Here is a 55,002-nt window from a genome sequence, read left to right as displayed (position 1 = left end):
CAGATGATCATCCCCCCTGCCGAACTGGATGAGTGGCGCAGCCGCGCCGGCATCGATGCCGACAAACCCGCTCTGGCAATATTCGCAGGCGATGTCGAGAGCCCCCGATCATGGCCGATGGAGCGCTTCATCTCGATTGCCAAAGACTATTCCAGCCGAGGTTGGGCGGTGTGGATCGTCGGCGGCCCTCGCGAACACGATGCCGCGAACCGAATTCGCGCCGAGGTTCCGCAAGCGGTCGATTTCACCACCACGCCGCTGATCGATGTGATGTATCAGCTGGGCGCGTCAACGCTGTTTCTTGGCGTCAATGGCGGCATGTCGCACGCCGCCGCGGCGTTGAACACCCCATGCGTGCTCATTTTCGGCTCGAACCTTTCCTACTTGCACGGTCCGGTCAATGAGCACGTTCGCTTTCTCGAGCCACCCATTTCGACCCCTAGCTGGATCGAGGAGACGTTGGGCGTCAGCGAGGAAAGAGTGCGCGAGGCCCTGGCCGGCGCTCTTGAAGAAGCACGCCACCCGCAAAGCGCGTAACGTCCCCTACTCTTCTTCCGACGCGCCAAAGCCCGCGCTCATGCTCGCACGGGCGGTGTTTGCCCATGGCGTCGCATGGTTGTCGATGCGCATCTGGAACAGAAAATAGGTCGGCGAGCAGAAGCCGATGCCCTTGACCTTGGCCGCGCCCGGCGTGTCGGACGGCAGCGACTGGCACATATAGTCCTCGCGGCAGAAATGATTGGCCGAGCACGCCGGACGGTTGCCGCGATTGACGGCGCCGCCAAGGCATTGGTCGAAATTGTTGGTCGCCACGCAGATGTCGAACTTCTTGCCGCCGACCAGGCCGCAGATTTCGCTCGGCACCGGCTTGCCGGCCCTGAAGGCGGAGAAGGCCAGATCCTTGGCGTCGCAGCCGCGATAGGCGAAGCCGCCCGGAACGCCGATCTTGGGCGGACGGCAGGTGTAGGCGGTGCGTGAGATGGCGGGGGCGAACGCCGCGAACTGGCCGGTGGTCTTGTAGCGGTCGTTGAAAGGCTGCGCTGCGTTGCTGGCAATCGTGCCGGTCAGGCAGGGATGGCCGGAAAAGATCTTCCCGCTGTCCTTGGGCAGCAGGCATTGCGCGAGTTTCGTCCTGACCCCTGAAGCGGTCGCGATCGGCGTGCAGACCGTGCCGGCTCCGCATTGCCAGCTGTTGCCGAAGCGGGCGGCGTCTTCCGGCGTCAGGCACGGCATTGCTGTCTCAGCCGGCGCATAGGCGATCTCGCTGGTGCCCTCCCAGACTGCCGGCGGCGCGAAGGACAATGGGCGAAACCGGTTGGGCTCCTTGCCTTCCGAAATCGCTCGCAGCCACGCCTCACGGCGCGGAATCTCGGCATGGAGATGCGGCGAGACGCCGACCTCGATGCGGTTGAGCGGCGAGGTCGTGGCATCGTCGAGACCAATGAAATGGAAGCCGGCGGTCGAGCCCGCCTGATGGCAGCCTTGGCAGGCGCCGTTGTCGAGCCGGTCGACCAGGGCCTCCGGCGTGCGCACCAATGAAAACTTCGAATAGTCGAGCCCGTCGAACACCTTGGGTTCGAACAGCGGCGTGAACGGATGATTGGCCTGCCTGGCGCTGCCGAAGGTCGACCAGGAGATCACCTTCCTCGCCAGGAATTCATCCGGGATTTCGTAGACGCCGAGATCGACCGCGGCGGCGTTGGCGCGGACATAGTCGGCAAGTTTCGCTTTCAACTGCGCGTCTTGCGCAAGGCGGACGGTGTCGGGCGTGTTCTCCAGCGGCTTTTCGCCGACGGCAGTCCCATCGATGTCAAAGATACGCATGAGATAGGCGGCCTGCCCGCCAAACTCGGTTTCCTGGCCGGAAGGAAAGCGCACAACCTGGGCGTTGAGCTCGAGCTGCTTGAAGAAGAGGCCCGCCTTTTCCAGCGGTCCGCCTGCCAGCCAGCCGGGATCGGCGGCTTCGTCGAGCTGCGGCATCCAGCGCCCGGCAACGCCGACGCAGCCGCCGTCGGCATCCGGCGCGACGTTGTAGACGGCGTTGAAATTGAACGGCAGCCGCGAGGCCAGGACCTTGCCGTTCTTCCTGAAGCTGTAGGCAAGGCGGTAGATGAGACGCACCTCGCCGCAACCCTTGCCGCCGCCCAACGCGGCGAAGTCGCGCCGGTCGAGCCGGTTGACGATGCCGACCAGCCGGAAGCGCGCCGCGTCAGTCTTTAGCCAGCGCATGTCCATGATGCGGCCGACATTGCCGTCGGTCATTTCGTAGAGCGGCCGGCCGCCTGCTTTCATCTCGGCGCGGAGGCCAGCGACATCGGCGGCCACGGTCTCGACGATGGCGTGGTAGGCCGGCGCAGCGTCATAGAGCGTCTTTAGGTCGTCCTTGCCGCTCACGCCAAAGATGCCGGCGAAGCTGTAGCCCTTGGCATCGAGCACGGCGAGCACGCGCGGATCATCGATTACAGTCACCGGACGACTGGCTTGCGCCGCCTGCACGCAGAACACGGCCATGGCAAAAGCAACGAAAAGGAGAACCAGCCGCTTCATTCGGCAGTGCTCTCCATCAATTCGCGCAGCACCGGCACCATGGCCAAAGGCAAATCCTCGGCGATCAGGCCGGGTCCGAACCGGCTGCCGGCTTCGGCATGAATCCAAACGCCGGCGCAGGCTGCTTCGAAGGCCGGCATGCCTTGAGCAAGCAATCCAGCGATGATCCCTGCCAGCACATCGCCGGAACCCGCGGTGGCAAGCCAGGGCGCGCCGTTGCCGTTGATGGCGGCGCGGCCATCCGGTGCCGCGATCACCGTATCGGCGCCTTTGTAGACGACGATGGCGTGGGCTCGCGCAGCAGCCGCGCGCGCCTTGGCAAGTTTTGAAAGAGCCTCGTCATCCGCAAAGTCAGGGAACAGCCGGCCGAACTCGCCTTCGTGTGGCGTCATCACCAGCGCCGGCGCGCCGGCCCCGCCGGCCGCCTGGAACAGTGTCTCAGGCTCGTCGCGAAACGAGGTGATGCCGTCGGCGTCTAGCACCAGCCCTTCAACGCCCGCGCCCTGCCCTTGCCTGGCGCCTAGCAGCGCAACGGCAAAATCGCGCGCCCTTTCGCCGACACCGAATCCTGGGCCGAGCACAAAGGATGAGGGACGGCGATCGGTGAGGAAGGCGGCAAGATCGGCAACCGCATCGGTCTTGCGCAGCATGATCGAGGTCAGATGCGCGGCATTCACCTGCATGGCATTCGCCGGCGAAAGCACGGTCACCGCCCCTGCTCCGCTTCTTGCCGCTGCAAGCGCCGACAGGTGCGCGGCGCCGGTCGCCGAAGGACCGCCGGAAAAAACACCGGTGTGACCGCGCTTGTATTTATGCGCATCGACCGCCGGAACCGGAAAGGCAGGCAGCCAATGTGCCGGTCCGTTCTCAAAGGTTCGCGGCGCGATATGGGCGATGACGCCGTCGCCGATGCCGATGTCGGCAAGCACGATCTCGCCGCATTGCTCGCGGCCAGGCAAAAGCAGATGCCCCGGCTTCTTTCGAGCGAAGGTCACGGTCGTGGCCGCGCGGAACGCGCTGCCAAGGATGGCCCCGCTTTCGCCGGAAACGCCGGAAGGCAGGTCAATGGCGACCACCGGCAAGCCAAGGGCCGTCACGATCCGGACGGCTCTCGCGGCATCACCCGACAGCGGTTTTGAGAGCCCCGCACCGTAGAGCGCATCGACCACGAGCGAGCCAGGCTCGGCGGCGAAGGCCGACAGCGGCTGACGCGCGAGCCTGCACTCGGTCGACGCGAGCGCGGCGTCGCTGTCTGCCCGCGGCTCACCCGACACCCATAGCGCGACGTCGACTCCGCTCTCCTGGAGCAACCGCGCCACGACAAAACCGTCGCCGCCATTGTTGCCGGGACCGCACAGCACATGCACTCGCGTCGCCGTGGGATAGCGCGCCAGCACCACGGCCGCGACCGCCTCGCCGGCGCGTTTCATCAATCCGTAGCCGTCGAGCGGGCCTTCCGCGATCGCCAGCCGGTCGGCCTCGGCCATCTCGACCGGCGAAAGAAGTTCATTGCGCATGGGATTGCCGATCTTCATCCGATCAAGCATTGTCCGATTTGCGGTTCGAAGCAAACAGCAACGGCCAAATGCCACCCCAAAGCAGTGGCGCCAGGAGGGGAGTCTGCCCGCAAATTGCGCTATCTGCCCAAATTTTGCGCAGACGGATGGAGGAGCGATGTATAGGCTTTGGGCGTCGATGACGCATCCAATGCAACGGATGACGCGAATTTGCATCCGGGCGCGGCATGGCATTTGAATCGCCCGATACCGTCTCCAACCTCCGGGAATTGGCACGCTTCGTGCTTGATGGAGGCGCAAGCGGGGTACACAACCCGTCTCTTTGGCAGTGGAGGCCATTTTCTACATGAAAAAGATCGAAGCGATCATCAAGCCATTCAAGCTGGACGAAGTGAAGGAAGCGCTTCAGGAGGCCGGACTGCAGGGCATCACCGTCACCGAAGCCAAGGGTTTTGGCCGGCAGAAGGGCCACACCGAGCTCTATCGGGGCGCTGAATATGTCGTCGACTTCCTGCCCAAGGTGAAGATCGAGGTGGTGCTGGGCGACGATGCCGTCGAAGGCGCCATCGAAGCCATCCGCAAGGCGGCGCAGACCGGCCGCATCGGCGACGGCAAGATCTTCGTCTCCAACATCGAGGAAGTCGTGCGCATCCGCACCGGCGAAACCGGCATGGATGCTGTCTGACGTCCTCGATCTTCTGAACCGTCATCATCAAAAAACGTCATCACACAGGGATACATGACATGACGACAGCCAAAGACATCATGAAGCAGATCAAGGACAACGACGTGAAGTTCGTTGACCTGCGTTTCACCGATCCGCGAGGCAAGCTGCAGCATGTGACGATGGATGTCGTCGAGGTCGAGGAAGACATGTTCGCCGACGGCGTGATGTTCGACGGCTCCTCGATCGCCGGCTGGAAGGCGATCAACGAGTCCGACATGGTGCTGATGCCGGATACCGACACCGTCCATATGGACCCGTTCTTCGCCCAGTCGACCATGGTCATCCTGTGCGACATCCTCGATCCGATTTCGGGCGAGGCCTACAACCGCGACCCGCGCGGCACAGCCAAGAAGGCCGAGGCCTATATGAAGTCGGAGGGCATCGGCGACACGATCTATGTCGGTCCGGAAGCCGAGTTCTTCGTGTTCGACGACGTCAAGTACAAGGCCGATCCCTATAACACCGGCTTCCGCCTGGACTCGACCGAACTGCCGTCCAACGACGACACCGACTACGAGACCGGCAACCTCGGCCACCGTCCGCGCACCAAAGGCGGCTATTTCCCTGTGCCGCCGGTCGATTCCTGCCAGGACATGCGTTCCGAAATGCTGACCGTGCTCGCCGAGATGGGCGTGCGCGTCGAAAAGCATCACCACGAGGTCGCCGCCGCCCAGCACGAGCTCGGCATCAAGTTCGACACGCTGGTACGCAACGCCGACAAGATGCTGATCTACAAGTATGTCGTGCACCAGGTCGCCAACGCCTATGGCAAGACGGCCACCTTCATGCCGAAGCCGGTGTTCGGCGACAACGGCTCGGGCATGCACGTCCACCAGTCGATCTGGAAGGGCGGCAAGCCGACCTTCGCCGGCAACGAATATGCCGGCCTGTCGGAAACCTGCCTCTACTATATCGGCGGCATCATCAAGCACGCCAAGGCGATCAACGCCTTCACCAACCCGCTCACCAACTCCTACAAGCGCCTGGTGCCGGGTTACGAGGCGCCGGTGCTGCTCGCCTATTCGGCGCGCAACCGCTCGGCCTCCTGCCGCATTCCGTTCGGCTCGTCGCCGAAGTCGAAGCGCGTCGAGGTCCGCTTCCCCGATCCGGGCGCGAACCCCTACCTCGGCTTCGCCGCCATGCTGATGGCCGGCCTCGACGGCATCAAGAACAAGATCCATCCCGGACAGCCGATGGACAAGGATCTCTACGACCTTCCGCCGAAGGAGTTGAAGAAGATTCCGACCGTCTGTGGCTCGCTGCGCGAAGCGCTGCAGAGCCTCGACAAGGATCGCGGCTTCCTGAAGGCCGGCGGCGTCTTCGACGACGACCAGATCGACTCCTACATCGAGCTGAAGATGGCGGAAGTCATGCGCTTCGAAATGACCCCGCATCCGGTCGAGTACGACATGTACTACTCGGTCTAACGCTCTGATCGAATAGAAAGTTCAGCCCTTGGAGGAGAACCCTCCAAGGGCTTTTTCATTGCTCGGATGCATCCCGGTCGCTCGCGGCCGTAACCGCACCTTCGATCTACCGTATGAATTGGTAATGTGGGTGCCCTGCCGACGAACGGTGACGGCTGGTCTGCCCCATCGGCGATCAAAAAAGGCCCCGGCGTTTTGCGCCGGGGCCTTGTCGTTTTCTTTCGCGGCGCGAGACCAGAGGTCCGCGCCGAGAGAGATCAGGCGGCTGCCGAAACGGCCGCGGTCGGGACCTGCGAGATCGTCTTCAGAACCTGCGAAGCGATCTGGTAGGGGTCGCCCTGCGAGTTCGGGCGGCGATCTTCCAGATAGCCCTTGTAGTCGTTCTTGACGAAGGAGTGCGGAACGCGGATCGAAGCGCCGCGATCGGCGACGCCGTAGGAGAACTTGTTCCACGGCGCGGTCTCGTGCTTGCCGGTCAGACGCTTGTCGTTGTCCGGGCCGTAGACGGCGATGTGGTCCATCAGGTTCTTGTCGAACTGCGCCATCAGCGCCTCGAAATAGGCCTTGCCGCCAACTTCGCGCATGTAAGCGGTCGAGAAGTTGCAGTGCATGCCCGAGCCGTTCCAGTCGGTGTCGCCGAGCGGCTTGCAGTGGAACTCGATGTCGATGCCGTACTTCTCGGTCAGGCGCTGCAGCAGGTAGCGGGCCATCCACATCTGGTCAGCGGCCTTCTTGGAGCCCTTGCCGAAGATCTGGAATTCCCACTGGCCCTTCGCCACTTCAGCGTTGATGCCTTCATGGTTGATGCCGGCGGCCAGGCACTGATCGAGATGCTCCTCGACGATCTGGCGCGCGACCGAGCCGACATTCTTGTAGCCGACGCCGGTGTAATAAGGGCCCTGCGGGGCCGGATAGCCGGTTTCGGGGAAGCCGAGCGGACGGCCGTCCTTGTAGAAGAAATATTCCTGCTCGAAGCCGAACCAGGCGCCTTCGTCGTCCAGGATGGTGGCGCGCTTGTTGGACACATGCGGCGTCACACCATCCGGCATCATCACTTCGCAAAGCACCAGCACGCCGTTGGTCCGGGCCGGATCCGGGTACACGGCAACAGGCTTCAGCACGCAATCGGAGCTGTGGCCTTCGGCCTGGTTCGTGGAGGAGCCGTCGAAGCCCCACAGCGGCAGCTGCTCGAGCGTCGGAAACTCGGCAAATTCCTTGATCTGGGTCTTGCCGCGCAGGCTGGGGGTCGGGACGTATCCGTCGAGCCAGATATACTCGAGCTTGTATTTGGTCATTCTAGAGCCTCTCGTTGCTTGATCACCGCCAAACGGTGGCGACGCATGGCCGGGTCGAGCCGGCCTGCCGAACCGTTAAAATGCAATTCGTGTGCCACTCGGGAACCAGTGGGTGCGGCAAAATGGTCAAGAGACCGCGCGGAATTTGCTGAGCCGTCTCACCGCTGCGCCGAGATCGATCAGAACTGCAATATGCATAAATACTAGGCAAATACTGATCTTTTTGTGAGCATATTGCCTAAATGAATCGCAGAACCTACATTGTCGGAAAGGTGAATCGAAAAGCTCCTGAAGAAGAAAGGAGACCGGCAATGGAGATCGTCTCCACCCGTCCCACGGCTAAAATTCTGATGTTCCCGCTTGCAGGCCGGACATCTGCCTCAAATTTAGGCGCAAAGGCGAAATTCGCGGCAGAGCTTGCCTCGTTGCGCAATACGCACGCCGATTTCGACGGCTGGTACCATGAGGCGGCGATCGAGGAAGAGAACCAGCAGCGCAAGAGCTGACGCGCACCTCCGGTCTCCAATACGAAAAAGCCCGGCGCGATCGCTCGCGCCGGGCTTTCTGTTGTTGGAAAGGCCGATGGTCAGTCCTTCGCGTGCAAGTCGGTGCCGAGCGTATCCCTCACGAAGATCATGCCGATGATCAGCGACATCGCGGCGATCACCACCGGGTACCAGAGGCCGTAGTAGATGTCGCCCTTGTAGGCGCTCAGCGCAAACACCGTTGCCGGCAGCAGACCGCCGAACCAGCCATTGCCGATATGGTAGGGCAGCGACATGCCGGTGTAGCGGATGCGGGTCGGGAACATCTCGACCAGGATCGCGGCGATCGGGCCGTAGACCATGGTCACGAACACCACCAGGATGAACAGGATACCGATGGTCATCGGCCAGTTGATGGCAGCCGGATCCGCGAACATGGCGAAGGGGCCGCCGCCTGGGATGGCGTAGACGGTGATCTCGGTCGCGCCGGCGGCCTCATCCTTGGTCAGCAGCTTGTCGGTAACCGCCTTGTCGGCCGGAACCGTCGTCTTCTCGCCGCCGCGGATGGCTGCGGCGTCGAGCTTCAACTCGGGATTGGCTGCGACGAAGGCGTCGAGCTTCTGGTCCGGCACCTTGGCCGCGGCGCGCTTCAGCGGGTAGCCGCTGTCCTGCAAGGACATGTTGACGGCCTTCTGGAAGACGGCCTCCTTGGCCTTGGCCTGATCGCCGGCGGCGACGGCATCATAGGAGTCTACCGTCTCGTTGCCGATCTTGACCGTTGCCGCCGTGCCAGGTGCTGCCGTCGTCACGACGTCGTAAGGCACCGAGTTCTTGGTCAGGAACGAGGTCGCGATATCGCAGGATGTCGTGAACTTGGCCGTGCCGACCGGGTTGAACTGGAACCTGCAGTCGCCAGGCGCCGCAGTCACCGTCGCACGCGTGTTCTGCTGGGCGGTGGCCAAAGCCGGATTGGCGGCCCAGGTCAGCGCCTTGAACAGCGGGAAGGTGCAGACGATGCCCATGGCCAGGCCGGCCATGATGATCGGCTTGCGGCCGATCTTGTCGGACAGCCAGCCGAACACGACGAAGAAGATCGAGCCGATGGCAAGCGCGATGGCGATCATGATGTTGACCGACTGCGCGTCGACCTTCAGCACGTTGGTGAGGAAGAACAGCGCGTAGAACTGGCCGTTGTACCAGATCACGGCCTGACCGGCGGTGAGGCCGAGCAGCGCCAAAAGCGCGATCTTGGCGTTCTTCCACTGGCCGAAGGCTTCCGACAGCGGCGCCTTGGAGCCCTTGCCCTCCTCCTTCATGCGCTGGAACGTCGGCGATTCCGAGAGCGACAGCCGAATCCAGACCGAAACGGCAAGCAGCAGGAAGGAGACGATGAAGGGAATGCGCCAACCCCAGGAAGCGTAGGTTTCCTTGCTGAGCGAACTTTGGACGATCAGGATGACGATCAGCGACAAGAACAGGCCGAGCGTCGCCGTCGTCTGGATCCAGGAGGTGTAATAGCCGCGGCGGTCATTCGGCGCATGCTCGGCGACATAGGTCGCGGCACCGCCATATTCGCCGCCCAGCGCCAGGCCCTGCAGCATGCGGAGCCCGATCAGGATCACCGGCGCCGCGATGCCCCAACTGGCATAGCCGGGCAGCAGGCCGACCAGGAAGGTCGACAGGCCCATGATCGTCATGGTGACGAGGAAGGTGTATTTGCGGCCGACGAGATCGCCGAGGCGGCCGAACACCAGCGCGCCGAACGGGCGCACGAGGAAGCCGGCGGCAAAAGCCAGCAGCGCGAAGATGTTGCGCGTCGCCTCGGGGATGGTCGGGCTGAAGAAGGTCGCACCGATGAAGGCGGCGAGCGAGCCGTAGAGATAGAAATCGTACCATTCGAAAACGGTGCCGAGCGAGGAGGCGAAGATGACCTTCTTTTCCTCCCGCGTCATGCCGCGGCTGGTTCTGCCGGCGGTCGAAGCCATTGCCATAGATATATCCTCCCGTGGATCCCGTCTGTCCTCGACGGCTGCGCGCCACCGTCCGCAATTTCTCCAAACGCGGACTCAAAACGCAGCCCAACGACGGGAAAAATGGCAGAAAGCGCCCACGAAAGGCAGCGCGACGATGGGATTATGACTTTCGTATTAGGTGCAATGCGAAAGCGGAGCGGCAGGCTTGCCTCACGCGATGCCGGCCGGAAGCCGCTACGCACTTTTCCTGGAATTGCTGTTTTTGCACGTCGCAATTCCGTACGGAAAACCGCTACGCACTTTTCCTGGAATTGCTCTTTTGTTTCGTCGCAATTCCGGACGGAAAACCGCTACGCACTTTTCCTGGAATTGCTTTAGGCCTTCAGCGCTTCGAGCAGGGCGACGGCCGCCATCATGTCGCGTTTGCGCGCCGAGCGGCGCGCGACCGCTTCGGCATCCTGGCCCCAATGCTCGATCTGCCAGTCTTCATCGACATGGGCGGCAAGCCATGCTTCCTCGCCGTCGATCTCACCGAAATCGACGGCAAGCGCCAGCAGCGCGGATCCGGTCAGCGACGTCATGACGTGGATGGCGGCCAGCCGCAGCGGCTCGTTGCGCTGACCGAGATGCGCGCCAAGGACGGCGATCGCCTCGCGCGGCTGCTCGACATGGATGACGCCCTCGGCGAGATTGAAGCGCGCGCCAAGGCTGCTCCTCGCCCAATCGAGGACGGGGTCCCAGAGCCTGTTCTGCCGGTCGACCAGCCCTTGCGGACCGTCGGCGCGGTAGCAGAGCAGATCGGACGAAGCAAAGCGCAGGATGTCCTCCAGCACCGCTTGCGGTTCGCTGGCGACGCCGTCGATGGCCGTGTTGGCAAGGCGCAAGACCGGCATGGTGACGGGATCAATGACCTCGCCTTGCGCGGAAAACTCGTCAGCCACAAGGGTTGCCCCTCGTTCAGTCGGCAGCGCCAGCAGCGCCTTTCCCGGCGTGCGGACCGGCCTGCCGTCGAGATGGACGGCAAAACCACCTTCGACCGGCATGACCGTAACCGCCTTGTAGAAGCGCTTCGGCAGCGGCGTCTTCATCTGGATCTGGGCGCGTCGCACCGGATCGGGATCGGAAAGCTGCTTTCCAGCTTCGAGGTCGTTGAGGATGTCGCGCATGTCGTACTCCCTACGCTGGAACCTGCTTGCGCGCCGGCCGGTTGACGATGATCAGCCCGGCGGCGATCAAGCCGAGCGCCAGGAAACTCCTGACCGTCAGCGGCTCGCCCAACAACACCGCGCCGCACAGCACGCCAAACACCGGCGACAGGAAAGCGAAGCTCGACAGGCCTGCCGCCGGGTATCGCGTCAGCAGCCAGAACCACAAAACATAGGTGAAGGCGACGATATAGAAAGACTGGAACAGCAAAGCCAATGTCGGCAAGGCTGCAATTTCGCGGATCGGCGGGCCGGCGAGCGGCATCACCAAGGCACCAACGACGGCGGCGCCCGCGAGTTGATAGAGCAGGAGCCTCTCGGCGCTGGTCGCGACCAGTTTCGACCGCTTGATGAAGATGCTGGTCAACGCCCACAGGATACCGGCGCCCAGGCTGAGCAGATCACCTGTAACCGTCGCGCCGCTGCCGGCGCCGATGCCGTCGGAAAACACGGCCACGAGCCCGCAGAAGGCTAGCACGAGGCCGGCGAGCTTGCGCGCAGTGATGCGCTCGCCGAGCAGGAAATGGCCGCCGATCAGCACCCAGAACGGCATGGTGTTGACCAGCAGCGTGTTGCGGGCGACGGTCGTGTATTCCAACCCGACGTAGAGAAACAGGAACTCGACGCCGAAAAGCGCGCCCACGACAGTGCCCGCCGCAAGCGTCCCGTCGCGTTCGAACACCCTGATGCCGCGCAGCCGGCACCAGCCGAGCACGCAAAACCCGCCGAGGATAGAGCGCGCGATCGAGACGAAGACGGGATCGTAGCCGGCATAGGAAACCTTGGCGGCGACATAGTTCAGCCCCCAGGACAACGTCAGCCCGACCATGATGGCGGCCGCCGTCATGTCGACCGCATCGCGGCGGTCGAGCGTGTCGACGGCGCCGCTCAATCCTAATCCTCCGCGCTTTGCTCGTCGAAGCCGAGCAGGTTCCAGCTCTGACGCATATGCGGCGGCATCGGCGCGGTGACATCGATCACGCCCTGGTCGGGATGCGGGATGACGATGCGGCGCGCATGGAGATGCAGGCGGTTCTGGATGCCGCCAGGAAACTCCCAGTTGGTGTCGGCCTCGAAATATTTGGGGTCGCCGATGATCGGGCAGCCGAGATGGGCGGCATGGACGCGAAGCTGGTGAGTGCGGCCGGTATAGGGCTCCATCTCCAGCCAGGATAGCGACTGCGCCGCCTGCTCAACGATGCGGTAGTAGGACACGGCATGGTCGGCGCCTTTCTCGCCATGCTTGGCGATACGCACGCGGTCGCCGTCTGGCGTTTGCTCCTTGATCAGCCAGGTTGAGATCTTGTCCTCGCGCTTCGGCGGCACGCCCTTGACCAGCGCCCAGTAGGTCTTCTTCGTCTCGCGCGCCCGGAACGCTTCCGACAGCTTCATCGCCGCCAGGCGCGTGCGGGCAACCACCAGCACGCCTGAGGTGTCGCGGTCGAGGCGGTGGACGAGACGCGGCTTCTCGCCCTTCTGGTTGCGCCAGGCCTCCAGCATGTCGTCGACATTGCGCGTGACGCCCGAACCGCCCTGCACCGCCAGCCCCGCCGGCTTGTTGAAGACGAAGACTTTTGCGTCCTCGTGCAAGAGCATCTTGGCGAGCACGTCTGCGTCGCCCTGGTTGCGGATCGAATGGCCGGTAAGCGGGGCATCGCCCTTCTTGTCGACATCGAGCGGCGGAATGCGCACGGTCTGCCCGGGCTCGACCCGCGTGTCGGCCTTCACCCTGCCGCCATCGATGCGGATCTGGCCGGAGCGCAACAGCTTCTGCAGATGGCCGAACCCGAGGCCCGGGAAGTGGACCTTGATCCAGCGGTCGAGTCGCATGCCCGCCTCGCCGGCCTCCACCGTGATTTGTTCAACACCTGCCATGGCTATGCGTTATCCGTTCGAAAGCGGCGCCATAGCACTAAGGCGGGCAGGTTGCGAGCCAAAGACCCAAACAAAGAACAAAGATCGCGCCAAGGGGTACATCCGGCACCGCAGGCACCGCCGGATGCTGTCAGTTGGCGGCGGCCTTCTTGGCCTTGGATGAGCCGATCATCTTCCAGTTCTTGTAGAACATGGAATTGATGCGCTCGACGCTCACCGAGACGATGGCGAGAAGGCCGGCGATAAGGCCGGGGAATGGCGATGGACGGATGATGTCCATGAACACGCAATAGCGTCGCCCGTCATACTCGTTGACCGAACGGTGCAGCAGCGTGTCGTCGAAAATGTAGAGCGGATTGTCGTGCCAGTAGTTCCTGGCGTTATTGCACTCGACGAAAATCTCGGCCTTCACCGGCAACAGGTTGTAGAGGATGCGCAGGCTGAGCCGCAGCGGCCCGAAATGCCAGGAAGTCGATTCCCTGCCCCTGAAGACCGAGACCGCGATGGTCTTGATGTATTTGAAGTCCTTGTTGAATTCCGCGACGTTGTCGATCTTGTGCTTGCCATACCACTGATAGACATACATGCCGCGCCGGCCGGTGCCGAAATTGGCGTCGATATCGGCGATGATCTCGTCCTTGCGAGCCTTGAAGACGTCGAGAACCTCGTTGACCTCGCGCTGATAGTCGGCGGGAAACTGCTCCAGCTTCCACACGCCCGGGTTCCGGTAGCAAAGCAGGTCGACCAACAGATTGAAGGGCGACAGCAGCCAGGTGAAGATGCCGTTGCCGAGGAAGTAGCCGCGCAACAACGACAGATCCTTGTTGGTATTGCGCAGCACGTCGATGAGGCCGCAGACGATCCAGATCGTCGTCAGGATCGGGATGAAGTAAAAACCGAGCGCGAGAAGCGGGACTGCGATCGCAGCCTGACGAAGGGTCTTACGGGTTTGCTTTGTCATAGTATTTCGCGCGAAAGCGCGATCCTGTTCGCATGAGCCAAATCACGGCGACCCCCGCCAGCCGTGCGCCTTAATAGGATTTTTCGTATTGCTGCACAATCTGGGTCACAGTAGGTATGATCACGATTGCACAAGCATTGCGCGTGCCACGCCGCTATCCCCGTTCTTTACGCAGCTTTGCCCAGTACTCCAGCCGCTTTCGGATATCGCGCTCAAAGCCGCGTTCCGGCGGATCGTAGAAAGTGTGCCGGCCCATCTTTTCCGGGAAATAGTCCTGGCCTGAGAAGGCATCCGGCTCGTCATGGTCATAGCGGTAGCCGGCGCCGTAGTCCTCCTCCTTCATCAGCTTGGTCGGCGCGTTGAGGATGTGCTTGGGCGGCAGCAGCGAGCCGAATTCCTTGGCCGCTTGCGTCGCCGCCTTGAAGGCCGTGTAGACGGCGTTCGACTTGGGCGCGGTGGCGAGATAGACGGCGGCCTCAGCGAAGGCGAGCTCGCCCTCGGGCGAGCCCAGATAGTCATAGGCATCCTTGGCGGCATTGGCGACGACCAGCGCCTGCGGATCGGCAAGACCGATGTCCTCCACCGCCATGCGCACCAGCCGGCGGCCGAGATAGAGCGGATCCTCGCCGGCATCGAACATGCGGGCGAGATAGTAGAGCGCGGCATCCGGGTCCGAACCGCGCACCGATTTATGGAGCGCCGAGATCAGATTGTAATGGCCATCCTGGCCCTTGTCGTAGATCGGCGCGCGGCGCTGGATGACGCGCTGCAGGCCCTCCGGCCCGAACACCTCGCCGGGCTTGGCGGCGCGCCAGACTTCCTCGGCCAGCGTCAGCGAGGCGCGGCCGTCGCCGTCGCTCATGCGGATCAGCATGGCGCGCGCCTCGCCGTCGAGCGGCAGCGCCCTCCCCTCGGCTTCTTCGGCGCGCGCCAAAAGCTTGGCGATGCTCTCCTCGCCCAGCGAGCGGAACACCAGCACGCGCGCACGGGAGAGAAGCGCTGCGTTCAGTTCGAAGGACGGATTCTCGGTGGTGGCGCCGACCAGCACGACCGTTCCGTCTTCCATCACCGGCAGAAAACCATCCTGCTGGGCGCGGTTGAAGCGATGGATCTCGTCGACGAAGAGCAGCGTCTGGCGGCCGTTGGAGCGCCTGAGCTTCGCCGCCTCGAACACTTTCTTGAGGTCGGCGACACCGGAAAACACCGCCGATATCTGCTCGAAGGCAAGATTGGTCTCGCCGGCCAGCAGCCGCGCCACCGTCGTCTTGCCGGTGCCGGGCGGCCCCCAGAAGATCATCGAGCCGAGCGAGCCGGATTCGATCAGCCGCGTCAGCGCGCCGTCAGGGCCGGTCAGATGTTCTTGGCCGACGACTTCACCGAGGTTCTTCGGGCGCAGCCGGTCGGCCAGCGGCCGGCCGGGCGGCGCTTTCTCTGGTTCACCGGAACTGAACAGATCGGCCATGCTTGTCTTTTGGTTGGAGCGCGATCCTCAGAGATGGGAAGAGCGCCTCAATAACGCAACACCTGGCGTAGTGTCTGCCCGCCGCGTTCGACGGTAAAGCGCCACCAGCGGGTGTCTTGCTGGGCAATCTGTGCCAGCGTCGTTGCCGTGTCGATAGCCGTGCCGTTGACCTCGCGCACGATGTCGCCCGGCTGGAAGCCGAAATCGGCGGCGGGCGAATCGCGGTTGATGTCGACCACGGTGACACCCTTGAGATCGGTACGCAGGCCAAGCCGCTGGGCAAGGCGCGGCGACAGTTCCGCCACCTTGGCGCCCGAGAACGGGCTGCGGCCATGCAAAATTACTTCCGCGGCCTTGGCGCCTTCCGGGGCCCGCTCCAGCGGGATTTCCAGTGTCGCCTGCTGGCCCTTGCTTAAGATGGCGAAGGTCGCCTTGGTGCCGATGGACAGCGTTGCCATGCGGTAGTCCAGCGCCTCGATGCTTTCGACTGGCGTGTTGTTGAGCGACAGGACGACGTCGCCGGGCTTCAATCCCACCTTGCCGGCAGGGCCCGCAGCGTCGACCGACGAGACCAGCGCGCCGGTCGGCTTTTCCATGCCGAGCGATTCGGCGATCTGCGGTGTCACCGCCTCGAACTCGGCGCCGATATAGGGCCGCTCGAAGAAGTCGAGCCCGGCCTTGGCGGCGTCGGCGAAGGCGCGAACCATGTTCGCGGGAATAGCGAAGCCGATGCCGATCGAGCCGCCGCTGCGGCTGTAGATCGCCGTGTTGATGCCGACCAACTGGCCGCCCATGTTGATCAGCGCGCCGCCGGAATTGCCGGGGTTGATGGCGGCATCGGTCTGGATGAAGTAGCCGGAGTCGGAGACGCCGATATGGCTGCGCGCAAGCGCTGAAACGATGCCGCTGGTGGTGGTCTGGCCGACGCCGAACGGATTGCCGATGGCGAGCACCAGATCGCCGACCTCGAGCGCGTCCGAATCGCCGATGGCGATCACCGGGAACGGCTTGTCGGCCGAGATCTTGAGCACGGCGAGATCGAGCGTCTCGTCCTTGAGCATGACCTTCGAGGCGAATTCGCGCCCGTCGGCGGTCGCGACCTTCACCTCGTCGGCGTCCTTGATGACATGGTAGTTGGTGACGATGACGCCGCTTGGATCGACCAGCACACCGGAGCCGAGCGAAGACTGCGCGCGCGGCCGCGCGCGGCCGAAGAATTCCTCGAAGAAGGGATCGCCTTCGAAGGGCGAGGTGACCTTGGCGGTCTGCGAGGCATAGACGTTGACCACCGCGGGCGCCGTCTGCTTGACCAGCGGTGCGAAGGAAAGCTGCACCTCCTCGCGGCCGAAAGGCACGCGCTTGTCCGGCCCTGAGGTGGAATTCTCGCCTTCGACGCCGTGCAGCAGATCGGTCAGCACATCGGAAAGGCCGGGGTCTGCGGGCTTGGCTGCGTCCTCGGCCAATGCCAGTCGCACGCCCGGCCCCGCGGCAAAAGCGGCGAGCGCGCAAACTGCAATGAGAAACAGCCGTTTGAGGTGCATTCCGAATCCTCCAGATCAGGCGCCATTGTCCCGACGATTGTGCAGAATGAAAGGCCAATGCACGGAAATGCGACGATTGTCGCGCGAAACCATGAAGCTTGGCAGGCAAAAACGTCTTGCCCGAGCGTCGCCTCTCCAAAATGCAAAAAGGGGCCCGAAGGCCCCTTGAACTCATTCGTGGAAAACCGAGGCCTCAGGCGGCCGCGGCTTCCTCGTTGACGCCTTCCGCCTCGAGGCGCGCGCGGTCGGCGGCGCCCTTGGCCGAGGTGTCGCGATCGACGAACTCGATGACCGCCATCGCGGCATTGTCGCCTTTGCGGAAGCCCGCCTTCATGATGCGCAGATAGCCACCGTTGCGCTGCGCGTAACGCGGCGCAATCGTGTCGAACAGGCGCTTCACGACCGGCTCGTTGCCGATCTGGGCGATGACCTGACGACGGGCGTGCAGGTCGCCGCGCTTGCCGAGCGTGACCAGCTTCTCGACGATCGGACGCAGGTCCTTCGCCTTAGGCAGGGTGGTGACGATCTGCTCGTGCTCGATCAGAGACACGGCGAGGTTGGCGAACATCGACTTGCGGTGGCTTACGCTGCGGGCGAAGCGACGGCCTTTGAAACCGTGGCGCATGGCTCTTTTCCTTCTTCAGTTGTTCAAGAGGCCACGGCCTCTGATGGTTTTCCGCATGACCGTCGGATCGAACGGCTCGCGCCGCCGATCCTTGGAATTCATGCTCAATATTGGTCTTCGTAACGTTTTGCGAGGTCTTCGATGTTTTCCGGCGGCCAGTCCGGCACTTCCATGCCGAGGTGCAAGCCCATCGCCGCCAGCACTTCCTTGATCTCGTTCAGCGACTTGCGGCCGAAGTTCGGGGTGCGCAGCATCTCGGCTTCGGTCTTCTGGATCAGGTCGCCAATATAGACGATGTTGTCGTTCTTCAGGCAGTTGGCCGAACGCACCGAAAGCTCGAGCTCGTCGACCTTCTTGAGCAGCGCCGGGTTGAAGGCGAGCTCGGTGACGGCCTCGGTGGCGACTTCCTTCTGCGGCTCGTCGAAGTTGACGAACAGGCTGAGCTGGTCCTGCAGGATGCGGGCGGCGAAAGCCACCGCGTCCTCGCCCGAGATCGAACCGTCGGTCTCGATGGTCATGGTCAGCTTGTCATAGTCGAGAACCTGGCCCTCACGGGTGTTCTCGACCTTGTAGGAGACCTTCTTGACCGGCGAGTAGAGGCTGTCGACCGGGATCAGGCCGATCGGCGCGTCCTCGGCGCGGTTACGCTCGGCCGGCACATAGCCCTTGCCGGTGTCGACGGTGAACTCCATGCGGATCTCGGCACCCTCGTCCAGCGTGCAGATGACGTGGTCGGGGTTGAGGATCTCGACGTCGCCGACGGTCTGGATGTCGCCGGCGAGCACGGCGCCCGGGCCCTGCTTGCGCACGACCATGCGCTTGGGACCATCGCCTTCCATGCGGATGGCGATTTCCTTGATGTTGAGGACGATGTCGGTCACGTCCTCGCGCACGCCGGCGATGGACGAGAATTCATGCAGCACGCCGTCGATCTGCACGGCGGTGACGGCCGCGCCGCGCAGCGAAGACAGGAGCACGCGCCGCAGCGCATTGCCGAGGGTGAGGCCGAAGCCGCGTTCGAGCGGCTCGGCCACGAGCGTGGTCAGCGTCTTCTTCTTCGACGAGAACTCGATCTTGTTCGGCTTGATCAGTTCCTGCCAGTTTTTCTGGATCATGGTGTCTTCCTTCCTTTGACCCGCCACCATCCAATCGTGGCGGGCAGCCTGGAATTGCCGCGGAGGAGCGCCTCGGCGCTCACGCGGTGTTCAAAAATATTAGACGCGGCGCTTCTTGCGCGGGCGGCAGCCATTGTGCGGGATCGGCGTCACATCACGGATCGAGGTGATGGTGAAGCCGGCGGCCTGCAGGGCGCGCAGCGCCGATTCGCGGCCGGAGCCGGGTCCGCAGACCTCGACCTCGAGCATGCGCATGCCGTGCTCCTGGGCCTTCTTGGCGACGTCCTCGGCAGCCATCTGGGCGGCAAACGGGGTCGACTTGCGCGAACCCTTGAAGCCCTGGGCACCGGCCGACGACCAGGCAATCGAATTGCCCTGCGCGTCGGTGATGGTGATCATCGTGTTGTTGAAGGTCGAATTGACGTGGGCAACGCCCGACGAGATGTTCTTGCGTTCGCGGCGGCGAACACGAGCGGCTTCCTTGGCCATGGTAGTCCTTTCAGTTGATCTCTACACCGCCGTAATGCCAGCGGCTCCACCTTGGTAAGGGAGTAGGGGAATAGGGAAGTAAGGGAGTAGGGAAACAAGCCGTCCGGTTCTCGGACCATTCCCTACTGCCTTACTCCCCTACTCCCGTATTCCCCCAAATTACTTCTTCTTGCCGGCGATCGCCTTGGCCGGGCCCTTGCGGGTGCGCGCATTGGTATGCGTGCGCTGGCCACGGACCGGCAGCGAGCGGCGGTGACGCAGGCCGCGGTAGCAGCCGAGGTCCATAAGCCGCTTGATGTTCATCGAGACTTCGCGGCGCAGGTCGCCTTCGACCTGATAGTCGCGGTCGATCGTCTCGCGGATCTGCAGCACTTCCGCGTCGGTCAGCTGGTTGACGCGGCGGTCTGCCGGGATGCCGACCTTGTCGACGATCTCCTGGGCAAACTTCTTGCCGATGCCGTGAATGTACTGAAGCGCGATGACGACGCGCTTGTTGGTCGGAATGTTGACGCCGGCTATACGAGCCATTTCTTCTCATCTCCATATGGGCCGGACACGCCGGCGCTATCTAAGTTGCCCCGCGTCCGGTGGAGGCCGGCCCTTGCGGGAGTTTCCTGGTTCAAAGCGGTTGCCTTGCCCTTGCGGGCAAGCAAAGTCCATGCCTGACAGGAAGACGGGCCGCCATACCCCAACGGCTCCCTGCAGTCAAGCGCAATTTCTACTTGTCGGAACGGCCTACTTCGCCGTCGCCGCGAGCACGCCCTCGATCTCCGCGGTCACCGCGTCGATGCTGGCCATGCCGTCGACCGTCTTCAGCCTGCCCTTGGCGTAATAATAGCCGGTCAGCGGCGCCGTCTTCTTGTAATATTCGCGCAGGCGTTCTTCGAAAACCGCCGGATTGTCGTCCTTGCGCACCGGCTGGCCTGCGGCCTTGGCCTCCTCGGCCCGCTTGACGATGCGCCCGACCAGAGCCTTGTCGTCGACGACGAGCTCGATGACGCAGTCCAGCGCAATGTCACGCTCGGCAAGCATTGCTTCCACGGCATCGGCCTGCACCAGCGTGCGCGGATATCCGTCGAGGATGAAACCTCTGGCGCAATCGGGCTGATCGATTCGCTCGGCGACGATCGCGTTGACGATCGCGTCGGACACCAGCTCGCCGGCATCCATCACCGCCTTGGCCCGCTTGCCGACTTCGGTCCCGGCCTGGACGGCGGCACGCAGCATGTCACCCGTCGAAAGCTGGGGTATGCCGTGTTTGTCTACCAGTCTCTGTGCTTGCGTCCCCTTGCCCGCTCCTGGCGGCCCAAGCAATATCAGCCTCATCTGCTCCTCTTCCCCCCGCGCAACTTCGACTTCTTGATCAGGCCCTCATACTGGTGCGCGATCAGGTGACCCTGAATCTGCGCCACCGTGTCGAGCGTGACACTGACCACGATCAGAAGCGATGTGCCACCGAGGTAGAAAGGTACGCCAGTCGCTGAAATCAGGAACTCAGGCAAAAGACACACCAGCACTAGGTAGATGGCGCCGATGACGGTGATACGCGTCAGAACATAGTCGATATAGTCGGCGGTCCGCTCGCCCGGCCGATAGCCAGGAATGAAGCCGGAATGCTTCTTGAGCTGGTCGGCCGTGTCCTTCGGGTTGAAGACGATCGCAGTGTAGAAGAAGGCGAAGAAGATGATCATCGCCGCGTAGAACGCCATGTAGAGCGGCTGGCCGTGACCGAGGGAGGCCAGCACCATGCTTGCCCAGGCCGGCAGGTTGGTCGTCTGCGAGAAGCCGGCGACCGTTGCCGGCAGAAGCAGTAGCGAGGACGCGAAGATCGGCGGGATGACGCCCGAGGTGTTGAGCTTCAGCGGCAGATGCGAGGTGTCGCCCTGGAACATGCGGTTGCCGACCTGCCGCTTCGGATATTGGATGAGCAAGCGGCGCTGCGCGCGTTCGAAGAACACGATGACGGCGATGACGACGACGGCGAGAACGATGATCGCGAGAATCACGCTCGTGGACAGCGCGCCCGTGCGGCCGAGTTCCAGCGTGCCGGAAATGGCGCGCGGCAGGCCGGCGACGATGCCCGAGAAGATGATCAGCGAAATGCCGTTGCCGATGCCGCGCGCGGTGATCTGCTCGCCGAGCCACATCAGGAACATGGTGCCGCCGACCAGAGTGACGACGGTCGAGATGCGGAAGAACATGCCCGGATCGTTGACGATGCCGTTGCCGCCCTCAAGGCCGATCGAAATGCCGTAGGCCTGTACCAGCGCAAGCAGCACGGTGCCGTAGCGCGTGTACTGGTTGATGATCTTGCGGCCCTGCTCGCCTTCCTTCTTCAGCGATTCCAGCGACGGGATGACCGAGGTCATCAGCTGCATGATGATGGAGGCGGAGATGTAGGGCATGATGCCGAGCGCAAAGATCGCCATGCGCTGCACGGCGCCGCCGGCAAACATGTTGAACATGCCGAGCACGCCCTTGCTCTGCGAGGAGAAGGCCTGGGCGTAGGCGTCGGGATTGATGCCGGGAAGCGGGATATAGGTGCCGAGGCGATAGACGAGCAGCGCGCCGATGGTGAACCAGATGCGCTTCTTCAAATCCTCGGCCTTGGCGAAGGCCGCAAAATTGAGATTGGAGGCTAGTTGTTCAGCAGCCGAAGCCATGCCTGATTCTCCGCTAGGTCACGCTCGATGCCCGCAGTTCAGGCGGCGCGTGTCACCGAAGCTCACGAGATAAGCTCCGGACCGTAAACATGCAAGCGGCCGCGTTGACGCGGCCGCCTAATTGATCAGATCGAAACGCGGAACGCCGGCAAAAACGAAATCATTCCCGCCGGCCTGCGCTTCAAATCGCCGTTACTCGGCGGCGGCCGCTTCCGGCAGCTTCACCGAACCGCCGGCCTTCTCGATCTTCTCGATCGCCGCCTTGGAGGCGCCGGCGACGTCGAAGGAGAGCTTGGCCTTGAGCTCGCCGTCGGAGAGCACGCGCACACCGTCCTTGGCGCGGCGGATGACGCCGGCGGCGATCAGGGCCTCGGCCGTCACGGTCGCCTTGGCGTCGAGCTTCTTGGCATCGACAGCGGCCTGGATGCGGGCGAGCGACACGACGGTGAAGCTCTTGCCGAACAGGTTGTTGAAGCCGCGCTTCGGCAGGCGCCGGTAGAGCGGCATCTGGCCGCCCTCGAAGCCGTTGATGGCGACGCCCGAGCGCGCCTTCTGGCCCTTGACGCCGCGACCGGCGGTCTTGCCCGAGCCGGAGCCGATGCCGCGACCGAGGCGCTTCCTGGAATGCGTGGCGCCGTCCTTGTCACGCAGATCGTTGAGTTTCATCTTATCTCTCCTGCGCTTTCAGTTCAGCCCTCGTCCACGACGCGGACGAGGTGCTGGACGGCAGCGATCATGCCGCGCACGGAAGGGGTATCTTCCAGCGTGCGCCGCTTGTGCATCTTGTTCAGGCCGAGGCCGACCAGCGTCGCGTGCTGCTCCTTCGGCCGGCGGATCGGCGAACCGACCTGCTCGACGGTGATGGTCTTGGTAGCTTTCTTGGCCATGGTCGAAATCCCTGGTCAGAGCCGACTATTCTTCAGTCGCAACGGCGGTGCCGCGGCGAGCCTGAAGGGTCGAATACTTGATGCCGCGCGCGGCAGCCACATCCTTCGGATGCATCTGGCTCTTCAGCGCGTCGAAGGTGGCGCGAACCATGTTGTACGGGTTCGACGAACCCATCGACTTGGCGACCACGTCATGCATGCCGAGCGTCTCGAAGACGGCGCGCATCGGGCCACCCGCGATGATGCCGGTACCCTGCTTGGCGGCGCGCAGCAGCACACGTCCGGCGCCCCAACGGCCCTCGACGTCGTGGTGCAGCGTGCGGCCCGAGCGCAGCGGCACGAAGATCATGTCGCGCTTGGCCGATTCGGTCGCCTTGCGGATCGCTTCCGGCACTTCGCGCGCCTTGCCGTGGCCGAAGCCGACGCGGCCCTTCTGGTCGCCGACGACGACGAGGGCTGCAAAGCCGAAACGACGGCCGCCCTTCACCACCTTGGCGACGCGGTTGATGTGGACAAGCTTGTCCACCATGCCGTCGTCACGCTCTTCGCGTTCACGCTCGCGGCCGCGGCCGCCTTCCCTACGTTCCTGTGCCATATCCTAGTCCTTGTTCTTTTCCGGAAGCACGGGTTGCTGAAATGCCGGCGCCTCTTATGGGTCGCCGGCGGTGAAAAAATCAGAAGCTCAGACCGCCTTCGCGAGCAGCCTCGGCCAGTGCCTTGACGCGGCCGTGATAGATATAGGCACCACGGTCGAAGACGACTTCCTTGACGCCAGCCTTCGAAGCGCGCTCGGCAATCAGCTTGCCGACAGCAGCGGCGGCAGCGGTGTCGGCGCCGGTCTTGAGCGAACCCTTGAGGTCTTTCTCCAGGGTCGAGGCGGCGGCTAGCGTGTGGCCATTCGCATCGTCGATAACCTGGACGTAGATGTGCTTCGAGGTGCGGTGCACCGAGAGACGCGGACGCTCGCCGGCGACTTTCTTGAGCTGACGGCGCACGCGCTGCGCGCGGCGCTGAGTGATTTCTTTGGGACTAGCCATGGTGTCTGTTCCTTGCCTTCAGAAAACGGGGGCAACCCTGTGCGGTAGGCCACGCCTCCCGCGGTCGCGCCCCGCGGCGTTGCACTTCTCGGGCTTGGCCTTTTCCGAAAAGTCTGCAACTTTTCGGGGCCAAGCCTATTACTTCTTCTTGCCTTCCTTGCGGACGATCCGCTCGTCGGCATAACGCACGCCCTTGCCCTTGTAGGGTTCGGGACCGCGATACTCGCGGATCTCTGCCGCGACCTGGCCGACCTGCTGCTTGTCGATGCCGGAGACCGTGATTTCGGTCGGCTTTGGCACCGAGATCGTGATGCCCTGCGGCGTCTCATAGACCACGTCATGGCTGAAGCCGAGCGCGAGCTGCAGGTTCTTGCCCTGCAAGGCAGCACGATAGCCGACGCCGGTGATCTCGAGCTTCTTCTCGAAGCCGTCCTTCACACCCTGGAGGATGTTGACGATCTGCGTGCGCGACATGCCCCACTTGGCGCGGGCGTTCTTGGTCTGGTCGCGCGGCTCGACCGAGATCTCGGCGCCTTCCATCTTGACCAGCACTTCGTCGTTCACCACGAACTTCAGCTCGCCCTTGGGGCCCTTCGCCGTCACGGTCTGGCCGTTGACGGTCGCGGTCACGCCCTGCGGCAGCGAAACGGGTTTCTTTCCGATACGAGACATTTTGTTGTCCTCGTCACTTCTTTCGTTTCAGGTTCCAGTTCCCGGGCGCGATCCCGAGAACCGGAGCCCATTCATCAATCTCGTGCCGGATCAGAAGATCTGGCAGAGGATCTCGCCGCCGACATTCTGCTCACGCGCCTCGTGATCGGCCATCACGCCCTTCGGCGTCGAAAGGATGGCGATGCCGAGGCCATTGGCGACCTGCGGGATCGACTTGGCCGAGACATAGACGCGGCGGCCAGGCTTCGAGACGCGCTCGATCTCGCGCACGACAGGAGCGCCGTCGAAATACTTCAGCTCGATCTCGATTTCCGACTTGCCGTTCTCGAAGTCGGTCTGGCTGTAGTCGCGGATATAGCCTTCCGACTTCAGCACTTCGAGGACGCGGGCGCGCAGACGCGAGGCCGGGGTCGAGACGCTCGACTTCTTGCGGCCATAGGCGTTGCGGATGCGGGTCAGCATATCGCCGAGAGGATCGCTCAATGACATCTCAGTGTCTCCTTACCAGCTCGACTTGACCAGGCCCGGGATCTGGCCATTGTTGCCCAGATCGCGGAGCGCGATACGCGAAAGCTTGAGCTTGCGATAGTAGGCGCGCGGACGGCCGGTAACTTCGCAGCGGTTGCGGATGCGGATCTTCGCCGAGTTGCGCGGCAGCGCCGAAAGCTTCAACTGGGCGCGGAAACGCTCTTCCATCGGCTTGGACTGATCCATGACGATTTCCTTGAGCGCCTTGCGCTTGGCGGCATACTGACCGGCAAGCTTGCGGCGCCGGTTGTTCTTCTCGACTGAGCTGGTCTTTGCCATTTCAGATTTTTCCTTTTTCGCTGCCGTTACTGGCGGAAGGGGAAGTTGAAGGCCTTGAGCAGTGCTCTCGCCTCGTCGTCCGTCTTCGCCGTCGTACAAACGATGACGTCCATGCCCCAGACCTGATCAACCTTGTCGTAGTTGATCTCCGGGAACACGATGTGCTCCTTGATGCCCATGGCGTAGTTGCCACGGCCGTCAAAGCTCTTCGGGTTCAGTCCGCGAAAGTCGCGAACGCGCGGCAGCGCGATGTTCACGAGGCGATCGAGGAACTCGTACATGCGCTCCTTGCGCAGCGTGACCTTGGCGCCGATCGGCATGTTCTCGCGCACCTTGAAGCCCGCGATCGAGTTGCGGGCGCGGGTGACGACGGCCTTCTGGCCGGCGATCAGCGCGAGATCCTCGGCCGCGACCGAAGGCTTCTTCGAATCGCCGGTCGCCTCGCCGACACCCATGTTCAGCACGATCTTGTCCAGGCGCGGAACCTGCATGTCGTTGTCGTAGCCGAACTGCTCCTGCAGCGCCTTGCGGATGGTCTCGTTGTAGACCTTCTTGAGGCGCGGCTCGTTCTTGGCAGCCGCCTGCTTGGTTTCAGCCTTAGCCATTGATGACTTCTCCCGAGCGCTTGGCGACGCGCACCTTCTTGCCGTCCTTCTGGATGACGAAGCCGACGCGGGTCGGCTTGCCGTCCTTGGGGTCGGCCAGCGCGATGTTCGACAGGTGGATCGGCGCTTCCTTGGTGATGATCCCGCCCTCTTGGGACTGGGTCTGCTTCTGGTGACGGCGAATGAGGTTCACGCCGCGCACGAGCGCGGTGTCTTCCTTCGGCTGCACCGACAGGACTTCGCCCGAACGGCCCTTGTCCTTGCCGGCAAGCACGACAACCTTGTCGCCTTTTCTGATCTTCTGCATTGGTCCGGCTCCTTACAGCACTTCAGGCGCGAGCGAGATGATCTTCATGTGGTTCTTGGCGCGAAGCTCGCGCGGAACCGGCCCGAAGATACGCGTGCCGATCGGCTCTTTCTTGTTGTCGACGAGAACGGCCGCGTTCTTGTCGAAACGGATCACGCTGCCGTCCGGACGGCGGATGTCCTTGGCCGTGCGAACCACGACCGCCTTCATCACATCGCCCTTCTTAACGCGGCCGCGCGGGATGGCTTCCTTGATCGACACCACGATGATGTCGCCGACGGAGGCATACTTCCGCTTCGAGCCGCCCAGCACCTTGATGCACATGACACGACGAGCGCCGGAATTGTCCGCGACGTCGAGGTTTGTTTGCATCTGAATCATGACTGGCCGCCTTCTTCTTTTCTAACGGGACGGGTTCTTCACCCCTCCCCGGTCTGTCCAAAATTCGTTTGTTTACGCCTGGTCCGAAGTGACGACGATCCAGCGCTTGTCCTTGGAAATCGGCTTCGATTCCTGGATGAACACCTGGTCGCCGACCTTGTGGGCGTTGTTCTCGTCGTGCGCCTTGTACTTCTTGGTCATGCGCACGGTCTTCTTCATCACGGGGTGCGTGAAGCGCCGTTCGACCTTGACGACGACCGTCTTCTCGTTCTTGTCGCTGACGACGGTGCCCTGCAGAATGCGCTTTGGCATGGTCTTAACCCTTCTTGGCCGCGGCTTTTTCCGCGGCGATGGTCTTGATGCGCGCGATGTCCCTGCGGACCTGCTTCACGCGCGCGGTCTTCTCGAGCTGACCGGTGGCCTTCTGGAAGCGCAGGTTGAACTGCTCCTTCTTCAGGCTGGCCAGGTCGTCGGTCAGCTGATCCTGGGTCTTGGTCCGGATGTCTTCGGCTTTCATGGTTCAGCCCGTCCTTATTCTGCGATGCGCTGTACGAAGCGCGTCTTGACCGAGAGCTTGGCGGCGCCGAGACGCAGCGCCTCACGCGCGGTCTCCTCGCTGACGCCGTCGATCTCGAACATGATGCGGCCAGGCTTGACGCGCGCCGCCCAGTAGTCGACGGCACCCTTGCCCTTACCCATGCGCACTTCGGTCGGCTTCGAGGTGACCGGCAGATCCGGGAACACCCGGATCCAGACGCGGCCGGCGCGCTTCATCTCGCGGGTGATCGCGCGGCGGGCCGCCTCGATCTCGCGCGCGGTGACGCGGTTCGGCTCAAGCGCCTTCAGCCCGAAACCGCCGAAATCCAGATTGGTGCCGCCCTTGGCGGCACCGTGGATACGGCCCTTGAACTGCTTGCGGAACTTTGTGCGCTTTGGCTGCAGCATCGTTCTAACTCCAAATTCTCAAATGTCTCAGGCGTTCTCGCGACGACGACCGCGCTCGCGCTCGCCAGCGGCGCCTGCATGATCGCCCTCGGTGGCGCGACGCTCGGAGGCCATCGGGTCATGCTCGAGGATCTCGCCCTTGAACACCCACACCTTGACGCCGCAGATGCCGTAGGCCGTGTTCGCTTCGGCAACGCCGTAGTCGACGTCGGCGCGTAGCGTGTGCAGCGGCACGCGGCCCTCGCGGTACCACTCCATGCGCGCGATTTCGGCGCCGCCGAGACGGCCGGAGCAGTTGATGCGGATGCCTTCGGCGCCGAGACGCATGGCCGACTGAACGGCACGCTTCATGGCGCGGCGGAACGCGATGCGGCGCTCGAGCTGCTGGGCGATCGACTGGGCGATCAGCGTGGCGTCGATTTCCGGCTTGCGCACCTCGACGATGTTGAGGTGCGTCTCGGACTTCGTCATCTCCATCAGCTTCTTGCGAAGCTTCTCGATGTCGGCGCCCTTCTTGCCGATGATCAGGCCCGGGCGCGCGGCATGGATGGTGACGCGGCACTTCTTGTGCGGACGCTCGATCACGACCTTGGAGATCGCGGCCTGCTTGAGTTCCTTCTCAAGATACTTGCGGATCTTGATGTCCTCGTGCAGCAGCTGGCCGTACTCGCCGGTGTTCGCGAACCAGCGCGAATCCCAGGTGCGGTTGATGCCGAGACGCAGCCCGATCGGATTGACTTTCTGGCCCATTATGCGGCCTCCCCTTTTTCCTCGACTTCACGAACAACGATCGTGAGGTGCGAGAACGGCTTCTCGATACGGCTGGCGCGACCACGGCCACGAGCGTGGAACCGCTTCATAACAATCGACTTGCCGACATAGGCTTCCGCCACGATCAGCGCGTCGACGTCGAGGTCGTGGTTGTTTTCCGCGTTGGCGATCGCCGACTCCAGCGTCTTCTTGACCGTGCCGGAAATCCGCTTGGCCGAGAATTCGAGGTCGGAAAGCGCTGTCGCGACCTTCTTGCCGCGGATCAGCGCGGCAACCAGGTTCAGCTTCTGCGGGCTGATACGGATCGTGCGCAGAACGGCGCGCGCTTCGTTGTCAGCAAGCCTGCGCGGAGCTTTGGCCTTGCCCATGATTATTTCCTCTTCGCCTTCTTATCCGCGCCATGACCGTAGTAGGTCCGGGTCGGAGCGAATTCACCGAACTTGTGACCGACCATGTCCTCGTTCACGGAGACGGGAACATGCTTCTGGCCGTTGTAGACACCGAAGGTGAAGCCGACGAACTGCGGCAGGATGGTGGAGCGGCGGCTCCACATCTTGATCACCTCATTGCGACCGCCTTCACGAACCTTGTCCACCTTCTTGAGAAGGTAGCCGTCGATGAAGGGGCCTTTCCAAATCGAACGAGTCACTTGGCGTTACCTCTTCTTAGCTCTTGCGCTGATGGCGCGAGCGCACGATGAACTTGTCGGTCGCCTTGTTGGACCGCGTCTTCTTGCCCTTGGTCGGCTTGCCCCAGGGCGAAACCGGATGACGGCCACCCGAGGTGCGGCCTTCGCCGCCGCCGTGCGGATGATCGACCGGGTTCATGGCCACGCCGCGGTTGTGCGGGCGCTTGCCGCGCCATACCGTGCGGCCGGCCTTGCCGTCGTTGATGTTGCCGTGGTCGGGGTTCGACACGGCGCCGACGGTGGCCATGCAGGAGCCGTGCACGACGCGCTGCTCGCCCGAGTTCAGGCGCAGGATCGCCATGCCCTGGTCGCGGCCGACGAGCTGGGCGTAGCCGCCAGCCGAACGGGCGACCTGGCCGCCCTTGCCCGGCTTCAGCTCGATGTTGTGAACGATCGTGCCGACCGGCATCGAGGCCAGCGGCATCGCGTTGCCCGGCTTCACGTCGACCGCTTCGCCGGCCACGATCTTGTCGCCGGCAGCAAGACGCTGCGGCGCCAGGATGTAGGACAGCTCGCCGTCGTCATACTTGATCAGCGCGATGAAGGCGGTGCGGTTCGGATCGTATTCGATACGTTCCACCGTGCCGACGACATCGTACTTCTTACGCTTGAAGTCGATGATGCGGTACGAACGCTTGTGACCGCCGCCGATGAAGCGGGCCGTGATGCGGCCGTAATTGTTGCGGCCGCCCGACTTGGTCAGGCCTTCGGTCAGGCCCTTGACGGGCTTGCCCTTATAGAGGCCCGAGCGGTCGACGATGACCAGCTGGCGGGTGCTCGGCGTTACCGGGTTGAATTTCTTGAGTGCCATTGTCCTGTCCTCGCGGCCTTGCTCAGAGACCCGTCGCGACGTCGATCGACTGGCCGTCGGCCAGCGTCACAACCGCCTTCTTGACGTCGCCCTGGCGGCCAACCGTGCCGCGGAAGCGCTTGATCTTGCCCTTGCGGACGAGCGTGTTCACGGCCATCACCTTGACTCCGAAGAGCGCTTCGACGGCGGCCTTGATTTCCGGCTTCGACGCCTTCTTGGCGACGTTGAAGACGACCTGGTTCTGCTCGGAAGCCATGGTCGACTTTTCAGTGATCGCCGGCGAGACGATCACGTCGTAGTGACGAAGGTCGGTCATTTGAAGCGCTCCTCGAGAGCCTCGACGGCGGCCTTCGAAAGGACCAGCGTGCCGCGGCGCAGAATGTCGTAGACATTGATGCCCTGGATGGGCAGCACGTCGATGTTCGGAATGTTGGTCGCCGCCCGCTTGAAGTTCTGGTCGAGCTCGGCGCCGCCGATCACCAGGGCGTTGGTGAGCCCGAGCGTCTCGAGGCTCGCCGCCAGTGCCTTGGTCTTGGCCTCGGCCAGCTTCAGATCGTCGACGATGATCAGCGAGGCGCTCTTGGCCTTGGCCGAGAGAGCATGCTTCAAGCCCAGCGCGCGCACCTTCTTCGGCAGGTCGTGCTCGTGGCTGCGCACGACCGGGCCGTGCGCCTTGCCGCCGCCGCGGAACTGCGGAGCGCGAGCCGAATGGTGACGGGCGCGGCCCGTACCCTTCTGCTTGTACATCTTGGCGCCGGTGCGCGCGATCTCGGCGCGGCCCTTGGCCTTGTGCGTGCCCTGCTGCTTCTTGGCGAGCTGCCAGCGCACGACGCGCTGCAGGATGTCCTCGCGCGGGTCAAGGCCGAAAATCTCCTCGGAGAGTTTCACCTTGCCGGCGTCCTTGCCGCCGAGCGTTGTAATCTTGAGGTCCATTATTCCGCTCCCTCAGTGGCCGGGGCTTCATTCTTGGCGGCAGCGGCGCGGATCGCGGCAGGCTTCGGCGCGTTGGCCGGCAGCGCAACCTTGGCAGCGTCACGGACCAGGATCCAGGCGCCCTTGACGCCGGGAACCGCACCGCGGATCAGGATCAGGCCACGGTCGGCATCGGTCGAGACGACCTCGACATTCTGCGTGGTGACGCGGACGTCGCCCATGTGGCCGGCCATCTTCTTGCCCTTGAACACCTTGCCGGGGTCCTGGCGCTGGCCGGTCGAACCGTGCGTACGGTGCGAGACCGAGTTACCGTGCGTGGCGCGGCCGCCCCCCATGTTGTGCCGCTTGATCACGCCCTGGAAACCCTTACCGGTCGAGGTGCCGGTGACGTCGACCTTCTGGCCGGCGACGAAATGCTCGACGGTGAGCTCAGCGCCGACGTCGATCATGTTGTCGGCGGAGACGCGGAACTCGGCGAGCTTCGCCTTCGGCTCGACGGAGGCGGCAGCGAAATGGCCGCGCATCGCCTTCGACGTGTTCTTCACCTTGGCAAGGCCAACGCCGAGCTGGACGGCGGTGTAGCCGTTCTTCTCCTGCGTGCGCTGCGCCACGACCTGGCAGTTCTCCATCTGGAGAACGGTGACGGGAACGTGTTCCCCGGCATCGTTATAGATGCGGGTCATTCCCACCTTCTTTGCAATCACACCTGAACGCATCGGTTCAATTCCTTTAGAGTTCCGGGCCAGGGGCACCGCCCCTTACCGCGCTCTCATTCCCTTAGAGCTTGATCTCGACGTCGACACCGGCGGCCAGATCGAGCTTCATCAAAGCATCGACCGTCTGCGGGGTCGGATCGACGATGTCGAGCAGACGCTTGTGCGTGCGCATCTCGAACTGCTCGCGGCTCTTCTTGTCGACGTGGGGCGACCGGTTGACCGTGAATTTTTCGATCCGCGTCGGCAGCGGAATGGGGCCGCGGACGTTGGCGCCGGTGCGCTTGGCGGTCGACACGATTTCGCGCGTCGAGGCGTCGAGCACCCGGTGATCAAACGCCTTAAGGCGGATGCGGATATTCTGTCCGTTCATGCGTCAATTCCTTGTTCTGGCGCGGCGCGGGCAGCTCCCGCGCCCGCGACAGATCCGTTTCAGTCCAATTACTCTTTGATGGTGACGACGATGCCGGCACCGACGGTGCGGCCGCCTTCACGGATGGCGAAGCGCAGCTTCTCTTCCATCGCGATCGGCACGATCAGCTCGACGTCGACGGTGATGTTGTCGCCAGGCATCACCATCTCGGTGCCCGCCGGCAGCGTCACGATGCCGGTCACGTCGGTGGTGCGGAAGTAGAACTGCGGACGGTAGTTGGTGAAGAACGGCGTGTGGCGGCCGCCCTCGTCCTTGGTCAGGATGTAGGCTTCGGCAACGAACTTCTTGTGCGGCTTGACCGAACCCGGCTTGGCCAGAACCTGGCCGCGCTCGACGCCTTCACGGTCGACACCGCGCAGCAGCGCGCCGATGTTGTCGCCGGCCTGGCCCTGATCGAGCAGCTTGCGGAACATCTCGACGCCCGTGCAGGTCGTCTTGGTGGTCGGACGGATGCCGACGATCTCAAGCTCCTCGCCGACCTTGACCACGCCGCGCTCGACGCGGCCGGTCACGACCGTGCCGCGGCCAGAGATCGAGAACACGTCCTCGATCGGCATCAGGAACGGCTTGTCCAGCGGACGCACCGGCGTCGGGATGTAGGCGTCGACCTGGGCCATCAGCTCGCGGATGGCGTCCTCGCCGATGGTCTTGTTGGAGTCCTCAAGGGCGGCCAGCGCCGAGCCCTTGACGATCGGAATGTCGTCGCCGGGGAATTCGTTCTTGGTCAGCAGCTCGCGAACCTCGAGCTCGACCAGCTCAAGCAGCTCGGCGTCGTCGACCTGGTCGACCTTGTTCAGGAACACCACGATCGAGGGCACGCCGACCTGGCGGGCAAGCAGGATGTGCTCGCGCGTCTGCGGCATCGGGCCGTCGGCGGCCGAAACCACCAGGATCGCGCCGTCCATCTGGGCGGCACCGGTGATCATGTTCTTCACATAGTCGGCGTGGCCGGGGCAGTCGACGTGGGCATAGTGACGGTTGGCCGTCTCGTACTCGACGTGCGCCGTCGAGATCGTGATGCCGCGCGCCTTCTCTTCAGGGGCCGCGTCGATCTGGTCATAGCGCTTGTATTCGCCAAAATACTTCGTGATCGCCGCCGTCAGCGACGTCTTGCCATGATCGACGTGCCCGATCGTGCCAATGTTCACATGCGGCTTGGTGCGCTCGAATTTACCTTTTGCCATGTGATGTCTCCATTCCTTGCCCGTGCGGGGCTCAAATTAAGGTCTCGTGCAACCCGCTCGAGTTACGCGTATTTCTTCTGGACTTCCTGGGCGACCGCGGTCGGAACCGGTTCGTAGTGGTCGAACTGCATCGTGTACTGGGCGCGGCCCTGCGACATCGAACGCAGATTGTCGACGTACTTGAACATGTTGGCCAAAGGCACCATGGCGTTGATGACAACAGCCACGCCACGCGCTTCCTGGCCCTGGATCTGGCCACGGCGGCCGTTGAGGTCGCCGATGACGCCACCGACATAGTCTTCCGGCGTCACGACCTCGACCTTCATGATCGGCTCCAGCAGCTGCACGCCGAGCCTGGGCGCAGCTTCCTTGAAGCAGGCGCGCGACGCGATTTCGAACGCCAGCACCGAGGAGTCGACGTCGTGGAAGGCACCGTCGACCAGCGTCGCCTTGACGCCGATCATCGGGAAGCCGGCGAACGGGCCGGAACCCATGACGCTCTGGATGCCCTTCTCGACGCCCGGGATGTATTCCTTCGGAACCGCACCGCCGACGATCTTGGACTCGAACACGAACTCTTCGCTCTCGGTGTTCGGCTCGAACACAATCTTGACGCGGGCGAACTGGCCGGTACCGCCGGTCTGCTTCTTGTGCGTGTAATCCTGCTCGTGCGTGCGGGTGATCGTCTCGCGATAGGCCACCTGCGGAGCGCCGACATTGGCTTCCACCTTGAACTCGCGGCGCATGCGGTCGACGATAATGTCGAGATGCAGCTCGCCCATGCCGGCGATGATGGTCTGGCCGCTTTCCTCGTCGGTCTTGACGCGGAAGGACGGGTCCTCGGCTGCCAGACGATGCAGCGCGAGGCCCATCTTCTCCTGGTCGTTCTTGGTCTTCGGCTCGATGGCGATCTGGATGACCGGATCGGGGAATTCCATACGCTCGAGGATGACCGGATGCAGCGGATCGCACAGCGTATCGCCGGTGGTCGTGTCCTTGAGGCCGGCCAGAGCGACGATGTCGCCGGCATAGGCTTCCTCGATGTCGGCGCGCGAGTTCGCATGCATCTGCAGCATGCGGCCGATGCGCTCCTTCTTGCCCTTCACGGTGTTGTCGAGCGAGGTGCCCTTGGTGAGCTTGCCCGAATAGATGCGGGCGAAGGTCAGCGAACCGACGAACGGGTCGTTCATGATCTTGAACGCCAGCATGGACAGCGGCTCGTTGTCGTCGGCGTGACGTTCGATCTCGGCGTCGGTCTTGGCGTCGACGCCCTTGATGGCCGGAACGTCGATCGGCGACGGCAGGTATTCGACAACGGCGTCGAGCAGCGGCTGCACGCCCTTGTTCTTGAAGGCCGAGCCGCAGAACATCGGGAAGAACTTGACCGCGATGGTGCCCTTGCGGATCAGCGCGCGGATCTCGTCATTCGACGGCATGTTGCCTTCGAGGTAATTCTCGAGCGCGGTCTCGTCCATCTCGACGGCGGCCTCGATCATCTTCTCGCGATACTGCGCGGCCTTCTCCTTAAGGTCGGCCGGGATCTCGACGACGTCCCAGGCGGCGCCCAGGGTCTCGTCGCGCCAGACAAGCGCGTTCATCTCGACCAGGTCGACGACGCCCTTGAACTCGGTCTCGGCACCGATCGGCAGCTGCAAGACAACGGCCTGCGCGCCGAGGCGCGAGCCGATCATCTCCACCGAGCGGTAGAAGTCGGCGCCGATCTTGTCCATCTTGTTGCAGAAGATCATGCGCGGCACGTGGTACTTGTCGGCCTGGCGCCACACGGTCTCGGTCTGCGGCTCGACACCGGCGTTGGCATCGAGCAGCGCGATGGCGCCGTCGAGCACACGCAGCGAACGCTCGACCTCGATGGTGAAGTCGACGTGTCCGGGGGTGTCGATGATGTTGAAGCGGCGCATCTTGCCGTCACGACCCTTCCAGAAGGTCGTGGTCGCGGCCGAGGTGATGGTGATGCCGCGTTCCTGCTCCTGCTCCATCCAGTCCATGGTGGCAGCGCCGTCATGAACTTCGCCGATCTTGTGCGACTTGCCCGTGTAGTACAGGACGCGCTCGGTCGTCGTCGTCTTGCCGGCGTCGATATGCGCCATGATACCGAAATTGCGGTAGTCTTCGATTTTGTATTCGCGGGCCATGGGAGGTGCCTCTCAGTCTCGTTCGCGCTTTACCAGCGGTAGTGCGCGAAGGCGCGGTTGGCTTCCGCCATCTTGTGGGTGTCTTCACGCTTCTTGACGGCCGTGCCGCGGTTGTTGGCCGCGTCCATCAGCTCGCCCGAGAGGCGGTCGATCATGGTGGTCTCGTTGCGGTTGCGGGCGGCGGCGATCAGCCAGCGGATGGCCAGCGCCTGACGGCGCTCGGGGCGCACGTCGACCGGGACCTGGTAGGTGGCGCCGCCGACGCGACGCGAGCGCACTTCCACATGCGGCGCGACATTGTCGAGCGCCTGATGGAAGACGGTGACCGGCTCCTGCTTGGTCTTGGCCTGGACCTGGTCCAGCGCGCCGTAGACGATCGTCTCGGCAACCGACTTCTTGCCGTCATACATGACGGCGTTCATGAACTTGGTGACGATCAGGTCGCCGAACTTGGGGTCCGGATTGATCTCACGCTTTTCTGCACTGTGACGACGGGACATGGCTTTTGTCTCTCAATCTCGTGGCACGGCGCAGTCAAAAAAAGCGCCGAAGCCGGAAACCCTTACTTCGGACGCTTCGCACCGTATTTCGAACGGCGCTGCTTGCGGTTCTTCACACCCTGCGTGTCGAGCACGCCGCGGATGATGTGATAGCGGACGCCCGGCAGATCCTTGACGCGGCCGCCGCGGATCATGACCACCGAGTGCTCCTGAAGGTTATGGCCTTCGCCCGGGATGTAGCCGATCACTTCGAAACCATTGGTCAGGCGGATCTTGGCCACCTTGCGCAGCGCCGAGTTCGGCTTCTTCGGCGTCGTGGTGTAGACGCGCGTGCAGACACCCCGCTTCTGCGGGTTCTGCTGCATGGCCGGGACCTTGTTGCGCTTCACCGGCGCCAGGCGCGGCTTGCGGATCAGCTGGTTGACGGTAGGCATTAAACCCTCTTGTCTCTCAATTCCGTGTCTTGCCCTGTCAGGGCCGCTCAAAGCGCCGTTTCCATACGCGAATTCGGGCAAAACACCGCGCCTCGCGGTCCTGCCCGAACAAATTGCAGAGGAAGCGGAAGCCGCTTCATGCGCGCCGGAAATGTCTTTTCGCTCGTAAAATGAACCCTGTTTGAGACAAACTCCAAAGCGCGTCGCCTCGGAAAGGCAAGTCTCACATCGGTTCTGACGGGGCGGCTTCTACTCGCAAGGCCCCTATCCGTCAACCCCGGAGCAGCAAATATTGCGCCCAATTCGAGGCTTGGCAGCCATGCGGAAAACGCATGTAATTTTCTTGCGCCATTTTTCACGGGAGAGGAAGAAAGTGACCGGCTTTCGCCTGTCATGCGCGCCTGCTTCATGCCAAAAGGCGGCATGAATGGCAAAAGTGCCCTCGTCCGGAGGAATCAGCCCGTGAACGACAATGAAGAGCGCCCGGTCACCATCATCACCGGTCGGGTTTGGCGACGCAAGGGCGGCAAGCCGGAAGGCGTGCATGTGATGCTGGTCGCGCCCGACGATGATTCTGCCGTTCGCCGCGCACTCGAATCGCTTGCCGCCGAAGGATTCGCCGAAGCCGAGCTCGACCAGATCGGCGACATGGAAGGCGCGCCCGACGAGGAGCCGCATCTGTCGGCCTACCAGGGAGCGCTGGAAGGCGAGGTCTCGATCGTCACCTTCGACGAGCCGGTCTGATTTAAGAGGCCGATCCGCCGGCACGAATTGATCTCGGCTTGCCGGGCGGCTTTCTCCTGCCTAGAAACGTCCACCGCTTCCAATCCCTCGGAGTTTCCATGACCAGCAATCCCATCAGGCTCGGTATCGTCGGCGTGGGAAAGATCGTGCGCGATCAGCATCTCCCCGCCCTGGCGAAGGACGCCAGCTACCAGCTTGCGGCTGCGGCGAGCCGCCACGGCAAGGTCGACGGCATCCCGAACTATCCAACCATCGAGGCGATGCTCGAGGCCGAGCCCAGCCTGGAAGCCGTCTCGCTCTGCATGCCGCCGCAGTTCCGCTACGACGCCGCGCGCACCGCGCTCGAAGCTGGGAAGCATGTCTTCCTGGAAAAGCCGCCGGGCGCCACCGTCAGCGAGGTCGAGGACCTGAAGATGCTTGCCGCGAAGAATGGCGTCTCGCTCTTCGCCAGCTGGCATTCGCGCTATGCGCCGGCGGTCGAGGCCGCGCGCGCGTTCCTAGCCTCAGCCAGGATCAGCTCGGCTGCGATCAACTGGAAAGAGGACGTGCGCCGCTGGCACCCGAACCAGGAATGGATCTGGGCGCCGGGCGGGTTCGGCGTGTTCGACCCGGGCATCAACGCGCTTTCGATCGCCACCCACATCCTGCCGCCGATGTTCATCACCTCCGCCGTGCTCGACTTCCCCGAGAATCGCGCCTCGCCGGTCGCGGCGCATGTCGCCTTCCGCACCTCGAACGGGCTGCCGGTGACGATGGAGCTCGATTGGCTGCAAACCGGTCCGCAGAGCTGGGACATCCTTGCCGAAACCGACAAGGGCAAGATGGTGCTTTCGGGCGGCGGCGCGAAACTCGCCGTCGACGGCAAGGTCGTCCATGACGAGCCGGAAGCTGAATATCCGATGCTCTACAAGCGCTTCGCCGAGATCGTCCGCGCCGGCGTCTCCGACGTCGACCTCGCGCCGCTGCAGCATGTCGCCGACGCCTTCATGCTCGGCAAGCGCAACGTGGTCGAGGCATTTTTCGACTAACCTGACAGGACTGGCGCGGCAGCCGCGTCAGTCCACGATCGCGATGGCAAAGCCGTCGTAGCCCTTGGCGCCGACGGTCTGGATGGCGGTGCCGTCCAGCCGCGTCTCTGCGCCGATGAAGGAGAACGCCGCGCGGGCGCCTTCGACATTGGCATCGCCGCTATCCTTTTTCACGACCGGCGCCGTCGCGGATGACGTTGTCGCAGACGATGACCGTTCCCGGACGCGACAGCCGCATGGCCCAGGATAGATAATTCGGGTTGTTCGGCTTGTCGGCGTCGATGAAGATCAGGTCGAACGGGCCCGCGTTCTCGCTGCCAAGCGCGGCGAGCGATTGAAGCGCCGGGCCGACCCGCATATCGACTTTCTCCGAAACCCCTGCCCGCTCGAAGTTCGAGCGGGCGACCTTGGCGTGGTGCGGATCGAGCTCCCAGCGTCACGACCCTGCCGCCGGTGGGCAGGCCGCGCGCCATCCAGATGGTCGAGTAGCCGCCAAGCGTGCCGACCTCAAGCACCTTCCTCGCATCGCGGATACGCACCAGCAGCGACAGCAGCTTGCCTTGCGCGGCAGAGACGTCGATCGCCGGCAGGCCCTGGTCGCGGTTGGTTGCCAGCACCGCGTCCAGCACGGGATCCGCTTCGAAAATAGAGGAAACAATAGTCGTCGACAGCCGTCCAGGTCTTGCTGCTCATAGCTCTTCCTCGTTGCATGAAGCCAAAATGCGAAAGGGGCCGCGTGGGCCCCTTTCCTTGTCTCTCATTTCATTCCGCTTACTGCGCGGCGGTGACCATGTTGGTCAGCATAGGCTCGGCGACCTCGACACCGGAGGCCTTGCGGCGCTCGTCGATGATGAGCTCGTCGCGCGAGGTAGCGATGCGCCGGATCTGGCTCATCGTGCCGCCCGTGCCGGCCGGGATCAGACGGCCGACGATGACGTTCTCCTTCAGGCCCTGCAGCATGTCGGTCTTGCCGGCAACCGCAGCTTCGGTCAGCACCCTGGTCGTCTCCTGGAAAGAGGCGGCCGAGATGAAGGACGGCGTCTGCAGCGAGGCCTTGGTGATGCCGAGCAGCACCGGCTGACCTTCGGCCGGCTTCTTGCCGTCCTCGATCAGGCGCTCGTTGACCTCTTCCAACTCGATCACGTCGACATGGTCGCCCGGAATGTAGGTCGAGTCGCCCTGCGTGGTGATCTCGACCTTCTGCAGCATCTGGCGAACGATCACCTCGATGTGCTTGTCGTTGATCGACACGCCCTGCAGGCGGTAGACCTCCTGGATCTCGTTGACGAGGTAGGACGCAAGCGCCTCCACGCCCTTGATCGCCAGGATGTCGTGCGGCGCCGGGTTGCCGTCGAGGATGTAGTCGCCCTTCTCGATGACGTCGCCGTCCTGCAGATGGAACGGCTTGCCCTTCGGGATCAGGTACTCCACCGGCTCCAGCGTCGAGTCATGCGGCTCGATGATGATGCGGCGCTTGTTCTTGTAGTCGCGGCCGAAGCGGATCGTGCCATCGATCTCGGCGATGATGGCGTGGTCCTTGGGACGGCGAGCCTCGAACAGTTCGGCCACACGCGGCAGACCGCCGGTGATGTCCTTGGTCTTGGCGCTTTCCATCGGGATACGCGCCAGCACGTCGCCCGGACGGACATGAGCGCCCGGCTCGACCGAGAGGATGGCCTCGACCGAGAGCAGGAAGCGCGCATCGCCGCCCTTCGACAGCTTGCCGACCTTGCCCTTGGCGTCCTGCACGACGATCGCCGGCTTCAGGTCGCTGCCGCGCGGCGTCGAACGCCAGTCGATGACCTCACGCTTGGTGATGCCGGTCGACTCGTCGGCCGTCTCCTGGACGGAGATGCCGTCGACCAGATCCTCGAACGCCACCTTGCCCTCGATTTCGGTGAGGATCGGGCGGGTATAAGGATCCCACTCGGCGATGCGCTGGCCGCGCTTCACCTTGTCGCCGTCGTCCACGAAGATGCGCGAACCATAGGCGACGCGGTGCGTGGCGCGCTCCTTGCCAGTTTCGTCGAGGATCAGGACCGCCATGTTGCGGCCCATGACCATCTGCTGGCCCTCGGAGTTGCGCACCACGTTGCGGTTGCGGATCTCGACCTTGCCCTCATAGGAGGCTTCGAGGAACGAAGAGTCCACCACCTGCGCGGTGCCGCCCATGTGGAAGGTGCGCATGGTGAGCTGGGTGCCCGGCTCGCCGATCGACTGCGCCGCGATGACGCCGACAGCCTCGCCCTGGTTGACGGGCGTGCCGCGGGCAAGATCGCGACCGTAGCAGACCGCGCAGACGCCGGTCCTGACCTCGCAGGTCAGCGCCGAGCGGATGCGCACCGACTGCACGCCGGCCTTCTCGATCTGCTCCACATCGCGCTCGTCCATCAGCTTGCCGGCCTTGACCAGCAGTTCGCCGCTGACCGGGTGGTTGATGTCGTCGAGCGCCGTGCGGCCCAGCACGCGCTGGCCGACCGAGGCGACGATCTGACCGGCATCGACGATCGGCTGCATGGTGAGGCCCTTGTCGGTGCCGCAATCCAGCGAATTGACGATGCAGTCCTGCGCCACGTCGACCAGACGGCGGGTGAGGTAGCCCGAGTTCGCCGTCTTGAGCGCGGTGTCGGCCAGACCCTTGCGAGCGCCGTGGGTCGAGTTGAAGTACTCGAGCACGGTGAGGCCTTCCTTGAAGTTCGAGATGATCGGCGTCTCGATGATCTCGCCCGAAGGCTTGGCCATCAGGCCGCGCATGCCGGCGAGCTGGCGCATCTGGGTGGGCGAACCACGCGCACCCGAATGCGACATCATGTAGATCGAGTTCATCGGCTTCTGGCGGCCGTTGTCCTCGAACTCGACGGCCTTGATGCGGGCCATCATCTCGTCGGCGACCTTTTCCGAGCACTTGGCCCAGGCGTCGACCACCTTGTTGTACTTCTCGCCCTGGGTGATCAGGCCGTCATTGTACTGCTGCTCGTACTCCTTGGCCAAAGCCTCGGTGTCGGAAACCAGCTTCAGCTTGGTGTCCGGGATCACCATGTCGTCCTTGCCGAACGAGATGCCGGCGCGGCAGGCATGGGCGAAGCCCAGGGCCATGATGCGGTCGCAGAAGATGACCGTCTCCTTCTGGCCGCAGTGGCGGTAGACGGTGTCGATCATCTTGGAGATGTTCTTCTTGGTCATCTCCTGGTTGGCGGTCTCATAAGGCACGTTGACGTTCTTCGGCAGAAGCTCGCCGATGATCATGCGGCCAGGCGTGGTGTCATAGATCTTCGACACGACGTTGCCTTCGGCATCGACGGTACGGAAGCGGCCCTTGATCTTGGCGTGCAGCGTCACGGCCTTGGTCTCCAGCGCATGCTGGAGCTCGCCCATGTCGGCAAACACCATGCCTTCGCCAGGCTCGTTCTGGTTGACGATCGAGAGATAGTAGAGACCGAGAACCATGTCCTGCGACGGCACGATGATCGGCGCGCCGGAGGCCGGGTGCAGGATGTTGTTGGTCGACATCATCAGCACGCGGGCTTCAAGCTGCGCTTCCAAGGACAACGGCACGTGGACCGCCATCTGGTCGCCGTCGAAGTCGGCGTTGAAGGCCGTGCAGACCAGCGGATGCAGCTGGATCGCCTTGCCTTCGATCAGGATCGGCTCGAACGCCTGGATGCCGAGGCGGTGCAGCGTCGGCGCGCGGTTCAAGAGCACGGGATGTTCGCGGATGACCTCGTCGAGGATATCCCAGACCTCCGGACGCTCCTTCTCGACCAGCTTCTTCGCCTGCTTGACGGTCGAGGAGAAACCCTTGGCGTCGAGGCGGGCGTAGATGAAGGGCTTGAACAGCTCGAGCGCCATCTTCTTCGGCAGGCCGCACTGATGCAGCTTGAGCTCCGGACCGGTCACGATGACCGAGCGGCCGGAATAGTCGACGCGCTTGCCGAGCAGGTTCTGGCGGAACCGGCCCTGCTTGCCCTTCAGCATGTCGGACAGCGACTTCAGCGGACGCTTGTTGGCGCCGGTGATGACGCGGCCGCGGCGGCCGTTGTCGAACAGCGCGTCGACAGCCTCCTGCAGCATGCGCTTTTCATTGCGCACGATGATGCCCGGCGCGCGCAGCTCGATCAGGCGCTTCAAGCGGTTGTTGCGGTTGATGACGCGGCGATAGAGGTCGTTGAGGTCGGACGTCGCGAAACGGCCGCCATCCAGCGGGACCAGCGGACGCAGGTCCGGCGGGATCACCGGGACCACCTTCATGATCATCCATTCCGGACGGTTGCCGGATTCCATGAAGTTCTCGACGACCTTGAGCCGCTTCAAGAGCTTCTTCTGCTTGAGCTCGGACGTGGTCGAAGCCAGCTCCGAGCGCAGGTCGCCGGCGATCTTCTCCAGGTCCATGCCGGCAAGCAGGTCATGGATCGCCTCGGCGCCGATCATGGCGGTGAACGAATCCTCACCATATTCGTCGACGGCCAGCATGTACTCTTCCTCGCTGAGCAGCTGGTGCTCCTTCAGCGCGGTGAGGCCGGGCTCGGTGACGATGTAGTTCTCGAAGTAAAGCACACGCTCGATGTCCTTCAGCGTCATGTCGAGCAGCGTGCCGATGCGCGAGGGCAGCGACTTCAGGAACCAGATGTGGGCGACAGGCGCGGCGAGCTCGATATGGCCCATGCGCTCGCGGCGGACGCGCGACAGCGTGACCTCGACGCCGCACTTCTCGCAGATGACGCCCTTGTACTTCATGCGCTTGTACTTGCCGCACAGGCACTCGTAGTCCTTGATCGGGCCAAAAATGCGCGCGCAGAACAGACCGTCACGCTCCGGCTTGAAGGTGCGGTAGTTGATGGTCTCCGGCTTTTTGATCTCGCCGAACGACCAGGACAGAATCTTCTCAGGGCTGGCGAGCGAGATCCGGATCGAATCGAACACCTGCGCAGGCGCCTGGGGGTTGAAGAGATTCATGACCTCTTGGTTCATGCCGTTCTCCTTTTCGGGGTCCTCGAAAACCCCTTGCATCGTTCGCGGGCCGAATGCCCGCAGACTGGCCGGCCTGACCGGCCGTATAATTTGAGGGGCGCGCCGCGTCTTGGGTTGCGGCGCGCCATTGCCTTACTCGGCCGCGTCGGGCAGCCGGACAGGAGCGTCTTCGAACTTGGTGTTCTCCAGTTCGACGTTGAGGCCCAGCGAGCGCATTTCCTTGACGAGAACGTTGAAGCTCTCGGGAATGCCGGCCTCGAACGTGTCGTCGCCTCTGACGATCGCCTCGTAGACCTTGGTGCGGCCGGCGACGTCGTCCGACTTCACCGTCAGCATCTCCTGCAGCGTGTAGGCGGCGCCGTAGGCCTCCAGCGCCCAGACCTCCATTTCGCCGAAGCGCTGGCCGCCGAACTGCGCCTTGCCGCCCAGCGGCTGCTGGGTGACGAGCGAGTACGGACCGATCGAGCGCGCGTGGATCTTGTCGTCCACCAGGTGATGCAGCTTGAGCATATAGATGTAGCCCATCGTCACCTTGCGATCGAACGGCTCGCCGGTGCGGCCGTCATAGAGCTGCGACTGACCGCTGGTGTGCAGGCCAGCCTGCTCCAGCATGGTGTTGATGTCGGCCTCGTGCGCGCCGTCGAACACCGGGGTCGCGATGGAGACGCCGCGGCGCATCTGCTCGCTCAGGCGGACGATGCTCTCGTCGTCATACTCGCGGATCGGCTCGTTGCGGTCGTTGGAAGGCATGAAGCTTTCCAGCGTCTTGCGCAGCGGCTTGATGTCGCCGCCGGCCTTGTAGGCGTCGATCAGCTCGCCGATCTTCCTGCCCATGCCGGCGCAGGCCCAGCCCAGATGCGTCTCCAGGATCTGGCCGACATTCATGCGGCTCGGCACACCCAGCGGGTTGAGCACGATATCGGCATGCGTGCCGTCCTCGAGGAAAGGCATGTCCTCGACCGGAACGATGCGCGACACGACACCCTTGTTGCCGTGACGGCCGGCCATCTTGTCGCCCGGCTGCATCTTGCGCTTCACCGCCACGAAGACCTTGACCATCTTCATGACGCCCGGAGGCATCTCGTCGCCGCGCTGCACCTTCTCGACCTTGTCCATGAAGCGCTGCTCGAGCGCCTTCTTGGAGTCGTCGTACTGGCCGCGCAGCGCTTCCAATTCGCTCTGGAGCTTTTCGTTCTCCACGGCGAACTGCCACCACTGCGAGCGCGGGTACTCGTCGAGCGTGTCCTTCGACAGCTTCGAGCCCTTCTTGAAGCCCTTCGGCCCGGCGATCGCATCCTTGCCGACCAGCATGTCGGACAGGCGCGAATAGACGTTGCGGTCGAGGATCGCCTGCTCGTCGTCGCGGTCCTTGGCCAGACGCTCGATCTCCTCGCGTTCGATCGCCATGGCGCGCTCGTCCTTCTCGACGCCGTGGCGGTTGAAGACGCGCACTTCGACGACCGTGCCGAAGGTGCCCGGAGGCATGCGCATGGAGGTGTCGCGAACGTCCGAGGCCTTTTCGCCGAAGATGGCGCGCAGCAGCTTTTCTTCCGGCGTCATCGGGCTTTCGCCCTTCGGCGTGATCTTGCCGACCAGGATGTCGCCCGGCTGCACTTCCGCGCCGATATAGACGATGCCGGCCTCGTCGAGGTTCTTCAGCGCCTCTTCCGAGACATTCGGAATGTCGCGCGTGATTTCCTCCGGTCCGAGCTTGGTGTCGCGGGCCATGACCTCGAACTCCTCGATGTGGATCGAGGTGAAGACGTCGTCGGCCACGATGCGCTCGGAGAGCAGGATCGAGTCCTCGTAGTTGTAGCCGTTCCACGGCATGAACGCGACCAGCACGTTGCGGCCGAGCGCCAGATCGCCGAGCTCGGTCGACGGACCGTCGGCAATGATGTCGCCCTTGTTCACCCGGTCGCCGACACGCACCAGCGGACGCTGGTTGATGCAGGTGTTCTGGTTCGAACGCTGGAACTTCATCAGCCGGTAGATGTCGACGCCGGACTTGCCGGGGTCGAGATCTTCCGTGGCGCGGATGACGATACGGGTGGCGTCCACCTGGTCGACCACGCCGCCGCGGCGGGCGCCGATGGCGGCGCCCGAGTCACGGGCGACGACCGGCTCCATGCCGGTGCCGACGAACGGCGCTTCGGCGCGCACCAGCGGCACGGCCTGGCGCTGCATGTTCGAGCCCATCAGCGCGCGGTTGGCGTCGTCGTTCTCGAGGAACGGGATGAGCGCCGCCGCCACCGACACCATCTGCTTCGGCGACACGTCCATCAGGTCGACGTTCTCGCGCGGCGCCATCATCACCTCGCCGGCGTTGCGGCAGATGACGAACTCATCGACGAAGCCGCCGTTCTTGTCGAGCTCGGCGTTGGCCTGCGCGACATGGTGCTTGGCCTCTTCCATCGCCGACAGATAGACGACTTCATTGGTCAGCTTGCCGTTGACGATCTTGCGGTACGGGCTCTCGATGAAGCCGTACTTGTTGACGCGCGCGAAAGTGGCGAGCGAGTTGATCAGGCCGATGTTCGGGCCTTCCGGCGTCTCGATCGGGCAGATGCGGCCGTAATGCGTCGGGTGCACGTCTCGCACCTCGAAGCCGGCGCGCTCGCGGGTCAGACCGCCCGGTCCAAGCGCCGACAGACGGCGCTTGTGGGTGATTTCCGACAGCGGGTTGGTCTGGTCCATGAACTGCGACAGCTGCGAGGAACCGAAGAACTCGCGCACGGCGGCGGCGGCCGGCTTGGCGTTGATGAGGTCCTGCGGCATGACCGTGTCGATCTCGATCGAGGACATGCGTTCCTTGATCGCGCGCTCCATGCGCAGCAGGCCGACGCGGTACTGGTTCTCCATCAGCTCGCCGACCGAGCGCACGCGGCGGTTGCCGAGATTGTCGATGTCGTCGATCTCGCCCTTGCCGTCGCGCAGTTCCACCAGCGTCTTAACCACGGCCAGGATGTCTTCCTTGCGCAGCACGCGCACGGTGTCCTCGGCCTTGAGCTCGAGGCGCATGTTCATCTTGACGCGGCCGACGGCCGACAGGTCATAGCGCTCGCTGTCGAAGAACAGCGAGTTGAACATGGCTTCGGCGGTCTCGAGCGTCGGCGGCTCGCCCGGACGCATGACGCGGTAGATGTCGAACAGCGCGTCCTGGCGGCTCTCGTTCTTGTCGACGGCCAAAGTATTGCGGATGTAGGCGCCGACATTGACGTGGTCGATGTCGAGGATCTGGATCTCGTCTTCGCCGGTGCCGAGCAGAACCTTCAGCGTCTTGTCGTCGATCTCGTCGCCGGCCTCGAGGAAGATCTCGCCGGTGGCGTAGTTGACGATGTCCTCGGCGAGATAGTTGCCGAGCAGGTCCTCGTCGGTCGCCTTGATTGCCTTCAGACCCTTTTCGCCGAGCTGGCGGGCCTGGCGCGCGGTGATCTTCTTGCCGGCCTCGACAACAATCTCGCCCGTGTCCGCGTCGACCAGGTCGCCGACGGCCTTGAGGCCGCGGAAACGCTCGACGTTGAACGGGATGCGCCAGTGGTCGCCGGCGCGCTTGTAGGTGATCTTGTTGTAGAAGGTCGACAGGATCTCCTCGCCGTCCATGCCGAGCGCCATCAAGAGCGACGTCACCGGAATCTTGCGGCGGCGGTCGATGCGGGCGTGCACGACGTCCTTGGAATCGAATTCGATGTCGAGCCACGAGCCACGATAGGGAATGACGCGCGCGGCAAACAGGAGCTTGCCCGACGAGTGCGATTTGCCCTTGTCATGGTCGAAGAAGACGCCCGGCGAGCGGTGCATCTGCGAGACGATGACGCGCTCGGTGCCGTTGACGATGAAGGTGCCGTTCGACGTCATGAGCGGCATGTCGCCCATGTAGACGTCCTGCTCCTTGATGTCCTTGATCGACTTCGCGCCGGTGTCCTCGTCGATATCGAACACGATGAGGCGCAGCGTCACCTTCAGCGGCGCGGCATAGGTCAGGTCGCGCTGACGGCATTCGTCAACGTCGAATTTCGGTCCTTCGAACTCATACTTCACGAATTCCAGCATCGAGGAGCCGGAAAAATCGGAGATCGGGAAGACCGACTTGAAAACGGCCTGCAGTCCCTCGTCCGGACGGCCGCCCTTGGGCTCGTCCACCATCAGGAACTGGTCATAGGATGCCTTCTGAACCTCGATCAGGTTCGGCATCTCCGCAACTTCCGGGATCTTTCCGAAGAACTTGCGTACGCGTCTGCGGCCATTGAAAGTCTGGGTCTGGGCCATCGTCGCTCCTTAGCTCAAAACTCGGGACGAACCTCGCCGCGGTTCGCCTTGCACCAACGGGCCGCCTCGCCAGCTGCCCCTGTCTGTTTTTCCGGCCGCCCTTTCCAATTGCTTGGCAGCTGCCGGCTAAAACGGGTGAAAACCCGTTTCCTGAAGGCCGGTTTTCGGCCCTCAGGAAAGAGGTTTTCAAATGCCTCGCGCAACGAAGCCTCCCTTCGTCAAGGGAGGGGGCGGACGGCGCGAGACCGTCCGCCCTCGCCTATTACTTCAGCTCGACCTTGGCGCCAGCTGCTTCCAGCTGAGCCTTGAACTTGTCGGCGTCGGCCTTGGAAACGCCTTCCTTGACCGGCTTCGGAGCCGCCTCGACCAGGTCCTTGGCTTCCTTGAGGCCAAGGCCGGTGATGGCGCGGACTTCCTTGATGACGTTGATCTTCTGGGCGCCGGCGTCGGCGAGAACGACGTCGAATTCCGTCTTCTCTTCAGCCGGAGCAGCAGCAGCGGCAGCGCCACCAGCGGCAGCAGCAACCGCCACCGGAGCGGCGGCCGAAACGCCCCACTTCTCTTCCAGGAGCTTCGACAGCTCGGCCGCCTCGAGGACGGTCAGCTTCGAAAGGTCGTCTACGATCTTCGCGAGATCAGCCATTTGTGTATTCCTTTACTAGGTTCGAACGTGTGTTGTTGACAGCGAGGAACGGCCTCATGCCGCCTCGTCCTTCCGGGCGTAAGCGCCGATGACGCGCGCGACCGAAGCCGCAGGCGCATTGACGATCTGGGCGATCCGGGTTGCCGGCGTGGCGATCATGCCAACCAGCTTGGCGCGCAGCTCGTCGAGCGACGGCATCGTGGCGAGTGCCTTGACACCGTCGGCGTTGAGCGAGGTCGAGCCCATCGCGCCACCGAGAATGATCAACTTGTCATTCCCCTTGGCGAACTCGGACGCGATCTTCGGCGCCGCAACCGGATCCTCCGAATAAGCGATCAGCGTCTGCCCCTTGAACAGATCGACGATCGATGCGGAGTCCGTGCCCTGAAGAGCGATCTTGGCGAGACGGTTCTTCGCGACTTTGACGGTGCCACCGGCGGCGCGCATCTTCGACCGAAGGTCGTTCATTTGCGCGACGGTGATACCGGCGTAGTGGGCCACGACGACTGAACCCGCGTTCGAGAACGCTTCGTTCAGGCCCGTGACGAGTTCGCGCTTTTCCGCTCTGTCCACTGCCTATCTCCAGTTGACCCCTGCCTCATTCACGAGGTCAGAAGTCGGGTTGCCTTTTGCCGGCCGGGCCATCCACTAACGGATCTCCCGAACGGCGCTCGAGGATCCTGCCCCCTTTCGCCACACCTACGGCCAAGCCGGCGATGCGCTGACAAAAGGCAAACACGGTTCGAACCTTTCATCGGAGCTTGTCGCTCCTTTGTCAGGTCTTCACCCGTCTCATGCAGGCCCAGACGAATTAAGGCTGTTGGGCCGCCTGCAATCTCGGACAGGATATCCGGAAGCCTTTCGGCTTCCGGGTTACCGGGCCGCCGACGGATCGGCGGTCCGGAATTCTTCTTGCGACCGGCCCGAAGCCGATCAGGTGACATTTACGACGCAGCGAGCGTCGCGATGTCGAGCTTGAGGCCAGGGCCCATCGTCGAGGTGACCGACACCTTCTTGACGTAGTTGCCCTTGGCGCCGGCAGGCTTCGCCTTGTTCACCGCATCGGCGAAGGCCCGCACATTCTCTTCCAGCGCCTTGACGTCGAACGAGACCTTGCCGACGCCGGCCTGGACGATGCCGGCCTTCTCGACGCGGAACTCGACGGCGCCGCCCTTCGAAGCCTTGACGGCGGCCGCGACATCGGTGGTCACGGTGCCGACCTTCGGGTTCGGCATCATGCCGCGCGGGCCGAGCACCTTACCCAGACGGCCGACCAGCGGCATCATGTCCGGGGTGGCGATGCAGCGATCGAAATCGATCGTGCCCTTCTGGACGATGTCGACCAGGTCCTCGGCGCCAACGATATCGGCGCCGGCGGCCTTGGCTTCCTCGGCCTTGTCGCCGCGCGCGAACACGGCGACGCGCACCGAGCGGCCGGTGCCGTTCGGCAGGTTGACCACGCCGCGGACCATCTGGTCGGCATGGCGCGGATCGACGCCGAGATTCATCGCGACCTCGACGGTCTCATCGAACTTCACCGTGGACCGGTCCTTCAGCAGCTGCAGCGCCTCGGAGAGCGCATAGGCCTTGTTCGGATCGATGCCTTCACGGCTCTTGGCAATACGCTTTGCAATCTTTGCCATGATCTCAGCCCACCACTTCCAGGCCCATCGAGCGGGCGGAGCCCTCGACCATGCGCATGGCCGCCTCGACGTCGTTTGCGTTCAGGTCCTTCATCTTCTGCTCGGCGATCGCGCGCACCTTGTCGCGGCTGATCGTGCCGGCCTTGACCTTGCCCGGTTCCTTCGAGCCCGACTTCAGGTTGGCGGCCTTCTTCAGGAAGTAGCTCACCGGCGGCGTCTTCATGACGAAGGTGAACGACTTGTCCTGGTAGTAGGTGATCACGACCGGGATCGGCGATCCCTTCTCGAGCTCCTGGGTCTGCGCGTTGAACGCCTTGCAGAATTCCATAATGTTGATGCCGCGCTGACCAAGCGCCGGGCCGATCGGGGGCGACGGCGTGGCCGAGCCCGCGGCAACCTGGAGCTTGAGCTGGCCTGCAACTTTCTTAGCCATCTCTATTCCTGCCTTTTTCTCATGCCGGCTCCGTTATCCGGGAAACGCCGGCGGTTGCAGTCTGGTGGTGCGGTTCCGGCGGCCGGCTAAGCCGCTTTCGCCTCCCACCCACTCATGGCAGCGCGCTCCTTCGCGCCGCCAACCCCCTTCGCCTGCGGGCTCAAGGGATCTTCGGATCAGCCCTTCTCGACCTGTCCGAATTCCAGATCGACGGGCACCGCGCGCCCGAAGATCGAAACTTCCACCTTGAGGCGCGCCCGTTCCTCGTCCACTTCCTGGACGAAGCCGTTGAACGACGCGAACGGGCCATCCGAAACACGAATCGCCTCGCCGATCTCGAAGGTGACCGAGGGCTTCGGCCGCTCGACGCCTTCCTGCACCTGGTTCAGGATGCGCTGCGCCTCGGTCTCGGTGATCGGCACCGGCTTGGAGTCGCCGAGGAAGCCGGTGACCTTCGGCGTGTTCTTGACCAGCGAGAACACGGCGTCCGTCAGGTTGGCCTTCAGAAGCACATAGCCCGGGAAGAACTTGCGCTCGGCATCGACCTTGCGGCCACGGCGGATCTCGACGACCTTCTCAGTCGGCACCACGATCTGCTCGATATCACCGGACAGGCCCTTCTGCTTGGCCTTGTTCTCGATGTCCTCGGCGACCTTCTTCTCGAAGTTCGAATAAGCGTGGACGATGTACCACCGCGCAGTCATTTCACGACCTCTCCGTAATCGCCGAACTTAATGTCCGAGGCCCAATATGAACTCGATCGCATAGCCCATGGCTATGTCGGCGGCGAAGAAGAAGATCATGGCGATAACCGCGAAGACCAGGACCATCACTGTGGAGATCATGGTCTCGCGGCGCGAGGGCCATGTCACCTTGGCTGTCTCCGCGCGAACCTGCTGGAGAAAGGTGAAGGGATTAGTGGTTTTCGAAGCCATCTGCCGCTCTGTCTTCAAGACCCGTTGGCCGGATCTCCTGGATGATCCCGCTGGCCGGGACGTGCCGCCTGGACTTCATGCCAGCGCCGAATCAGCGCCACCACTTCGCCCATGCAAATCGGACGCGTAAAGCCGGCTTCCCAGCTCCACGCGTCGCGTGTCTGTCGTGTCTACATAAAACCGATTCTTGATCCACGCAAGTGGCAAGTGTCCGCTTTATGGCCAAACGCCGCCTCGGAACCATCCAGTCGTTCCGTCCCGGCTATACGGGGCCTTATGCCCCAATTCACCCCATATGGCAAGCTACCCGCCGGTTTTCAACGGCAGAGCGCCCTGACTTCAGTCCGCCACTTAAGAGATGGCACGGGCAGCAGGGCTCGAACCTACGACCTGCGGTTTTGGAGACCGCCGCTCTACCAACTGAGCTATGCCCGTACACGCGCGTTTCAGCGCAGGCGCTTCCTAAAAGCTTCCACGCGCTCTGTAAAGAGCAGTCAGATGCAGTTTCATATGCTTTGCCAGAAAACCGGATTTTCGCGTGTCGCTGGCAAGGGATAGTTCGGTCCGCAAGCTCACGATTTCCCGGCCGGCGGCTTGTAAGGCCCGCCCGGCACGCCCCAGCCCCAGGCAGGCATCGGCTCCGTCTCCGGATCGCAGGTCTCGCCCAGGTTGGAATTCATCTTGGCCAGCCGCGATCCCCATTCGACATAGCCCATGAAGGCGGAACGGAATTCGGGGTCGTCGGGCAGGCCGACCTCGTCTGCCGCGTCGGCCAGGAGATTGATCCAGCGCCGCCGCTGCTCCTCGCTCAGATGCTTGTCGAGATGATGCATGACCATCTCGCGGTGGCCGCCATGCTTTTCACTGTAGGTCTTCGGTCCGCCAAAGACCTCGCCGATGAAGGCGGCGACATGCGCCGGATGGTCCGGCGACATGTGCCTGAACACCGGGGCGACGATCGGGTCCAGGGCCACGTTGTCGTAGAAGGTCCGCGTCAGCCGGTTGAGCGCCTCTGCGCCCCCGGCCCATTCGAACAAAGTCGGGATATCCTCGCTCATTGTCGATCCTCTCGGTCCGATCCGCCCCGAGGCAGGCCGCGGAGGATAACGCAAGCCCTGCCCGGCTCAACCTGCCTCGATGGCCAGTCGGCGTCCCCGCTACAGCTTCGCCGGCGCCTCCGCCTCGGCATTGGCGGACGGCAGAACCCGGCAGTTGTCGGGCTTGGGCGATGATCTGCAGATGGTGGCGCCGGTCAGCGCGTCCACGGATTGCGGCCCGGTCGTCAGCCCGAATTTCTGCAATTCGTCCCGGCTGAGTTCCCGGTGGCTCGCATACTGAGCTGACTGCATCGCGGCGAACAGGCCCGGGCCGATGGCCATCTCGTCGAGGTAGGCCCTGACCTTTTCCTCCATCCCCATTGAGTGCACGCGCAAATGCGCGCTGGCGCCAACCAGGCGCCTGGCGCCGCCCGCGATCATCACCGCGCAGGCAGCGTCGCATTCGGCTCCCGCATCGACGGTGAGGCCATCATGGAGCTCCTCCTTGGCGCTGCATCCCGCCGCGCCGGGATCGCAATCGAGAAAGTCCGTGCGGGCGACCGCGATATCCAGCCTGCGCTCACGGATCAACCGGCCGGCGGCGAGCGCGGCCTGCACGTCGCCGCCCGGTGAGTTGATCACGAGTGGCAGCCTGAGCCCGCCGACCGTGTCGAGCAGCTCGCGCAGCCTGTCGGGCGTGCCGGCAACAATGGTCCCCTCAGCCGAAATCCATTCCGGGCAGTCGGGGTTGCAGAGCGGGTTGCTGCCGCGAACCAGCACGAAGCGCATCTCCTGTTCCGGCCTGGAGAGCGGTGCGGCCGGCTTGACTTCGACGGCCGCGACCTCGGCCGGCCTGGCGTTGCCGTTCGCCGGCATCTCGCGGCAGTTCGCCGGCGCGGGACTGTGCTGGCAGATGCTCTTTCCGGCCAGAAGGTCGAGCGTGTCGAGGCTGGTGACGAGCTTCATCTCCAGCATGTCCTCCGGCTCGATCTGCCTTATGTCGCTTGCCGGCGTCGCTTTCATCACCTCGAGCACGCTCTGCCCGATACCCATTTCCTTCAGATAGCCGGACAGCCGCTTCTCGACCGCCTTGCTCATCTCATAGGTCTTGTAGCTGCCGGCATTCTTGCGGCTGACGATCCTGGTGCTGATGACCTTCTTCTTGCCGTTCACAATTCTGTAGGTGGTGCGGTAGAGCAGCTTTTCCCTGTGGTATGTCGTGGTGATCTGGTGGACGCCGAGAAAGGCCCATTCGCCGACCACGCGACGGACGCCGCCGGCAAACATCAGCGGACAGGCCGAGTTGCACATGGCGCCGCTGTCATAGGCGATGCCGAGATAGGGCGCGGCCTTGCTGTCGTCATCACGACAGTTCTTCATCTCCGGCGAGCAGCCGGAAAACTCCGTCGTGCCGACGGCAATGTCGAGCTTGGCCCTGCGGATCGTGCGGCCGAGCTGGAGCGCGGCGTCGACGTTGCCGCCGGGGGAATTGACGACGATCGGCAGTTGCCGGGCGCCGAGGGCCTTCAGCAGGCGCCTGAACAGCGCCGGCGTGTCGGCCTCGATGGTGCCTTCCGCCGCAATCCATTCCGGGCAATTGGGCTCACAACCGGGCGCGCTGCTGCGCACGACGGCAAAGCGCATCGGCGGGCCGAGATCGGGTGCCTCTTCCCGGGCCTCCACGACGGAGCTAGCGACGCCGACAGCGGCGACCAAGCCCAGACGGAAGAGCCCGCGCCACCACCGAATGCTGTCTGAACGGCGTTCCGGAACCACGCTTGCAAAAGCCCCCACGGGTGCAAACCATACTAGTTGCGGCGACGCGGCTTGCAACAGCTTTGAAAGACGTGGCGCGATACGTGACCCGTCGAGCGCCGGAGCGAAAGCCGGAAACAAAAAAGGGCGGCCCGAAGACCGCCCTTCCTTGTCGAACCGGCAACAGCCGGATCGATTACTCTTTGATGGTGACGACGATGCCGGCACCGACGGTGCGGCCGCCTTCACGGATGGCGAAGCGCAGCTTCTCTTCCATCGCGATCGGCACGATCAGCTCGACGTCGACGGTGATGTTGTCGCCAGGCATCACCATCTCGGTGCCCGCCGGCAGCGTCACGATGCCGGTCACGTCGGTGGTGCGGAAGTAGAACTGCGGACGGTAGTTGGTGAAGAACGGCGTGTGGCGGCCGCCCTCGTCCTTGGTCAGGATGTAGGCTTCGGCAACGAACTTCTTGTGCGGCTTGACCGAACCCGGCTTGGCCAGAACCTGGCCGCGCTCGACGCCTTCACGGTCGACACCGCGCAGCAGCGCGCCGATGTTGTCGCCGGCCTGGCCCTGATCGAGCAGCTTGCGGAACATCTCGACGCCCGTGCAGGTCGTCTTGGTGGTCGGACGGATGCCGACGATCTCAAGCTCCTCGCCGACCTTGACCACGCCGCGCTCGACGCGGCCGGTCACGACCGTGCCGCGGCCAGAGATCGAGAACACGTCCTCGATCGGCATCAGGAACGGCTTGTCCAGCGGACGCACCGGCGTCGGGATGTAGGCGTCGACCTGGGCCATCAGCTCGCGGATGGCGTCCTCGCCGATGGTCTTGTTGGAGTCCTCAAGGGCGGCCAGCGCCGAGCCCTTGACGATCGGAATGTCGTCGCCGGGGAATTCGTTCTTGGTCAGCAGCTCGCGAACCTCGAGCTCGACCAGCTCAAGCAGCTCGGCGTCGTCGACCTGGTCGACCTTGTTCAGGAACACCACGATCGAGGGCACGCCGACCTGGCGGGCAAGCAGGATGTGCTCGCGCGTCTGCGGCATCGGGCCGTCGGCGGCCGAAACCACCAGGATCGCGCCGTCCATCTGGGCGGCACCGGTGATCATGTTCTTCACATAGTCGGCGTGGCCGGGGCAGTCGACGTGGGCATAGTGACGGTTGGCCGTCTCGTACTCGACGTGCGCCGTCGAGATCGTGATGCCGCGCGCCTTCTCTTCAGGGGCCGCGTCGATCTGGTCATAGCGCTTGTATTCGCCAAAATACTTCGTGATCGCCGCCGTCAGCGACGTCTTGCCATGATCGACGTGCCCGATCGTGCCAATGTTCACATGCGGCTTGGTGCGCTCGAATTTACCTTTTGCCATAGTCTCT

The 55,002-nt window shown here is 63.4% G+C and carries 58 protein-coding genes, 1 tRNA gene and 1 pseudogene (1 of these 60 running past the window's edge); 6 read left to right on the top strand and 54 right to left on the bottom strand.

The window, feature by feature from the left end; genetic code table 11:
* Positions 1–537: the 3' portion of a lipopolysaccharide heptosyltransferase II gene (gene waaF, locus EN853_RS04555; RefSeq protein WP_245516817.1), read on the top strand. 516 nt of this gene lie to the left of the window's left edge; the window shows 537 of its 1,053 coding nt (coding positions 517–1,053); its start codon lies off the left edge, out of view; it ends in the stop codon at positions 535–537.
* A gap of 6 nt (positions 538–543) precedes the next feature.
* On the opposite strand, the gene EN853_RS04550 is transcribed toward waaF, so the two are convergent.
* Together EN853_RS04550 and EN853_RS04545 are read right to left on the bottom strand one after the other, a co-directional pair.
* Positions 544–2,547 (bottom strand): hypothetical protein, encoded by a 2,004-nt coding sequence (locus EN853_RS04550; RefSeq protein WP_127858200.1) that lies wholly within the window; start codon positions 2,545–2,547, stop codon positions 544–546.
* Complete coding sequence (locus EN853_RS04545) at positions 2,544–4,064, bottom strand: NAD(P)H-hydrate dehydratase (RefSeq protein ID WP_127858201.1); 1,521 nt, start codon at positions 4,062–4,064, stop codon at positions 2,544–2,546. The genes EN853_RS04550 and EN853_RS04545 overlap by 4 nt, the downstream gene beginning before the upstream one ends.
* 346 nt (positions 4,065–4,410) lie before the next feature.
* Here EN853_RS04545 and EN853_RS04540 point away from each other — a divergent pair, with 346 nt between their 5' ends.
* Both EN853_RS04540 and glnA read left to right on the top strand, forming a co-directional pair.
* Entirely contained in the window at positions 4,411–4,749 is a 339-nt protein-coding gene (locus EN853_RS04540) for a P-II family nitrogen regulator (RefSeq protein WP_006205430.1), read from the top strand.
* A gap of 59 nt (positions 4,750–4,808) precedes the next feature.
* The gene (gene glnA / locus EN853_RS04535; protein WP_127858202.1) at positions 4,809–6,218 is read left to right on the top strand and encodes a type I glutamate--ammonia ligase; all 1,410 of its coding nucleotides are present in this window, start codon (positions 4,809–4,811) and stop codon (positions 6,216–6,218) included.
* Positions 6,219–6,475: 257 nt separating this feature from the next.
* Here glnA and EN853_RS04530 read toward each other — a convergent pair whose 3' ends face one another.
* A complete protein-coding gene (locus EN853_RS04530; RefSeq protein WP_127858203.1) occupies positions 6,476–7,513 on the bottom strand; it encodes a glutamine synthetase beta-grasp domain-containing protein in 1,038 nt (345 codons plus the stop codon).
* Between the two features lie 311 nt (positions 7,514–7,824).
* On the opposite strand from EN853_RS04530, the gene EN853_RS04525 reads away from it, so the two are divergent.
* Positions 7,825–8,019 carry a DUF2735 domain-containing protein gene (locus tag EN853_RS04525; RefSeq protein ID WP_127858204.1) on the top strand — a complete coding sequence of 65 codons (195 nt, stop codon included), beginning with the start codon at positions 7,825–7,827 and terminating at the stop codon, positions 8,017–8,019.
* A gap of 80 nt (positions 8,020–8,099) precedes the next feature.
* Here the strand turns inward: EN853_RS04525 and EN853_RS04520 are convergent, their stop codons facing one another.
* The 38 genes from EN853_RS04520 to rpsL all read right to left on the bottom strand — a co-directional run bounded on the left by EN853_RS04520 (position 8,100) and on the right by rpsL (position 36,168).
* Positions 8,100–9,989, bottom strand: a complete 1,890-nt coding sequence (locus tag EN853_RS04520) for an MFS transporter (RefSeq protein WP_127858205.1) — start codon at positions 9,987–9,989, stop codon at positions 8,100–8,102.
* Positions 9,990–10,345: 356 nt separating this feature from the next.
* Positions 10,346–11,137 carry an ATP12 family chaperone protein gene (locus EN853_RS04515; RefSeq protein WP_127858206.1) on the bottom strand — a complete coding sequence of 264 codons (792 nt, stop codon included), beginning with the start codon at positions 11,135–11,137 and terminating at the stop codon, positions 10,346–10,348.
* Between the two features lie 10 nt (positions 11,138–11,147).
* Positions 11,148–12,023, bottom strand: a complete 876-nt coding sequence (locus EN853_RS04510; protein ID WP_167524384.1) for a DMT family transporter — start codon at positions 12,021–12,023, stop codon at positions 11,148–11,150.
* A gap of 47 nt (positions 12,024–12,070) precedes the next feature.
* A complete protein-coding gene (locus EN853_RS04505) occupies positions 12,071–13,051 on the bottom strand; it encodes an RluA family pseudouridine synthase (RefSeq protein ID WP_127858208.1) in 981 nt (326 codons plus the stop codon).
* A gap of 130 nt (positions 13,052–13,181) precedes the next feature.
* Entirely contained in the window at positions 13,182–14,012 is an 831-nt protein-coding gene (locus tag EN853_RS04500) for an aspartyl/asparaginyl beta-hydroxylase domain-containing protein (RefSeq protein WP_127858209.1), read from the bottom strand.
* Between the two features lie 154 nt (positions 14,013–14,166).
* Entirely contained in the window at positions 14,167–15,474 is a 1,308-nt protein-coding gene (locus EN853_RS04495) for a replication-associated recombination protein A (RefSeq protein ID WP_127858210.1), read from the bottom strand.
* 47 nt (positions 15,475–15,521) lie between these two features.
* Positions 15,522–17,015 carry a DegQ family serine endoprotease gene (locus EN853_RS04490; protein ID WP_127858211.1) on the bottom strand — a complete coding sequence of 498 codons (1,494 nt, stop codon included), beginning with the start codon at positions 17,013–17,015 and terminating at the stop codon, positions 15,522–15,524.
* Positions 17,016–17,208: 193 nt separating this feature from the next.
* Positions 17,209–17,640 carry a 50S ribosomal protein L17 gene (gene rplQ, locus EN853_RS04485; protein WP_127858212.1) on the bottom strand — a complete coding sequence of 144 codons (432 nt, stop codon included), beginning with the start codon at positions 17,638–17,640 and terminating at the stop codon, positions 17,209–17,211.
* A gap of 104 nt (positions 17,641–17,744) precedes the next feature.
* A complete protein-coding gene (locus EN853_RS04480; RefSeq protein ID WP_059188661.1) occupies positions 17,745–18,755 on the bottom strand; it encodes a DNA-directed RNA polymerase subunit alpha in 1,011 nt (336 codons plus the stop codon).
* Between the two features lie 99 nt (positions 18,756–18,854).
* Positions 18,855–19,244 (bottom strand): 30S ribosomal protein S11, encoded by a 390-nt coding sequence (gene rpsK / locus EN853_RS04475; RefSeq protein ID WP_006205444.1) that lies wholly within the window; start codon positions 19,242–19,244, stop codon positions 18,855–18,857.
* A gap of 159 nt (positions 19,245–19,403) precedes the next feature.
* Positions 19,404–19,772 carry a 30S ribosomal protein S13 gene (gene rpsM, locus EN853_RS04470; RefSeq protein WP_027170351.1) on the bottom strand — a complete coding sequence of 123 codons (369 nt, stop codon included), beginning with the start codon at positions 19,770–19,772 and terminating at the stop codon, positions 19,404–19,406.
* 207 nt (positions 19,773–19,979) lie between these two features.
* Entirely contained in the window at positions 19,980–20,570 is a 591-nt protein-coding gene (locus EN853_RS04465) for an adenylate kinase (RefSeq protein ID WP_127858213.1), read from the bottom strand.
* Positions 20,567–21,907 carry a preprotein translocase subunit SecY gene (gene secY, locus EN853_RS04460; protein WP_127858214.1) on the bottom strand — a complete coding sequence of 447 codons (1,341 nt, stop codon included), beginning with the start codon at positions 21,905–21,907 and terminating at the stop codon, positions 20,567–20,569. The genes EN853_RS04465 and secY overlap by 4 nt, the downstream gene beginning before the upstream one ends.
* 192 nt (positions 21,908–22,099) lie before the next feature.
* Positions 22,100–22,573 carry a 50S ribosomal protein L15 gene (rplO, locus tag EN853_RS04455; RefSeq protein WP_126094104.1) on the bottom strand — a complete coding sequence of 158 codons (474 nt, stop codon included), beginning with the start codon at positions 22,571–22,573 and terminating at the stop codon, positions 22,100–22,102.
* Between the two features lie 23 nt (positions 22,574–22,596).
* Positions 22,597–22,794 carry a 50S ribosomal protein L30 gene (gene rpmD / locus EN853_RS04450; RefSeq protein WP_127858215.1) on the bottom strand — a complete coding sequence of 66 codons (198 nt, stop codon included), beginning with the start codon at positions 22,792–22,794 and terminating at the stop codon, positions 22,597–22,599.
* Positions 22,795–22,819: 25 nt separating this feature from the next.
* On the bottom strand, positions 22,820–23,389 hold the full coding sequence (rpsE, locus tag EN853_RS04445) for a 30S ribosomal protein S5 (RefSeq protein ID WP_095807478.1): 570 nt from the start codon (positions 23,387–23,389) through the stop codon (positions 22,820–22,822).
* Between the two features lie 79 nt (positions 23,390–23,468).
* Positions 23,469–23,831, bottom strand: coding sequence for a 50S ribosomal protein L18 (gene rplR / locus EN853_RS04440; protein WP_127858216.1), 363 nt, complete (start codon positions 23,829–23,831; stop codon positions 23,469–23,471).
* 138 nt (positions 23,832–23,969) lie between these two features.
* Positions 23,970–24,503 (bottom strand): 50S ribosomal protein L6, encoded by a 534-nt coding sequence (gene rplF / locus EN853_RS04435; protein ID WP_127858217.1) that lies wholly within the window; start codon positions 24,501–24,503, stop codon positions 23,970–23,972.
* A 90-nt stretch (positions 24,504–24,593) separates the two neighbouring features.
* Positions 24,594–24,992 (bottom strand): 30S ribosomal protein S8, encoded by a 399-nt coding sequence (gene rpsH, locus EN853_RS04430; RefSeq protein WP_042642201.1) that lies wholly within the window; start codon positions 24,990–24,992, stop codon positions 24,594–24,596.
* A gap of 12 nt (positions 24,993–25,004) precedes the next feature.
* Positions 25,005–25,310 (bottom strand): 30S ribosomal protein S14, encoded by a 306-nt coding sequence (gene rpsN / locus EN853_RS04425; RefSeq protein ID WP_095777623.1) that lies wholly within the window; start codon positions 25,308–25,310, stop codon positions 25,005–25,007.
* Between the two features lie 26 nt (positions 25,311–25,336).
* The gene (gene rplE, locus EN853_RS04420) at positions 25,337–25,915 is read right to left on the bottom strand and encodes a 50S ribosomal protein L5 (RefSeq protein WP_095815056.1); all 579 of its coding nucleotides are present in this window, start codon (positions 25,913–25,915) and stop codon (positions 25,337–25,339) included.
* Positions 25,908–26,222, bottom strand: coding sequence for a 50S ribosomal protein L24 (gene rplX / locus EN853_RS04415; protein WP_127858218.1), 315 nt, complete (start codon positions 26,220–26,222; stop codon positions 25,908–25,910). The genes rplE and rplX overlap by 8 nt, the downstream gene beginning before the upstream one ends.
* Before the next feature lie 12 nt (positions 26,223–26,234).
* Entirely contained in the window at positions 26,235–26,603 is a 369-nt protein-coding gene (rplN, locus tag EN853_RS04410; protein ID WP_006205457.1) for a 50S ribosomal protein L14, read from the bottom strand.
* Positions 26,604–26,675: 72 nt separating this feature from the next.
* On the bottom strand, positions 26,676–26,915 hold the full coding sequence (gene rpsQ, locus EN853_RS04405; RefSeq protein ID WP_027170362.1) for a 30S ribosomal protein S17: 240 nt from the start codon (positions 26,913–26,915) through the stop codon (positions 26,676–26,678).
* Positions 26,916–26,919: 4 nt separating this feature from the next.
* Positions 26,920–27,120, bottom strand: a complete 201-nt coding sequence (gene rpmC / locus EN853_RS04400; RefSeq protein WP_095807484.1) for a 50S ribosomal protein L29 — start codon at positions 27,118–27,120, stop codon at positions 26,920–26,922.
* A 14-nt stretch (positions 27,121–27,134) separates the two neighbouring features.
* Entirely contained in the window at positions 27,135–27,548 is a 414-nt protein-coding gene (gene rplP / locus EN853_RS04395) for a 50S ribosomal protein L16 (protein ID WP_095765511.1), read from the bottom strand.
* Between the two features lie 27 nt (positions 27,549–27,575).
* Complete coding sequence (gene rpsC / locus EN853_RS04390) at positions 27,576–28,298, bottom strand: 30S ribosomal protein S3 (RefSeq protein WP_126084115.1); 723 nt, start codon at positions 28,296–28,298, stop codon at positions 27,576–27,578.
* A complete protein-coding gene (gene rplV, locus EN853_RS04385) occupies positions 28,298–28,687 on the bottom strand; it encodes a 50S ribosomal protein L22 (RefSeq protein WP_006205462.1) in 390 nt (129 codons plus the stop codon). Before rplV ends, rpsC begins: the two co-directional genes overlap by 1 nt.
* Before the next feature lie 2 nt (positions 28,688–28,689).
* Positions 28,690–28,968, bottom strand: coding sequence for a 30S ribosomal protein S19 (rpsS, locus tag EN853_RS04380; RefSeq protein WP_006205463.1), 279 nt, complete (start codon positions 28,966–28,968; stop codon positions 28,690–28,692).
* A gap of 16 nt (positions 28,969–28,984) precedes the next feature.
* Entirely contained in the window at positions 28,985–29,818 is an 834-nt protein-coding gene (gene rplB / locus EN853_RS04375; protein ID WP_040970375.1) for a 50S ribosomal protein L2, read from the bottom strand.
* 22 nt (positions 29,819–29,840) lie between these two features.
* Positions 29,841–30,134 carry a 50S ribosomal protein L23 gene (locus EN853_RS04370; RefSeq protein WP_059188488.1) on the bottom strand — a complete coding sequence of 98 codons (294 nt, stop codon included), beginning with the start codon at positions 30,132–30,134 and terminating at the stop codon, positions 29,841–29,843.
* The gene (gene rplD, locus EN853_RS04365; protein WP_127858219.1) at positions 30,131–30,751 is read right to left on the bottom strand and encodes a 50S ribosomal protein L4; all 621 of its coding nucleotides are present in this window, start codon (positions 30,749–30,751) and stop codon (positions 30,131–30,133) included. Before rplD ends, EN853_RS04370 begins: the two co-directional genes overlap by 4 nt.
* Positions 30,751–31,467, bottom strand: a complete 717-nt coding sequence (gene rplC / locus EN853_RS04360) for a 50S ribosomal protein L3 (protein WP_059188486.1) — start codon at positions 31,465–31,467, stop codon at positions 30,751–30,753. The genes rplD and rplC overlap by 1 nt, the downstream gene beginning before the upstream one ends.
* Positions 31,468–31,528: 61 nt before the next feature.
* Complete coding sequence (gene rpsJ / locus EN853_RS04355) at positions 31,529–31,837, bottom strand: 30S ribosomal protein S10 (protein ID WP_006205468.1); 309 nt, start codon at positions 31,835–31,837, stop codon at positions 31,529–31,531.
* A gap of 68 nt (positions 31,838–31,905) precedes the next feature.
* Complete coding sequence (gene tuf / locus EN853_RS04350) at positions 31,906–33,081, bottom strand: elongation factor Tu (protein ID WP_095805843.1); 1,176 nt, start codon at positions 33,079–33,081, stop codon at positions 31,906–31,908.
* Positions 33,082–33,143: 62 nt separating this feature from the next.
* A complete protein-coding gene (gene fusA, locus EN853_RS04345; RefSeq protein WP_127858220.1) occupies positions 33,144–35,234 on the bottom strand; it encodes an elongation factor G in 2,091 nt (696 codons plus the stop codon).
* A gap of 29 nt (positions 35,235–35,263) precedes the next feature.
* Positions 35,264–35,734, bottom strand: coding sequence for a 30S ribosomal protein S7 (rpsG, locus tag EN853_RS04340; RefSeq protein ID WP_059189563.1), 471 nt, complete (start codon positions 35,732–35,734; stop codon positions 35,264–35,266).
* Between the two features lie 62 nt (positions 35,735–35,796).
* On the bottom strand, positions 35,797–36,168 hold the full coding sequence (rpsL, locus tag EN853_RS04335) for a 30S ribosomal protein S12 (RefSeq protein ID WP_006202128.1): 372 nt from the start codon (positions 36,166–36,168) through the stop codon (positions 35,797–35,799).
* A gap of 462 nt (positions 36,169–36,630) precedes the next feature.
* On the opposite strand from rpsL, the gene EN853_RS04325 reads away from it, so the two are divergent.
* Together EN853_RS04325 and EN853_RS04320 are read left to right on the top strand one after the other, a co-directional pair.
* Positions 36,631–36,912: a transcriptional regulator gene (locus EN853_RS04325; protein WP_126100235.1), complete on the top strand. Its 282-nt coding sequence runs from the start codon at positions 36,631–36,633 to the stop codon at positions 36,910–36,912.
* 98 nt (positions 36,913–37,010) lie between these two features.
* Positions 37,011–37,940 (top strand): Gfo/Idh/MocA family oxidoreductase, encoded by a 930-nt coding sequence (locus EN853_RS04320; RefSeq protein ID WP_127858222.1) that lies wholly within the window; start codon positions 37,011–37,013, stop codon positions 37,938–37,940.
* 27 nt (positions 37,941–37,967) lie between these two features.
* Here EN853_RS04320 and EN853_RS04315 read toward each other — a convergent pair.
* From EN853_RS04315 to tuf (EN853_RS04255), 13 genes and pseudogenes are all read right to left on the bottom strand, one after another.
* A pseudogene (locus EN853_RS04315) lies at positions 37,968–38,633 on the bottom strand (O-methyltransferase).
* A gap of 78 nt (positions 38,634–38,711) precedes the next feature.
* Positions 38,712–42,908: a DNA-directed RNA polymerase subunit beta' gene (rpoC, locus tag EN853_RS04310; protein WP_127858223.1), complete on the bottom strand. Its 4,197-nt coding sequence runs from the start codon at positions 42,906–42,908 to the stop codon at positions 38,712–38,714.
* A 132-nt stretch (positions 42,909–43,040) separates the two neighbouring features.
* Complete coding sequence (gene rpoB / locus EN853_RS04305) at positions 43,041–47,177, bottom strand: DNA-directed RNA polymerase subunit beta (protein WP_127858224.1); 4,137 nt, start codon at positions 47,175–47,177, stop codon at positions 43,041–43,043.
* Positions 47,178–47,439: 262 nt separating this feature from the next.
* The gene (gene rplL, locus EN853_RS04300; protein WP_040983055.1) at positions 47,440–47,820 is read right to left on the bottom strand and encodes a 50S ribosomal protein L7/L12; all 381 of its coding nucleotides are present in this window, start codon (positions 47,818–47,820) and stop codon (positions 47,440–47,442) included.
* Between the two features lie 54 nt (positions 47,821–47,874).
* Positions 47,875–48,393 (bottom strand): 50S ribosomal protein L10, encoded by a 519-nt coding sequence (gene rplJ, locus EN853_RS04295; protein ID WP_066989579.1) that lies wholly within the window; start codon positions 48,391–48,393, stop codon positions 47,875–47,877.
* Between the two features lie 371 nt (positions 48,394–48,764).
* Positions 48,765–49,463 (bottom strand): 50S ribosomal protein L1, encoded by a 699-nt coding sequence (rplA, locus tag EN853_RS04290; protein WP_127858225.1) that lies wholly within the window; start codon positions 49,461–49,463, stop codon positions 48,765–48,767.
* 4 nt (positions 49,464–49,467) lie between these two features.
* Positions 49,468–49,896, bottom strand: a complete 429-nt coding sequence (rplK, locus tag EN853_RS04285) for a 50S ribosomal protein L11 (protein ID WP_095765524.1) — start codon at positions 49,894–49,896, stop codon at positions 49,468–49,470.
* Positions 49,897–50,072: 176 nt separating this feature from the next.
* Positions 50,073–50,600 carry a transcription termination/antitermination protein NusG gene (gene nusG, locus EN853_RS04280; protein ID WP_126054423.1) on the bottom strand — a complete coding sequence of 176 codons (528 nt, stop codon included), beginning with the start codon at positions 50,598–50,600 and terminating at the stop codon, positions 50,073–50,075.
* Positions 50,601–50,627: 27 nt separating this feature from the next.
* Entirely contained in the window at positions 50,628–50,831 is a 204-nt protein-coding gene (gene secE / locus EN853_RS04275; protein ID WP_095805841.1) for a preprotein translocase subunit SecE, read from the bottom strand.
* A gap of 359 nt (positions 50,832–51,190) precedes the next feature.
* A tRNA-Trp gene (locus EN853_RS04270) sits at positions 51,191–51,266 on the bottom strand.
* A gap of 137 nt (positions 51,267–51,403) precedes the next feature.
* Positions 51,404–51,889, bottom strand: coding sequence for a group II truncated hemoglobin (locus EN853_RS04265; protein WP_127858226.1), 486 nt, complete (start codon positions 51,887–51,889; stop codon positions 51,404–51,406).
* A gap of 99 nt (positions 51,890–51,988) precedes the next feature.
* On the bottom strand, positions 51,989–53,512 hold the full coding sequence (locus EN853_RS04260; RefSeq protein ID WP_245516828.1) for a hypothetical protein: 1,524 nt from the start codon (positions 53,510–53,512) through the stop codon (positions 51,989–51,991).
* Positions 53,513–53,819: 307 nt separating this feature from the next.
* Entirely contained in the window at positions 53,820–54,995 is a 1,176-nt protein-coding gene (tuf, locus tag EN853_RS04255) for an elongation factor Tu (protein WP_095805843.1), read from the bottom strand.
* Positions 54,996–55,002: the final 7 nt, after the last annotated feature.

The sequence above is a fragment of the Mesorhizobium sp. M1C.F.Ca.ET.210.01.1.1 genome, assembly GCF_004791585.1.
Classification (GTDB): Bacteria; Pseudomonadota; Alphaproteobacteria; order Rhizobiales; family Rhizobiaceae; genus Mesorhizobium.
Note: the sequence above shows the minus strand (reverse complement) of the source record. Positions and strands in the feature narration are given on the sequence as shown.

What these genes read in the sequence shown, in the direction of transcription:
- rplV (WP_006205462.1), bottom strand. Translation starts at nt 28,687, where the DNA reads ATGGGCAAGGCCAAAGCTCCGCGCAGGCTTGCTGACAACGAAGCGCGC.
- EN853_RS04370 (WP_059188488.1), bottom strand. Translation starts at nt 30,134, where the DNA reads ATGACCGACCTTCGTCACTACGACGTGATCGTCTCGCCGGCGATCACT.
- rpsH (WP_042642201.1), bottom strand. Translation starts at nt 24,992, where the DNA reads ATGTCATTGAGCGATCCTCTCGGCGATATGCTGACCCGCATCCGCAAC.
- rpoB (WP_127858224.1), bottom strand. Translation starts at nt 47,177, where the DNA reads ATGGCCCAGACCCAGACTTTCAATGGCCGCAGACGCGTACGCAAGTTC.
- rpsE (WP_095807478.1), bottom strand. Translation starts at nt 23,389, where the DNA reads ATGGCACAGGAACGTAGGGAAGGCGGCCGCGGCCGCGAGCGTGAACGC.
- glnA (WP_127858202.1), top strand. Translation starts at nt 4,809, where the DNA reads ATGACGACAGCCAAAGACATCATGAAGCAGATCAAGGACAACGACGTG.
- EN853_RS04540 (WP_006205430.1), top strand. Translation starts at nt 4,411, where the DNA reads ATGAAAAAGATCGAAGCGATCATCAAGCCATTCAAGCTGGACGAAGTG.
- rplC (WP_059188486.1), bottom strand. Translation starts at nt 31,467, where the DNA reads ATGCGTTCAGGTGTGATTGCAAAGAAGGTGGGAATGACCCGCATCTAT.
- EN853_RS04265 (WP_127858226.1), bottom strand. Translation starts at nt 51,889, where the DNA reads ATGAGCGAGGATATCCCGACTTTGTTCGAATGGGCCGGGGGCGCAGAG.
- rpsG (WP_059189563.1), bottom strand. Translation starts at nt 35,734, where the DNA reads ATGTCCCGTCGTCACAGTGCAGAAAAGCGTGAGATCAATCCGGACCCC.
- rplQ (WP_127858212.1), bottom strand. Translation starts at nt 17,640, where the DNA reads ATGCGCCACGGTTTCAAAGGCCGTCGCTTCGCCCGCAGCGTAAGCCAC.
- nusG (WP_126054423.1), bottom strand. Translation starts at nt 50,600, where the DNA reads ATGACTGCGCGGTGGTACATCGTCCACGCTTATTCGAACTTCGAGAAG.
- EN853_RS04495 (WP_127858210.1), bottom strand. Translation starts at nt 15,474, where the DNA reads ATGGCCGATCTGTTCAGTTCCGGTGAACCAGAGAAAGCGCCGCCCGGC.
- rplR (WP_127858216.1), bottom strand. Translation starts at nt 23,831, where the DNA reads ATGGCTAGTCCCAAAGAAATCACTCAGCGCCGCGCGCAGCGCGTGCGC.
- EN853_RS04465 (WP_127858213.1), bottom strand. Translation starts at nt 20,570, where the DNA reads ATGAGGCTGATATTGCTTGGGCCGCCAGGAGCGGGCAAGGGGACGCAA.
- rpsM (WP_027170351.1), bottom strand. Translation starts at nt 19,772, where the DNA reads ATGGCTCGTATAGCCGGCGTCAACATTCCGACCAACAAGCGCGTCGTC.
- tuf (WP_095805843.1), bottom strand. Translation starts at nt 33,081, where the DNA reads ATGGCAAAAGGTAAATTCGAGCGCACCAAGCCGCATGTGAACATTGGC.
- rplB (WP_040970375.1), bottom strand. Translation starts at nt 29,818, where the DNA reads ATGGCACTCAAGAAATTCAACCCGGTAACGCCGAGCACCCGCCAGCTG.
- rpmC (WP_095807484.1), bottom strand. Translation starts at nt 27,120, where the DNA reads ATGAAAGCCGAAGACATCCGGACCAAGACCCAGGATCAGCTGACCGAC.
- EN853_RS04505 (WP_127858208.1), bottom strand. Translation starts at nt 13,051, where the DNA reads ATGGCAGGTGTTGAACAAATCACGGTGGAGGCCGGCGAGGCGGGCATG.
- secE (WP_095805841.1), bottom strand. Translation starts at nt 50,831, where the DNA reads ATGGCTTCGAAAACCACTAATCCCTTCACCTTTCTCCAGCAGGTTCGC.
- rpsL (WP_006202128.1), bottom strand. Translation starts at nt 36,168, where the DNA reads ATGCCTACCGTCAACCAGCTGATCCGCAAGCCGCGCCTGGCGCCGGTG.
- rpsN (WP_095777623.1), bottom strand. Translation starts at nt 25,310, where the DNA reads ATGGCAAAGACCAGCTCAGTCGAGAAGAACAACCGGCGCCGCAAGCTT.
- rpoC (WP_127858223.1), bottom strand. Translation starts at nt 42,908, where the DNA reads ATGAACCAAGAGGTCATGAATCTCTTCAACCCCCAGGCGCCTGCGCAG.
- EN853_RS04515 (WP_127858206.1), bottom strand. Translation starts at nt 11,137, where the DNA reads ATGCGCGACATCCTCAACGACCTCGAAGCTGGAAAGCAGCTTTCCGAT.
- EN853_RS04525 (WP_127858204.1), top strand. Translation starts at nt 7,825, where the DNA reads ATGGAGATCGTCTCCACCCGTCCCACGGCTAAAATTCTGATGTTCCCG.
- rplE (WP_095815056.1), bottom strand. Translation starts at nt 25,915, where the DNA reads ATGGCTAAGGCTGAAACCAAGCAGGCGGCTGCCAAGAACGAGCCGCGC.
- EN853_RS04550 (WP_127858200.1), bottom strand. Translation starts at nt 2,547, where the DNA reads ATGAAGCGGCTGGTTCTCCTTTTCGTTGCTTTTGCCATGGCCGTGTTC.
- EN853_RS04490 (WP_127858211.1), bottom strand. Translation starts at nt 17,015, where the DNA reads ATGCACCTCAAACGGCTGTTTCTCATTGCAGTTTGCGCGCTCGCCGCT.
- tuf (WP_095805843.1), bottom strand. Translation starts at nt 54,995, where the DNA reads ATGGCAAAAGGTAAATTCGAGCGCACCAAGCCGCATGTGAACATTGGC.
- rplF (WP_127858217.1), bottom strand. Translation starts at nt 24,503, where the DNA reads ATGTCTCGTATCGGAAAGAAACCCGTTTCGCTGCCGCAGGGCGTGACC.
- rplX (WP_127858218.1), bottom strand. Translation starts at nt 26,222, where the DNA reads ATGCAGAAGATCAGAAAAGGCGACAAGGTTGTCGTGCTTGCCGGCAAG.
- secY (WP_127858214.1), bottom strand. Translation starts at nt 21,907, where the DNA reads ATGGCTTCGGCTGCTGAACAACTAGCCTCCAATCTCAATTTTGCGGCC.
- fusA (WP_127858220.1), bottom strand. Translation starts at nt 35,234, where the DNA reads ATGGCCCGCGAATACAAAATCGAAGACTACCGCAATTTCGGTATCATG.
- rplD (WP_127858219.1), bottom strand. Translation starts at nt 30,751, where the DNA reads ATGGACCTCAAGATTACAACGCTCGGCGGCAAGGACGCCGGCAAGGTG.
- EN853_RS04480 (WP_059188661.1), bottom strand. Translation starts at nt 18,755, where the DNA reads ATGATCCAGAAAAACTGGCAGGAACTGATCAAGCCGAACAAGATCGAG.
- rpsC (WP_126084115.1), bottom strand. Translation starts at nt 28,298, where the DNA reads ATGGGCCAGAAAGTCAATCCGATCGGGCTGCGTCTCGGCATCAACCGC.
- EN853_RS04500 (WP_127858209.1), bottom strand. Translation starts at nt 14,012, where the DNA reads ATGACAAAGCAAACCCGTAAGACCCTTCGTCAGGCTGCGATCGCAGTC.
- EN853_RS04320 (WP_127858222.1), top strand. Translation starts at nt 37,011, where the DNA reads ATGACCAGCAATCCCATCAGGCTCGGTATCGTCGGCGTGGGAAAGATC.
- rpmD (WP_127858215.1), bottom strand. Translation starts at nt 22,794, where the DNA reads ATGGCCAAGAAAGCTACCAAGACCATCACCGTCGAGCAGGTCGGTTCG.
- rplO (WP_126094104.1), bottom strand. Translation starts at nt 22,573, where the DNA reads ATGAAACTCAACGATCTGCGTGACAAGGACGGCGCCACGCATTCCAGG.
- rplN (WP_006205457.1), bottom strand. Translation starts at nt 26,603, where the DNA reads ATGATTCAGATGCAAACAAACCTCGACGTCGCGGACAATTCCGGCGCT.
- EN853_RS04530 (WP_127858203.1), bottom strand. Translation starts at nt 7,513, where the DNA reads ATGACCAAATACAAGCTCGAGTATATCTGGCTCGACGGATACGTCCCG.
- rpsK (WP_006205444.1), bottom strand. Translation starts at nt 19,244, where the DNA reads ATGGCCAAGGAAGCCGCTCGTGTTCGCCGCCGCGAACGCAAGAACATC.
- EN853_RS04510 (WP_167524384.1), bottom strand. Translation starts at nt 12,023, where the DNA reads ATGACGGCGGCCGCCATCATGGTCGGGCTGACGTTGTCCTGGGGGCTG.
- EN853_RS04260 (WP_245516828.1), bottom strand. Translation starts at nt 53,512, where the DNA reads ATGCGCTTTGCCGTCGTGCGCAGCAGCGCGCCCGGTTGTGAGCCCAAT.
- rpsQ (WP_027170362.1), bottom strand. Translation starts at nt 26,915, where the DNA reads ATGCCAAAGCGCATTCTGCAGGGCACCGTCGTCAGCGACAAGAACGAG.
- rplL (WP_040983055.1), bottom strand. Translation starts at nt 47,820, where the DNA reads ATGGCTGATCTCGCGAAGATCGTAGACGACCTTTCGAAGCTGACCGTC.
- EN853_RS04545 (WP_127858201.1), bottom strand. Translation starts at nt 4,064, where the DNA reads ATGCGCAATGAACTTCTTTCGCCGGTCGAGATGGCCGAGGCCGACCGG.
- rplK (WP_095765524.1), bottom strand. Translation starts at nt 49,896, where the DNA reads ATGGCTAAGAAAGTTGCAGGCCAGCTCAAGCTCCAGGTTGCCGCGGGC.
- rpsJ (WP_006205468.1), bottom strand. Translation starts at nt 31,837, where the DNA reads ATGAACGGACAGAATATCCGCATCCGCCTTAAGGCGTTTGATCACCGG.
- rplA (WP_127858225.1), bottom strand. Translation starts at nt 49,463, where the DNA reads ATGGCAAAGATTGCAAAGCGTATTGCCAAGAGCCGTGAAGGCATCGAT.
- rplP (WP_095765511.1), bottom strand. Translation starts at nt 27,548, where the DNA reads ATGCTGCAGCCAAAGCGCACAAAGTTCCGCAAGCAGTTCAAGGGCCGT.
- EN853_RS04520 (WP_127858205.1), bottom strand. Translation starts at nt 9,989, where the DNA reads ATGGCAATGGCTTCGACCGCCGGCAGAACCAGCCGCGGCATGACGCGG.